The organism is Mycobacterium sp. IDUB_39, from assembly GCF_055419205.1.
This window is the reverse complement of sequence record NZ_JBVAXF010000010.1, coordinates 112,431-156,673: the sequence shown is the minus strand read 5'-3', so window position 1 is coordinate 156,673 and position 44,243 is coordinate 112,431. Positions and strand designations below refer to the sequence as shown.

The 44,243-nt window shown below is 66.7% G+C and carries 40 protein-coding genes and 1 pseudogene (1 of these 41 only partly in view); 26 read left to right on the top strand and 15 right to left on the bottom strand.

Going from position 1 to position 44,243, the window contains the following annotated elements:
• Positions 1-157: 157 nt before the first annotated feature.
• From ACZY0X_RS28850 to ACZY0X_RS28825, 6 genes and pseudogenes are all read right to left on the bottom strand, one after another.
• Positions 158-661: a methylated-DNA--[protein]-cysteine S-methyltransferase gene (locus ACZY0X_RS28850; protein WP_463775277.1), complete on the bottom strand. Its 504-nt coding sequence runs from the start codon at positions 659-661 to the stop codon at positions 158-160.
• Positions 661-2,160, bottom strand: a complete 1,500-nt coding sequence (locus ACZY0X_RS28845; RefSeq protein ID WP_463775276.1) for an AlkA N-terminal domain-containing protein — start codon at positions 2,158-2,160, stop codon at positions 661-663. The genes ACZY0X_RS28850 and ACZY0X_RS28845 overlap by 1 nt, the downstream gene beginning before the upstream one ends.
• Before the next feature lie 209 nt (positions 2,161-2,369).
• Positions 2,370-2,558 (bottom strand): annotated as a pseudogene (locus ACZY0X_RS28840) (TRIC cation channel family protein); the annotation flags it as partial.
• A gap of 92 nt (positions 2,559-2,650) precedes the next feature.
• Positions 2,651-3,679: a LacI family DNA-binding transcriptional regulator gene (locus tag ACZY0X_RS28835; protein WP_463775274.1), complete on the bottom strand. Its 1,029-nt coding sequence runs from the start codon at positions 3,677-3,679 to the stop codon at positions 2,651-2,653.
• A 30-nt stretch (positions 3,680-3,709) separates the two neighbouring features.
• Entirely contained in the window at positions 3,710-4,981 is a 1,272-nt protein-coding gene (locus tag ACZY0X_RS28830; RefSeq protein WP_463775272.1) for a hydantoinase/carbamoylase family amidase, read from the bottom strand.
• Positions 4,978-6,432, bottom strand: coding sequence for an aldehyde dehydrogenase family protein (locus tag ACZY0X_RS28825; RefSeq protein WP_463775271.1), 1,455 nt, complete (start codon positions 6,430-6,432; stop codon positions 4,978-4,980). The genes ACZY0X_RS28830 and ACZY0X_RS28825 overlap by 4 nt, the downstream gene beginning before the upstream one ends.
• Before the next feature lie 193 nt (positions 6,433-6,625).
• On the opposite strand from ACZY0X_RS28825, the gene ACZY0X_RS28820 reads away from it, so the two are divergent.
• Positions 6,626-7,945, top strand: coding sequence for a M20/M25/M40 family metallo-hydrolase (locus ACZY0X_RS28820; protein ID WP_463775270.1), 1,320 nt, complete (start codon positions 6,626-6,628; stop codon positions 7,943-7,945).
• Positions 7,946-8,012: 67 nt separating this feature from the next.
• Here ACZY0X_RS28820 and ACZY0X_RS28815 read toward each other — a convergent pair whose 3' ends face one another.
• The gene (locus ACZY0X_RS28815; protein WP_463775268.1) at positions 8,013-8,156 is read right to left on the bottom strand and encodes a hypothetical protein; all 144 of its coding nucleotides are present in this window, start codon (positions 8,154-8,156) and stop codon (positions 8,013-8,015) included.
• Between the two features lie 259 nt (positions 8,157-8,415).
• On the opposite strand from ACZY0X_RS28815, the gene ACZY0X_RS28810 reads away from it, so the two are divergent.
• The 6 genes from ACZY0X_RS28810 (at position 8,416) to glsA (ending at position 16,762) form a co-directional block, all read left to right on the top strand.
• A complete protein-coding gene (locus ACZY0X_RS28810) occupies positions 8,416-10,374 on the top strand; it encodes a primary-amine oxidase (RefSeq protein WP_463775267.1) in 1,959 nt (652 codons plus the stop codon).
• Positions 10,375-10,516: 142 nt separating this feature from the next.
• The gene (locus ACZY0X_RS28805) at positions 10,517-11,902 is read left to right on the top strand and encodes an APC family permease (RefSeq protein WP_463775265.1); all 1,386 of its coding nucleotides are present in this window, start codon (positions 10,517-10,519) and stop codon (positions 11,900-11,902) included.
• Positions 11,903-11,988: 86 nt separating this feature from the next.
• Entirely contained in the window at positions 11,989-12,453 is a 465-nt protein-coding gene (locus ACZY0X_RS28800; RefSeq protein WP_463775264.1) for a hypothetical protein, read from the top strand.
• A gap of 32 nt (positions 12,454-12,485) precedes the next feature.
• The gene (locus ACZY0X_RS28795; protein WP_463775263.1) at positions 12,486-13,238 is read left to right on the top strand and encodes a hypothetical protein; all 753 of its coding nucleotides are present in this window, start codon (positions 12,486-12,488) and stop codon (positions 13,236-13,238) included.
• 88 nt (positions 13,239-13,326) lie between these two features.
• Complete coding sequence (locus tag ACZY0X_RS28790) at positions 13,327-15,462, top strand: hypothetical protein (protein WP_463775262.1); 2,136 nt, start codon at positions 13,327-13,329, stop codon at positions 15,460-15,462.
• 16 nt (positions 15,463-15,478) lie between these two features.
• Complete coding sequence (glsA, locus tag ACZY0X_RS28785) at positions 15,479-16,762, top strand: glutaminase A (protein ID WP_463775260.1); 1,284 nt, start codon at positions 15,479-15,481, stop codon at positions 16,760-16,762.
• Positions 16,763-16,768: 6 nt separating this feature from the next.
• Here the strand turns inward: glsA and ACZY0X_RS28780 are convergent, their stop codons facing one another.
• Both ACZY0X_RS28780 and ACZY0X_RS28775 read right to left on the bottom strand, forming a co-directional pair.
• Positions 16,769-17,059, bottom strand: coding sequence for a hypothetical protein (locus tag ACZY0X_RS28780; RefSeq protein ID WP_463775259.1), 291 nt, complete (start codon positions 17,057-17,059; stop codon positions 16,769-16,771).
• 91 nt (positions 17,060-17,150) lie between these two features.
• Positions 17,151-18,755: an adenylate/guanylate cyclase domain-containing protein gene (locus tag ACZY0X_RS28775; protein WP_463775258.1), complete on the bottom strand. Its 1,605-nt coding sequence runs from the start codon at positions 18,753-18,755 to the stop codon at positions 17,151-17,153.
• Between the two features lie 47 nt (positions 18,756-18,802).
• Between ACZY0X_RS28775 and nucS the strand changes: the two genes are divergently transcribed.
• Together nucS and ACZY0X_RS28765 are read left to right on the top strand one after the other, a co-directional pair.
• Positions 18,803-19,471 (top strand): endonuclease NucS, encoded by a 669-nt coding sequence (gene nucS, locus ACZY0X_RS28770; RefSeq protein ID WP_463775256.1) that lies wholly within the window; start codon positions 18,803-18,805, stop codon positions 19,469-19,471.
• Between the two features lie 17 nt (positions 19,472-19,488).
• On the top strand, positions 19,489-19,785 hold the full coding sequence (locus ACZY0X_RS28765) for a hypothetical protein (RefSeq protein WP_463775254.1): 297 nt from the start codon (positions 19,489-19,491) through the stop codon (positions 19,783-19,785).
• A gap of 4 nt (positions 19,786-19,789) precedes the next feature.
• On the opposite strand, the gene mce is transcribed toward ACZY0X_RS28765, so the two are convergent.
• Positions 19,790-20,266, bottom strand: a complete 477-nt coding sequence (gene mce, locus ACZY0X_RS28760) for a methylmalonyl-CoA epimerase (RefSeq protein WP_354525954.1) — start codon at positions 20,264-20,266, stop codon at positions 19,790-19,792.
• Between the two features lie 82 nt (positions 20,267-20,348).
• Here mce and ACZY0X_RS28755 point away from each other — a divergent pair, with 82 nt between their 5' ends.
• From ACZY0X_RS28755 to ACZY0X_RS28745, 3 genes are all read left to right on the top strand, one after another.
• Positions 20,349-21,530 (top strand): acetyl-CoA C-acetyltransferase, encoded by a 1,182-nt coding sequence (locus ACZY0X_RS28755; RefSeq protein WP_463775253.1) that lies wholly within the window; start codon positions 20,349-20,351, stop codon positions 21,528-21,530.
• A gap of 74 nt (positions 21,531-21,604) precedes the next feature.
• The gene (locus ACZY0X_RS28750; protein ID WP_463775252.1) at positions 21,605-21,994 is read left to right on the top strand and encodes a DUF3817 domain-containing protein; all 390 of its coding nucleotides are present in this window, start codon (positions 21,605-21,607) and stop codon (positions 21,992-21,994) included.
• 12 nt (positions 21,995-22,006) lie between these two features.
• Positions 22,007-22,903: a tetratricopeptide repeat protein gene (locus ACZY0X_RS28745; protein WP_463775250.1), complete on the top strand. Its 897-nt coding sequence runs from the start codon at positions 22,007-22,009 to the stop codon at positions 22,901-22,903.
• Between the two features lie 22 nt (positions 22,904-22,925).
• Here ACZY0X_RS28745 and glgB read toward each other — a convergent pair whose 3' ends face one another.
• Positions 22,926-25,139, bottom strand: coding sequence for a 1,4-alpha-glucan branching protein GlgB (gene glgB, locus ACZY0X_RS28740; RefSeq protein ID WP_463775248.1), 2,214 nt, complete (start codon positions 25,137-25,139; stop codon positions 22,926-22,928).
• A gap of 3 nt (positions 25,140-25,142) precedes the next feature.
• On the bottom strand, positions 25,143-27,233 hold the full coding sequence (locus ACZY0X_RS28735; RefSeq protein WP_463775292.1) for an alpha-1,4-glucan--maltose-1-phosphate maltosyltransferase: 2,091 nt from the start codon (positions 27,231-27,233) through the stop codon (positions 25,143-25,145).
• Between the two features lie 171 nt (positions 27,234-27,404).
• Here ACZY0X_RS28735 and glgP point away from each other — a divergent pair, with 171 nt between their 5' ends.
• The 3 genes from glgP (at position 27,405) to ACZY0X_RS28720 (ending at position 31,663) form a co-directional block, all read left to right on the top strand.
• A complete protein-coding gene (glgP, locus tag ACZY0X_RS28730) occupies positions 27,405-30,020 on the top strand; it encodes an alpha-glucan family phosphorylase (protein WP_463775247.1) in 2,616 nt (871 codons plus the stop codon).
• Positions 30,017-30,865, top strand: a complete 849-nt coding sequence (locus ACZY0X_RS28725; protein ID WP_463775246.1) for a virginiamycin B lyase family protein — start codon at positions 30,017-30,019, stop codon at positions 30,863-30,865. Before glgP ends, ACZY0X_RS28725 begins: the two co-directional genes overlap by 4 nt.
• Positions 30,866-30,988: 123 nt before the next feature.
• Entirely contained in the window at positions 30,989-31,663 is a 675-nt protein-coding gene (locus ACZY0X_RS28720) for an MspA family porin (protein ID WP_463775290.1), read from the top strand.
• Between the two features lie 64 nt (positions 31,664-31,727).
• Here ACZY0X_RS28720 and ACZY0X_RS28715 read toward each other — a convergent pair whose 3' ends face one another.
• From ACZY0X_RS28715 to ACZY0X_RS28705, 3 genes are all read right to left on the bottom strand, one after another.
• Positions 31,728-33,164: a neutral zinc metallopeptidase gene (locus ACZY0X_RS28715; RefSeq protein ID WP_463775245.1), complete on the bottom strand. Its 1,437-nt coding sequence runs from the start codon at positions 33,162-33,164 to the stop codon at positions 31,728-31,730.
• Positions 33,165-33,272: 108 nt separating this feature from the next.
• Positions 33,273-35,267 carry an ATP-dependent DNA helicase gene (locus ACZY0X_RS28710; protein ID WP_463775244.1) on the bottom strand — a complete coding sequence of 665 codons (1,995 nt, stop codon included), beginning with the start codon at positions 35,265-35,267 and terminating at the stop codon, positions 33,273-33,275.
• Entirely contained in the window at positions 35,264-36,562 is a 1,299-nt protein-coding gene (locus ACZY0X_RS28705) for a nicotinate phosphoribosyltransferase (RefSeq protein WP_463775243.1), read from the bottom strand. The genes ACZY0X_RS28710 and ACZY0X_RS28705 overlap by 4 nt, the downstream gene beginning before the upstream one ends.
• 44 nt (positions 36,563-36,606) lie before the next feature.
• On the opposite strand from ACZY0X_RS28705, the gene clpS reads away from it, so the two are divergent.
• The 11 genes from clpS to ACZY0X_RS28650 all read left to right on the top strand — a co-directional run.
• On the top strand, positions 36,607-36,921 hold the full coding sequence (gene clpS / locus ACZY0X_RS28700) for an ATP-dependent Clp protease adapter ClpS (RefSeq protein ID WP_241404120.1): 315 nt from the start codon (positions 36,607-36,609) through the stop codon (positions 36,919-36,921).
• A gap of 8 nt (positions 36,922-36,929) precedes the next feature.
• Entirely contained in the window at positions 36,930-37,520 is a 591-nt protein-coding gene (gene aosR, locus ACZY0X_RS28695; RefSeq protein WP_463775241.1) for an oxidative stress transcriptional regulator AosR, read from the top strand.
• A 28-nt stretch (positions 37,521-37,548) separates the two neighbouring features.
• Positions 37,549-38,589 carry a P1 family peptidase gene (locus ACZY0X_RS28690; RefSeq protein WP_463775239.1) on the top strand — a complete coding sequence of 347 codons (1,041 nt, stop codon included), beginning with the start codon at positions 37,549-37,551 and terminating at the stop codon, positions 38,587-38,589.
• Positions 38,590-38,592: 3 nt separating this feature from the next.
• Positions 38,593-39,003 carry a M67 family metallopeptidase gene (locus tag ACZY0X_RS28685; RefSeq protein ID WP_463775238.1) on the top strand — a complete coding sequence of 137 codons (411 nt, stop codon included), beginning with the start codon at positions 38,593-38,595 and terminating at the stop codon, positions 39,001-39,003.
• Positions 39,004-39,036: 33 nt separating this feature from the next.
• Positions 39,037-39,318 (top strand): MoaD/ThiS family protein, encoded by a 282-nt coding sequence (locus tag ACZY0X_RS28680; protein ID WP_463775236.1) that lies wholly within the window; start codon positions 39,037-39,039, stop codon positions 39,316-39,318.
• 9 nt (positions 39,319-39,327) lie between these two features.
• Complete coding sequence (locus ACZY0X_RS28675) at positions 39,328-40,302, top strand: PLP-dependent cysteine synthase family protein (RefSeq protein WP_463775235.1); 975 nt, start codon at positions 39,328-39,330, stop codon at positions 40,300-40,302.
• Positions 40,303-40,333: 31 nt separating this feature from the next.
• Positions 40,334-41,014, top strand: a complete 681-nt coding sequence (locus tag ACZY0X_RS28670) for a rhomboid family intramembrane serine protease (protein ID WP_463775234.1) — start codon at positions 40,334-40,336, stop codon at positions 41,012-41,014.
• 194 nt (positions 41,015-41,208) lie between these two features.
• Positions 41,209-41,982: a cyclic nucleotide-degrading phosphodiesterase gene (locus ACZY0X_RS28665; protein WP_463775232.1), complete on the top strand. Its 774-nt coding sequence runs from the start codon at positions 41,209-41,211 to the stop codon at positions 41,980-41,982.
• 58 nt (positions 41,983-42,040) lie between these two features.
• Positions 42,041-42,823: a ribonuclease PH gene (gene rph, locus ACZY0X_RS28660; RefSeq protein WP_463775231.1), complete on the top strand. Its 783-nt coding sequence runs from the start codon at positions 42,041-42,043 to the stop codon at positions 42,821-42,823.
• Positions 42,824-42,828: 5 nt separating this feature from the next.
• Positions 42,829-43,428, top strand: coding sequence for an RdgB/HAM1 family non-canonical purine NTP pyrophosphatase (gene rdgB, locus ACZY0X_RS28655; protein WP_463775230.1), 600 nt, complete (start codon positions 42,829-42,831; stop codon positions 43,426-43,428).
• 54 nt (positions 43,429-43,482) lie between these two features.
• Positions 43,483-44,243, top strand: the 5' portion of a protein-coding gene (locus tag ACZY0X_RS28650; RefSeq protein WP_463775229.1) for an MFS transporter. The gene runs 1,171 nt beyond the window's last position; 761 of the gene's 1,932 nt are visible here — the first part of the coding sequence; its start codon is at positions 43,483-43,485; the stop codon falls past the right edge of the window.

The window sequence follows — 44,243 nt, the reverse complement described above, 5'->3', positions numbered from 1 at the left end:
CCCGGAAGCTAAGCCTACCAGCGCCGATGATACTACCCTTTCGGGTGGAAAAGTAGGACACCGCCGAACACCCTTTAAGTCCCGGGCCCCCCAATTTCGATTGGGGGGCCCGGGCATTTTCTATTTGTTTGGAATTCCATTCAATGGCCGATAATGGCTAATCGAATAGCGTTGCAACTGGTGCGACACTATTCCTTTCCATATCGAGCAATTGCCTCTTGCGATCGAGTCCGCCGCCGTAGCCGGTGAGACTGCCATTCGCGCCGATGACCCGATGGCACGGCACAATTATGCCGACTGGATTATGGCCATTGGCCAAGCCGACGGCACGCGACGCCCCGGGCGACCCAATCTGCTGGGCGATCTCGCCATATGTTCGTGTCTCGCCGTACGGAATGGTCAGCAGAGCCGCCCACACCCGCCGTTGAAAGTCGGTGCCGACCATGTCCAGCTCGAGATCGAACTCCCGCAGGTCGCCGGCGAAGTACGCGTCGAGTTGAGCGACGGCGTCGGAGAAGGCGTCCTGATCGGGGTCCCATCCCTCTCGACTCGGCTCGTAGGTCTGGTCGATCATGCGCAGGTGCCGCAGTTGACCGTTGGTGCCGGCCAACGTGAGTGGTCCGACCGGGCTGTCGATGACACGGGATTGCAGTGTTTCCATCACTTCTCCTTCTGCGGGGCCTTCGGCGGCCAGTCGTTGACCTCGTGTTCGAGCGCGGTCCACAGGTGCTGTGTGGCGTAGGCCCGCCATGGTCGCCAGCGCAGGCTGTGCTCGGTGAGTGCCCGGACGTCGCTGGGCAGTCCGAGCGCCTTGGCGGCGAGTTGCACGCCGAGATCACTGGCTGGAAACGCATCGGGATCGCCGAGGCCGCGCATCGCGATGACCTCCGCGGTCCAGGGCCCCACGCCCGGCAGGGCCAGGAGCTGCTCACGGGCGCGGTTCCAGTCGCAGCCCGGACCCAGCGCGATCTCGCCATCAGCCAGCGCGCCGATGAGGGCGATGAGTGTCCGTTGCCGCGACTTCGGGAACGCGAGGTGCACCGGATCGATCTCGGCGAGCTGTGTGGCGTCCGGAAAAGTGTGGGTCAGGCCGCCGTTGGCGTCGTTGACCGGTGATCCGTAGGCCTCGGCGAGACGGCGGGCGTGCGTCCGGGCCGCCTTGATCGACACTTGCTGGCCGAGGACAACACGAACGGCCAGCTCCGCCTCGTCCACTGTCCGGGGGATCCGCTGTCCCGGTGCCTTGGCGACGAGGGCGTTCAGGTGCGCGTCGGCGCCAAGCGCGTCGACGACGGCCTCTGGATCGGCATCCAGGTCGAGGAGGCGGCGGCACCGGGCGATCGCGGTCGACAGGTCGCGGAAGTCGTCGAGCACCAGGTCGCACTGGACGTGATCGACCCGCGGCTGCAGGCTGACGATGCCGTGACCGGACGGCAGTCGGAGTGTCCGGCGGTAGGCGCTGCCACGCACCTCCTCGACACCGGGCACGGCGCTGGCGGCGAGGTGACCGAACAGGCCCTCGTACGCGAACGGAGCCCGTACGGGCAGGCGCAGCGATAGCGTGCCCGACCCGCCAGGCTCATGGCGGCCGAATTTGGTTCGGGCGCGTTGCCGCAGTTCGGTGGGTGTCAGTGCGCAAACCTCGCGGATCGTGTCGTTGAACTGGCGGATGCTCGAGAATCCCGCCGCGAAGGTGACGTCACCAAAGGGCAGGTCTGTCGTCTCGATGAGTATCCGGGCGGTCTGCGTGCGCTGGGCACGGGCCAACGCCAATGGGTTTGCCCCCACCTCGGCCTGCAGCAGTCGCTCGAGCTGCCTCGTCGTGTATCCGACGCGGGCGGCCAGACCGGTGACTCCCTCGCGGTCGACGGTGCCGTCGGCGATGAGCCGCATCGTGCGGGCCACAGCGTCAACGCGGACGTTCCACTCAGGGGATCCCGGGGATGCATCGGGCCGGCAGCGCTTGCACGCGCGGAACCCGGCGGCCTGTGCGGCCGCAGCCGTCGGAAGGAACTGCACATTGCGTGCGAACGGCGGCCGCACGGGACAACTCGGCCTGCAATAGATCTTCGTGGTCAGCACGGCCGTCACGAACCACCCGTCGAACCGGGCGTCCTTGGACTGGACTGCCCGGTAACAGCGGTCGAAATCTTCGTGCATGCTTCGACAATTACACGTCTGCTCTGACATCACTGGCGGAAAACCGACATCGATGTGGGGCACGCGGGCTAGTTCAGCTTTTCTGGGGGACTGGCCTAACGCAGTCGACCCATCGCGGAGACGTCACGCCGTTGCCGTTGCCGTGGTTGAAAGACAAGTGAGAGCTGCGCCGAGGACGGTGCCGAGCACAGCCAGCTACTCGCCGAGCACGGCCAGCTACTCGGTGATGTCGGTGGGCTGATGCCTAGGAGGACATCGCGCAGCACACCGCCGCCGACTCCCGTGAAGGCTGCGACGGCGCAGACCCCGAAGAGGTCGAGTCTCTTGCACACACCCACCAGTGCACCCGAGGCCGCAAAGGCGACCAGACTCACCCACTGCAGGATCTCGAGAACCACGGACTACGTGAAGTGTTTCGGGACTGCAGTATTGGCGGCCGCCGCGCGGCTCGCCACGGTCGTGCTGCCGAGGCTGCTGGTGCGGTGGTCCCTCATCGGCGCGGAGTGCTGGTGGAATCGCGGACGATCAGCTTGGGCTTGATGATGAGTGAGGTCGCGGTGCGCTTCTCGATGAGTTCGATGAGTTGTTCTGCCGCGGCGTGGCCCATGCGGGTGATGTCGGTGCGGACGCTTGTCAGCGGTGTCTCGAGGTACGCGGACTGGGGCAGGTCGTTGTAGCCGGCGACGGCGGTGTCACGGCCGATCTTGAGTCCGGCGTTGACGAGTGCACGTGAGGCGCCGATCGCCGTGTGGTCATTCGTGCAGAAGATGGCGGTCGGCGGTGCGGCGCGGTCGGCCAGTAGTGCTGTGACGGCGTCGAAACCGTCCTCCACCTGGAAGCCGCCGTGTGGTGCGATCCGCAGGCGGGCGCCCGATTCGGCCCTGATCGTGGCGGTGAATCCCTGGACGCGGTCGACGGCGGTGCGGGCTTGCGGAGGTCCGGGGATGACGGCGATGTCGCGGTGGCCGTTCTCCAGGAAGTGCGCAGCGACCAGATGGCCGCCGTACACGTCATCGGCGGCGAAGGAGAGCTCATCGTCGCAGCCGCGCATGGCGAACACGAAGGGCATCGCATGATTGGCGAGTTGGTGCGGGATCTCGTTGCCGATCTGGGAATCGCAGAGGATGAGTCCATCGACTCGACGCCCGAGCAGGGTCGATATCGCCGTCGTGCGGGTGTCGGTGTTGTCGTGAGTGGCGACGACGGTGGAGAGGTAGCCGCGGCTGCGGGCGGCCTCGTCGATCGCCGTGACGACCATGCCCATCACGATGTCGGTGAGCCGGGAGACCACGACACCCAGCAGGTGTGTGCGGCCGCTGCGCAGGTTCGCACCGTTGGGGTCGGCGACGAAACCGGTCTGCTCGGCGAGTTGTTGAACGCGGGCGATGGTGGCTGCGGCGACTCGCTTGTTGTCACCCCGAAGCGCCCGCGACACGGTGGAGACGTCGAGGCCGGCGAGTTCGGCGAGCTGTTTCATGCTCAGTTGAGGCAGGGTGCGTCCTCGGGATGGTGTCGTCATGTGCGTATTCGTCGTGGTTGCTGGTGGATCCTAACGCGCCAGCCCCGCAGTGGCGGCCCGGTCAATGCGGATCAGAGCGTTGAGGAGCACGGTGGCCCCGTCGACGATCTCCGCTGCGTGGGTGAACTCCTCGGGGCAATGGCTGCGACCGTCTTGGGAGGGGATGAAGATCATGGCGGTGGGGATCCGTTTGGCGATGATGGCGGCGTCATGCTCGGCTCCGCTGTAGAGGCGGGACTGACGCAGGCCGAGGTCGTCGGTGACACCCGCGCAGATGTCCAACAGCGGGGTGTCCATCAGCGCCGGGCTCTCGCTGGGGATCCAGTCGAGCTGCAGTTCCACACCGCGTTGGCTCGCCTGAGCCTGCGCAGCGACGTCGAGCTGGCAGGCGGCGTCGGCGAGCCAGTCCAGGTCTGGGCTGCGGAATTCGCCCGTGAGGGTGGCGATCTCGGTGATGACGTTGACGGCAGTGGGGGAGAAGGTCACCGCGCCTGTGGTGCCCCGCCCGTTGGGGTGCGACGAGGCGATCGCCTCAATGGCCAGCACGGTTCCGGCGGCTGCGCAGCCCGCGTCACGGCGATGGCTCATTGGTGTCGTGCCTGCGTGATCGCGCCGACCACTGAACAGACCGCGAAATCGGGTGATGCCGGTGATGGAGGTGACGAGACCGATCTGGCTGCCGTGGGCCTCCAGGTAAGGGCCCTGCTCGATGTGCAGTTCGAGGAAGGCCCGGATGGTGCCGGTTTCCACAGCGGCACTGAGCATGTCGGCGGCGTTGAGGCCGGCGCCTGGCAGTGCGTCACCCAGTCGGGTGCCGTGCTCGTCGCGACGGTTCAGGTCTACCGCGCTCAGGTGTCCCATGAGTGCGCGAGAACCCAGACAGCTGAGTCCGAACCGGTTGGGCTCCTCAGCGAAGAAGTCGACGACCATCAGGTCGTGCGTGAGCGTCGTGCTTGTCTCGCGCAGCGTGCGCACGGCTTCGAGTGCGGCAACGACGCCGACGTTGCCGTCGAAGCGTCCACCGCCCTCGACGGTGTCGGTGTGAGAACCGGTCATCAACGTGCCGGCGGCCGGATTGTCACCGGGCAGGATTCCGATGACGTTGCCTGCGGCGTCGATCCTCGAATCGAGACCGGCGTCCCGGAAGCGGCGCAGTACCCATTGACGGCCGGCGATGTCGATGTCGGTCAGCGCCTGGCGGGTGTAGCCGGGCGCCGTGTCATCGATCAACGAGGCCAGTTGAGTCAAGTCCTCGTCGATCCGGGTCGGCTCGACGAGGGTGGCTGGAGCGTGAACGGTCACCGGATGTCCACCGCTATGGCCTTCACCTGGGTGAACTCGTCGAGGGCGTACCGGCTGCCGAGACGGCCGCGGCCCGACAGCCGACCTGCCGCGCCACCGAACGGGACGCTGTACTCCCAGTAGTTGGTGGTGTCGTTGACGACGACCAGACCGCAGTCGATCTGCTCGGCCATCGCGAACGCCTTGGAGACGTTGGTGGTGAACACGGCCCCGACCAGGCCGAAGTCGCCGGAGTTCGCAGCGGCGAGAAGCTGATCCTCGTCGCCGAGGACGGAGATCGAGGCGACCGGCCCGAACGTCTCCTCGGTGAAGATCCGGGCGTCGTTGGCGACGTTGGTCAAGACCGTGGCGGGGTAGTAGTAACCGTCACCGGTGATCGCCGCCCCGCCGGTGAGCACCGTGGCTCCGTTGGTGACGGCGTTTTCGATGAGGGCGTCGAATCGGTCGATGCTGGCGGCCAGATGGACCGGCCCGAGGGTGGTGGAGTCGTCGAGCGGTGAACCGCTGACCCTCCGGATGGCCTGTTCGGTCAGTGCCGCAGCGAGATCGTCGGCGATTGCTGCGGTGGTCAGGATCTTGCCTGCGGCGCTGCAGACCTGCCCGGCGTTGAAGAACGCGGACGCGCCGATTGCCTCGGCGGTGCGCTCCAGGTCGGCGTCGGGGAGCACGACGATGGGTGAGTTACCGCCCAACTCAAGTAGCAGGCGCTTGTCCCAGGCGGCCTTGGCGATCGCATGCCCGGTGGTGCTCCCGCCGGTGAAACCGACGGCGACGACTCCTGGGTGCGTGACCAGGTGGTTGGCGGTGGCCACTTCATCGGTCAGAATCAACTGCAACAGTTCCTGCGGAAAGTCCGCCTCCAGCAGCACTTTTCGAAGTTCGGCGGCGACAGCAGCGGTGGTGGGCGCCGGTTTCCACACGACCGCGTTGCCGCTGACCAAACCGGGGCCGATGTACTCGACCGGGATGTTGACCGGGAAGTTCCACGGCGTGATGACGGCCCAGACACCGATTCCGGTGCGGCGTACGAGCACCCGCTTGTGCGGATCCTGAACATGAGGCACCTCGCCGGAGGCGGACAGCGCCGCGTCGGCGGCGCTGTCGAAACCGGCAGCGGCGAAGGCGATCTCGCCGCGTGCCTCGGTGATCGGCTTGCCGTGTTCACTGGACAGGACCGTCGCCAGACGCTCGGCGTTCGACCGGATGGCCGCTGCCGCTGAGCGTGCCCATCCTGCCCTGGTATGGGCAGTCTCGCGGGCGTACCTGCCGTACGCTCTCTGCGCGGCGCTGACGGCGAGGTCGACGTCGCCTGTACTCGCGGCGCCGACTGCGGCAAGCGGTTGGGCCGTCGAGGGGTCGATCGTGTCGAAGACGCGGTCACCCGATCTCCACTCGCGGTCGATCCACGATTCGGTCACCAGGTCGGTCGGGGCGGCGTTACTGGCGGTCATCGTTTCTCCTCGAATCCGGCGCGGTGTGACACGAGTAAACGTAGCAAGCATTCAGTCACTTGCCAATCGTTTGGCGTCGATCTACCGTGTGTCCGACGTCGAGTCGAGCTCCGTACTTCGACGACGGGTGCGTTGTGCGCGTCGAGCGTCCGGGCGGCGGCATCCGGTGCGTCGATTATTGGAGGTGGTCAGGATGGCGAGTGCTGTCGATGAGGTGGTCGATCTTGTGAGCACCTTGATTCAGTTCGACACATCCAATACCGGCGATCCCGAGACCACGAACGGCGAACGGGACTGTGCGCACTGGGTGGCGGCGAAGCTCGAAGAGGTGGGGTATCGCACGGAGTACGTCGAGGGTGGTGCACCTGGTCGCGGCAATCTGGTGACCCGACTGGCCGGCTCGGATCCAACGCGTGGCGCGTTACTGATTCACGGGCACCTTGACGTTGTGCCCGCCGAAGCCGCCGATTGGAGTGTGCATCCGTTCTCGGGGGCGGTCGAGGGCGGTTACGTGTGGGGCCGCGGCGCGGTCGACATGAAGAACATGGTGGGTATGACGGTTGCGGTCGCGCGGTATTTGAAGCGCGAGAACATCGTACCGCCAAGGGATTTGGTGTTCGCATTCGTTGCCGACGAGGAGGCGGGTAGCAAGCACGGTGCGCAGTGGCTGGTCGATCATCGTCCAGACCTCTTCGACGGGGTGACGGAGGCGATCGGTGAGGTGGGCGGCTTCTCGTTGACGATCCCACGGCGCGACGGTGACGACCGCAGGTTGTATTTGATTGAGACCGCGGAGAAGAGCATGTCGTGGATGCGCCTGACCTCGCGGGGTCAACCGGGGCACGGCTCGTTCACCCACGACCACAATGCGGTGACCACGGTGGCCAAGGCGGTGGCGCGGCTGGGCGAGCACGAGTTCCCCGTCGTGCTGACCGAACCCGTGACGCAGCTGCTCGCCGCGATCAGTGAGGAGACCGGGTACGGATTCGACGGGGACGATCTCGACGGTGCCGTCGCCAAACTGGGGTCGATATCGCGGATCATCGGAGCGACGCTGCGCGACACCGCGAACCCGACGATGCTGCAGGCGGGCTACAAGGCGAATGTGGTTCCCGCCAGCGCCGAGGCGATCATCGATTGTCGCATTCTGCCCGGTCGTCGAGCAGCCTTCGAGGCGACGGTGGACGAGCTTCTTGGTCCACACGTCACTCGGGAATGGATCACCGACTTGCCGACGTATGAGACCACGTTCGACGGTGAGCTGGTCGAGGCGATGACCGCGGCCCTGTTGCGCGCTGACCCCGGCGCTAGGCCGGTACCGTACATGTTGTCCGGGGGTACAGATGCGAAGGCGTTCGCGCGGTTGGGGATTCGCTGCTTCGGGTTCGCTCCTCTGCGGCTGCCGGCGGATTTGGACTTCGCTGCCCTGTTTCACGGAATCGATGAGCGGGTGCCGATCTCGGCGTTGGAGTTCGGCGTCGAGGTGCTCCTCGACTTCGTGATGCACTGCTGAGCTCCGTGCCGGTGCTGGCACGGGAGACGAGATCGCCTGTGCCACTTGAGTGCGTGAGTGCTTGAACTCAGCATTCCAGGACGTCAACGGCCACGACGTCGCCCGCCACGGCGTTGCCGTCGACGGGTTGGCCAGCTATAAAGACGGGATCGTCGTCACTTGCCTGCACTCCGGTGGTCGCAGCCGATGTGGGCAGCGCGTCTGGCGCCACACGGTCGCCGTCAGCGAGGCACGCGCACGGTACCTGCCCGCGTGCTCGCCAACGGAAGTCGACCTGTGTGCGCAGACGTCTCGCAGGCGATCGAACTGCCAGTTCAGGACTCCAACACGCCCTCGCGGAGAGCCCGATCGCAAAGCGTTTGCAACTGCGGGGTTGTGTGATCGACCTTTCGGACTTATCGTTTACCAAACGTTTGGCATGACGTGCCTCACACCCCCCAATCCATCTCGACCCTTGGAGGAACACGCCAGTGACTGCACTCGAGGAACGACGGGCAACGGCCCCGACGGCTGATGTACTGGCCAGTCTGACCGCTGAGGAAATCGCCGCGGTGCGCACCATCGTGTCCACGCCGGAGCGCATCGGCGCGTACACGCGCTTCGTCTACGTGGGATTGATCGAACCATCGAAGCGCGACGTCTTGGCTTACGAGGCCGGCACCGCACCATGCCCGCCACGGATCGCGCGCGTCATGCTCCTGGACCTGCGGTCGGGACTGGCGCAGGACCTACGGGTCGACCTCACCGCGCAGGCTGTGGTGGCAGAGGCAGTCGTAGACGGTGCTGACGGTCACGTGCCGATGTTGATCGAAGAGAACGACATGATCGTCCCGATCCTGCAGGCTGATGAGACATGGCGCGCAGCGATGAGTGCGCGCGGACTCGATCCCGACAAGGTGATGCCGTGCGGCCTCTCGGCGGGACACTACGGACACGCCAATGAGCACGGACGCCGCGTCATCCGCTGTCTCGGCTTCTATCGGGAGAGTCCGGACGACATGATCTGGGCCCGTCCCGTCGACGGTGTGTGCGCCTACGTCGACACGGTCGCCCAGGAGGTCATCGAGGTCGTCGATGATCGCCATCTGCCGGTTCCCGAGGAGACCACCAACTTTCACCAGGCCGAGTACTGCGGCCCGACGCTGGACACGCTGAAGCCGATCGACATCACCCAGCCCGAGGGACCGTCGTTCACCGTGGACGGCGCCAGCGTGGAATGGGCGAACTGGAAGTTCCGGGTGTCGTTCGACGCGCGCGAGGGTCTGATCCTGCGTCAGCTGAGCTTCACCGACGGCGGGGTGGACAGGCCGGTTCTCTACCGCGCGTCGATCGCCGAGATGGTGGTTCCCTACGCGGATCCCTCCCCAACGCGATACTGGCAGAACTACTTCGACACCGGCGAGTACCTATTCGGCCGATTCACCAACTCGTTGAAGCTGGGCTGCGACTGTCTCGGTGAGATCCACTACTTCGATGCTGCCCTCGCCGATGAGTCCGGCAACCCGCAGACCATCACGAATGCGATCTGCATGCACGAAGAGGACTTCGGCACGCTGTGGAAGCACACCGACCACTACACCAAGACGTCCGACGTGCGGCGCTCTCGAAGGTTGGTGATCAGCTCCTTCACGACCGTGGGCAACTACGACTACGGGTTCTACTGGTACCTGTACCTCGACGGCACCATCGAATGCGAGGCGAAGCTCACCGGGGTGCTGTTCCCGTCGTCGTATCCCGGAACTGACTACCCGTATGCCAGTGAAGTCGGCCCCGGTGTCGGGGCGCCGTATCACCAGCACATGTTCTGCGCACGCTTGGACATGATGGTCGACGGTGTGAACAACAGCGTGGTGGAGATCGATGCCAAGCGTATCCCGATGGGCCCAGACAACCCGTGGGGCAACGCATTCACGAACACCGTCACCCCGATCGCATCGGAGTCTGAGGGTGGTCGGCTGGCCGATTCGACACGGAGTCGGACATGGCACGTCCTAAACAAGGACAAGACCAATCGTCTCGACCAGCATCCGGCCTATGCGCTCTACCCGCATGACAGCCCCACCATGCTCGCCGACGAGAACTCCAGCATCAGTGCCCGCGCGAACTATGCCACGAAGCACCTGTGGGTCACCGCTTATGACCCCGAGGAACGCTATCCCGCAGGTGATCTCGTCAATCAGAATCCTGGCGGCGCGGGTCTCCCGCAGTGGATGGCCAACGACCGCAATCTCGAGCAGGCCGACGTCGTGCTGTGGCACGCATTCGCGATCACGCACTTCCCGCGGCCCGAGGACTGGCCGGTCATGCCCGTCGACTACGTGAAGTTCGCGCTCAAGCCGCACGGCTTCTTCGACCGCAGTCCCGTGCTCAACATCCCCAAACAGGATGGCGGCCACTGCAATTCCGGAGGCGCCGACACCTGCCACTAGTCTGCTCGGCCCGTCCGGCCGGTCACGCCGTCGATCGGCCGGACACAACGCTCACGCCACTCCCCGCCGCGGCAGACTCCTGCGCCGCCGACTTCGCCGACGTCTCGGCGCCACATTCTCTTCGCTGCGATCAGGAGCAGTAATGAATCAATCGGCATCCACGCCGCATATGGAGCCCACTCTCGGGCTGCGATCGGTGGTCTTCTTCGGTCTGGCCTACATGGGCCCGCTCATCGGCATCGGCATCTTTGGGGTCATCGCGACCAAGAGTCAGGGCGCTGCCGCGGGCGCCATGGTTCTGGCCACCGTCGCGATCCTGTTCACCGCCATCAGTTATGGCACGATGGCGCGACGCCACCCCGCGTCTGGCAGTGCATACACGTACGCACGCAAGACGATCGGCCCCCGCGTCGGATTCATGGTCGGTTGGTCGATCCTGCTGGACTACCTGTTCATCCCGCTGGTCATATGGCTGGTCGGTGCGGAGTATCTGTCAGCGCAGTTCCCCGGTGTGCCCAAGGCGGTATGGGTCATCGCATTCGTCGCGTTGACCACCCTCATCAACTATTTCGGGATCAAGGTGGCTGACCGGGCCAACTTCCTGTTCGTGCTGTTCGAAGTCCTGGTCCTAGGTTTCTACCTGGTGTTCTCGATGGCTCACATCTGGGGCGGAGGCGGCGCGGGGGCGATGCTCACCCTGGAACCGTTCATTGGCGTGGTCGAGCAACTGGGCCCCATCGCAGCTGGCGCTGCGGTGGCGGCGTACTTGTTCCTGGGATTCGACGCGGTGAGCACCCTGAGCGAGGAGACGAAGAACGCCGAGCGGAACATTCCCCGAGGCATCGTGCTCATCGCGCTGATCGGTGGCGCAATCTTCATCTTCACTCTCTATCTGTTGTCGATCATCGAGCCAGGCAGTGAACTCTCCGATTCCATCGGGTCGGATATCGCCAAGACCATCGGCGGTAACCTCTTCGCTGCCATCTTCTTGGCGGCCCTGGTATGCCAGCAGTTCACGGCGGGTATTGCCGCTCAAGCCAGTTCGGCACGACTGATGTACGCCATGGGGCGCGATGGGGTCTTTCCACGACGGTTCTTCGCCAAGCTGTCGGAGCGTTACCTCACACCGATCAACGGCATCCTCGTCTGTGGTGTCATCGGCCTCGGAGCGATCTGGTTGACACTGACGGTGTCGACGTCATTCATCAACTTCGGTGCGTTCCTCGGCTTCACCATGGTCAATGTGTCGGTCCTGGCGTACTTCCTACGCCACCGCGCCCAAGAGAAGCTCAATCCCTTGATCTATGTCGTGTGCCCCATCATCGGCGCGGCAGTGGACATCTTCCTGTTGTTGTCACTGGACAGCACCGCCAAGGTCCTGGGCGGCATCTGGGTGGGACTGGGATTCGTCTACTTACTGGTGCTTACCCGTGGGTTCCGCAGGCCACCACCGGAACTCGACACCGACGCGGTGGTCGTCGATCCTCAACCGACATCCGACGCCGCGGCGATTCCACGGACCCGCTGACACGTTCACACGGTGGTTCCCGGGCCAGTCAGATCCTGGGAATCACGGTGTGCGTCGTCCCGGTTATCGACAGGGAGGTCGGCTCCATGACTCTCCATCACACCTCGGCGCGCTTTGCGGCAATAGGCCGCAGGACGTGCGCCATCATGGCCGTTGGCTCGGCGGGCCTACATCTGACGATGCTGAGCCAGTCTGTCTTCGCCCTCGCCGCTCTACCCGTGGCGCTAATGGCTGCCGCCTGCCTGATGTGTGCGCGCGAACTCTGGCGTGACGCCTCGCTACGCACGTGGTGCATGGTGGCCGTGATGAACCTAGCCATGATCGCAGCCCACTGGTCGATACCCGGGTGCGGGCACAATTCCACCGCCGCAGCAACCCAGGCAGCGCCAGGGACCTTGCTGGTCGTCGCCACCATCGTGTCCGTCGTGGAGACGACGATCGCCACCGTGGTGATGATCATCCAGACGCATCGACGGGCTCGGCACCTCTTCCCGGGGCCCAACGGACCAATGATGGCACCGTTGCATCGGCTTGACGCCGCGGATCATTAGCGCGTGGCCGGCGAGACGGACATGATCGCTACATGAGCCTGCTCACCCTGCCCACCGCGACGCTCGACGATGCCGAGGTGGCCAACGCCCTCGAGCGATCGGTGGGGCTGATCAATCCGGTTCTCGACGCGCTGGCGGGTATCGACCTTCTCGGCTTGAAGAAGCGGACGCACCGTCTCGGCGCCTCCGATGACGCGGTCGACAAAGCGCTGGACGTGCTGGCCTGGGTGCTCAACACGGCCGACGTGCCGGGCACGAAGGCCTGGGACGAGAAGGACCTCGACGCCCGTGTCGACTGGTGGGTACGGCGGGTCGGAGCACTCGACACGCTGCTGGTCGCCTTCCCGGGTGTGTTCGGCGTGATCGCCGATCGGCTGCCGATTCAGGATCTGCTGGGCTTCTCCAATCAGTCGATCGTGTTGTGCGCGGTGGCCCGCGAGCATGGCATCGAGGACCGCGATCTCCAGGTTCGACTGCTCGCCTCGGTGATGTGTGATCGCGAGCTGACCGCGATGGAGGCCGAGGCCGACACAGGGGAGCCCGACGAGTCACGCCCGGCGGACACCAACCTGGTGAGCAGGCTCTGGCACTTCGTCGGGGTCGCCCGCGCAGCCAACGATGAACTGGTCAAGCGGCATCGTCCGCGGGCGGTCTTCCGCTATCTCGGCATGCTGCCCGCGGTGGGTGCGGTCGCGGACTACCTCGGCGAGTACGGCGCGCTCGTGCGGGCCGCCAAGGAGGGGCAGACGTGGATCGTCCAGCACACCGCGCCTGCAACCACGTGACGTAGCTGGATTGGGCACGCATCGCCGCCGGCGCTGGTATAACGAGAAATCGGATATTAGCTACGCCACAGTAAGGGGCGCCCGCGCTATGTCAGCGACTCTCTCGACGACCAAGGCATCGCGCGGTGCCGCCAGATTCGTGGGCCGGGTCGGCGCACTGGCAGTGGCACTCGGAATCGGCGTGGCCATCGCCAACAACCCCGCCGTAGCGTTCGCCGACGACGGTGGATCGGATTCGTCGTCGTCCTCGGCGGGGACGTCCTCATCGAGCGCGTCGAATGACAACGCCGCGCCCACCGGGACAACCAAGACGACCAAGACCAAGGACACGAGGCCAGATCAGAAGGCTGACTCCGAGACCGCCGGAGACCGCGCATCCGAGGCCGGGGCTGACGCGGACACCGAGGAAATCGGGAAGCCCCGCACGCCCAACAAGCGGACCAAACCGACACTTCGGACGTCTGCCACCGCAGACCGCGTGGCAGAGACCGCGGCGGACCCGTCATCCGAGCCGGCGGAGCGCGATGACGCGCCTGACTCCCAAGACGTAGTCGTCCACACACTGGCCGCGGCCGACGAAGACACCACAGGGACCGCGGGCGCCGCCGAGACCATCGCTGCGAAAGCCCCACCCGCCGCGCCCGCGCCAGCACCGGCGCTCTGGGCGACGCTGGCCTGGGCGCGCCGCGAGATCGGGCACATAGCCAATCCCGCAGCCAATCCGTCACCCAATCCGGCAGGGACGGGCACCGTCGCGGCAACGGCCTCAACGGCAGGCACCTCGACCTCGACGGCCTCGACGGCGCCGGTCGAGCCCGCCGTGTCGATCACCGCCACCAGCCCGCTGGGCACCCAACAGCAACTCGACGCTGAGCGGATCGCGTGGCGGACCGTCAACACGCTGCCGGTCGCACTGATGAAGGTGGTGCTGCTGGCCGGATTCCAGGCAGCGGCCAATCAACAGTTCTCCGAAGTCGGCGGACCCGACCGAGCCAACCTCGGTCAACTGGGGGCCGCGATCGACGAGTACGCCATGGCCGCGGCGTTTCAGCAGCAGCTCCTCAACTCGAACGCGCCGACGGTCGTCATGCAGGTGGCGCCCGGGCACACCTGGTACGGCCAGCGGGTGCCCGGTTCGCGCATCCTCTACGACAACCCGGACACGGTGTACCGCTTCATGGGTGTCAACGGGGCGTCGTCGTACGTCATCCGGGGCCGCTTCGAGGGGGAGGTCCCCGCGGACACGACGTTCAGCGTGCTGACCGGATTGACCGGAAACACCGCCTCGGTCCTGACCAAGGACGAGTTGGTGATCAACCCCGACGGCACGTTCACCATCACCGCCGACAGGAATCCCGCCAATGGCAGGGTGAACCATCTTCAACTCACATCTGACTCGACGATCATCGCGACGCGGAACACGTTGGCCGACTGGGGGACTGAAGTGCCCATGAGTCTGGAGATCAAGCGGGTCGGCGGTCCGCCCAACAGTCTGTTCAGCCAGCTCGGCGGATTCGCGATCCCGGGGCTGGGGAAGTTCGTGGTGGAGAATCCGCTGCTGACCTCGCTGGTGTCGTTGATCCCGCCGCTGCCGTATGAGCCGCCGCTGCTGCGGGGCATCTTCACAGCGGTGATCATGGCGCTGGGTATTCAGCGGGAGGCCACCTACATGGCGGTGGCCACGACCGATCCGGTGACCGGTGAGCGCATCCCGCCGAATGTGTTGAAGAACCCCACCCGCAATGCGGAATTCCTTGCCACACAGTTGCAGAGCGCAGGCTACTTCCAGCTGGCCGACGACGAGGCGCTGGTCGTCACGATCGATCCGGGCAACGCCGGCTACTTCGTCGTTCCGGTGACCAACGACTGGACGATCTCAAAGGACTACTGGAATCAGCAGACCAGCCTCAACAACGCGCAGGCCCTCGTCAACGACGACCTGACCACCTACACCGTCGTGATCTCGAAATCCGATCCCGGCGTCGCGAACTGGGTGTCCACCGGTGGCCTCAACCAGGGCACGATCTCCATGAGATTCCAGGATCTCGATCCCAACGCGCCCGACGATCTGCCGACCGTGACGTCTCGCGTCGTCAAGCTCAGCGAGCTCGACAGCGCCCTGCCCGACGGCACCGTCTACTACACACCGGCGCAGCGAGCGGCGCAGCTGGCGGAGCGCAAGGCGGGCTTCGACAACCGCTTCGCACCGTATCCGCAGCCCTGAACCTAGACTCGGGCTCGTGGCCCAACTGGTGCAGCAGTACCTGGACCGTATCCGTGCCGAGCACGCCGACGTGACCGACGGCGCGCTGGCCGATTACATTCCGGAACTGGCTCGCGTGGATCCAAACCGATTCGCGCTGTCGCTGTCCTCGGGTGATGGCTTCGTCTACGAATCCGGCGATGCCGAAGTGGAATTCACCATTCAGTCCATCTCGAAGCCCTTCACCTACGCGCTGGCGCTCGACCGTATCGGCACCGCCGCGGTGGATGCGAAGATCGGCGTCGAGCCCTCGGGCGAGGCCTTCAACGAGATCAGTGTCGACCAGATCACCAAGACGCCGAAGAACCCGATGATCAATGCCGGTGCGATCGCCGCGGTCTCGCTGGTGCCCGCAGCCACGCCCGACGAGCGCTTCGAGTCGATCCGTGACTTCTACTCCGGGTTCGCGGGCAGGCGCCTGGAACTCGATGCCGAGGTCTACGCCTCGGAGAAGGCAACCGGTAATCGAAACCGCGCGATCGCCTACATGTTGGCCAGTTTCGGCGTTCTCGACGATGATCCCGACGACGTGCTCGACGTCTACTTCCGGCAGTGCTCACTCAACGTCACGTCGACCGATTTGGCACGGATGGCCGCCACACTCGCCCGCGGTGGCGTCAACCCCATGACAGGTCGCCGAGTCACCAACGCGTCGGTGGTGAAGCGGACGCTGTCGGTGATGGTCACGTGTGGCATGTACGACGCGACGGGGGACTGGGTCAGCGCCGTCGGCATGCCCGCGAAGAGTGGCGTCGGCGGCGGGATCGTCGCGGTCCTGCCCGGGCAACTGGGCATCGGTGTCTACTCGCCGCTGCTGGACGCCAAGGGAAACAGTGTTCGCGGAGTCCGCCTGTGCCGCAGCCTGTCCGAGCAACTCGGTCTGCACTTCCTCACCGTGTCCCGCGACTCGCGGGCGACGCTGCGTGCGGTGTACCAGCCGCGCGCCGGCATCCGTGTCTACGAGACGCATGGCGATCTACTGTTCTGCGGCGCGGAGCAGGTGATTCGCACGGTCGAACGGGACAAGGGCGAGTTCGACGTCGCCATCCTCGACGTGTCCCGGGTGGACGATATCGACGACGCCGCACGCGGGATGCTGTCGGGAATGAGTGCCGCGCTTCGGGCGTACGGCAGGGTCGGCTACGTCGTCGACCCGGATCGCATCGTGATCCCGGCCGATTCGGAGTTCGAGGCGATGCGCTACCTCAGCGTCGACGACGCCGTTGCCGCAGCCGAAGCCGAAGCCAGGCCGCAGCGCTGAGCGCGGTCAGCGCTGGATTGGGCAGGCGACGTCGACGGAGACCGTCGTCGTCCCAGTCTGATTCGGCGTGGCGGTGCCGGGGTTCTTTATCGAGGTCACGGTGCATGTGGTGAGCAGCGCCGTGTTACCGCTCGGCACTCCGTTCACGTCCACGACGTAACCCTGTTCCTGGAGTTCCTCGATAACCGCGGAGGCCGACTCGGTGTCGATGTCGGGGTCCGCCGTGGCGGTGTGCGTGACGGTCATCGCGAAGGCAAGGACGGCAAATGCCGGTGCAAGGTGTCGCATTGCGGACATGTCGGAGCCCTCTCGGTGGAACTCAGAACGCCTGAGTCTTGGCTGTGAGACTGTCCAGACGGTAATGCCCGCGCCAACGCGTTGAGGGCTTCTAGATCGGCGTGGCGAGTCTTGTGGCCTCATCGTGACCTCGCAGAGTCACCATGTCGCCCAATCGCCAACGGGCGCTTTCGGCGTCACCCGCGTTGCCGACCATCTCCGCCGTGGCGACCAGGTGGCCCGGCAGATTCTTCGACAGCTCGCACAGCCGGGCCGCCTCGTGGACGGGCTCGCCGATCACGGTGTACTCGAACCGCTCCTTGGCGCCGACGTTGCCTGCCACCACCTGGCCGGCGGCCACACCGATGCCCGCCTGACACTCGGGTACCTCGGCGCGCAACCGCTCCGCCATCGCCCTCGCGGCCGAAAGTGCCTCAGCCTCGGCGTTGTCGAGCGACACCGGCACGCCGAAGACGGCAAGCACCGCGTCACCCTCGAACTTGTTGACCAGACCGTGGTGACGGTCGACCTCGTCGACAACGACGGCGAAGAACCGATTGAGAAGTTCGACCACCTCGACGGCGGGCCTGCTGGTGACCAGCTTCGTCGAGTCGGTGATGTCGACGAATATCACCGCGGCATGCCGTTCCTCGCCGCCCAGCTGCGGCCGCTCCCTCTCGGCCAGCGCGGCCACCTCACGGCCGACGTGCCTGCCGAACAGGTCGCGCACCCGTTCGCGCTCGCGCAGACCGCCCACCATCGAGTTGAAACCCCGCTGTAGCTGGCCGAGTTCGGTGCCGTCGAAGACCACCAGGTTGGTGTCCAGGTCGCCCTGCTCGACGCGGTTGAGGGCCGCAGCCACCACGCGGACCGGTGTCACGGTGAGCCACGCCAGGATCCACATCAGGATGAAGCCGAAGACCAGCGCGAACAACGCCAGGATCATCACCGCGACCGTGAACTGTGTCGGCGTCACGTTGTGCAGTGACAGCGTGATGATGGCGGCCAGCAGGATACCCAGCACGGGCACGCCGGAGCCGAACGCCCACACGGTCAGCGTCCGGCCCATGATGCCGGGTGCGAAACGGCGAGGCGGGGGCCCCACCTCGAGGGCTTGCGCGGCGACGGGGCGGAGCGCGAACTCGGTGAACAGGTAACAGCTGGCCGACACGACGATGCCGGGAAAGCTGATGCCCAGCAGGACCTTCGGGATGTAGCTGGTGTCCTGCAGCCCGTAGAGAACGGTCAGCACGACGGTGCCGCCACCCCACAGCGCCAGCAGGACGCGGGTGAGGCGCCACGGCGCGAAGAAGGTATTGCGCTGGTCCTCGGGTGTCGGTTCGCGTTCCTCGAGCGCCCACCGGACGTTATTGATGACTCGGTTGGTCGCCCAGATGACCCCGACCACGAAAGCCAGCGCGATGTAGGCAGGCGCGGCCGCGAACGTGATCCACAGGACCCGTGAGTCGAAGACGCTCGGCACCGGAAAGGTGACCGTGACGACGAGGAAGGCGACACCGATCCCGACGAGGTTGGCGCCGAGGACGAACGTCGTGAGGATTATCTGGATGCGGACACGGCGACGGCTCTGACTCTCCGAGACCCGGCCCAGGATCCACGACCCGTACTCGGGAGTCGCCGGCCCGCGACCGCTCTGGTTGGTGACCTTCTCGAGCACCCGGCCAAGACGCTGCGCGCTGCTCTTTCTGTCCGTCATCGTGGCGCCAGCCTAGTGATGGTCGCGGCACAAACTATGGTGGTTCGGTGCGCCTCGTCATTGCTTCGTGCACCGTCGACTACGTCGGTCGCCTCACAGCCCATCTTCCATCGGCTCGGAGGCTGCTTCTGTTCAAGTCCGACGGTTCGGTCAGCGTGCACGCCGACGACCGCGCCTACAAGCCGCTCAACTGGATGAGCCCGCCGTGCTGGGTCACCGAGGAGAACGACGGTGCGCTGGTGTGGGTGGTGGAGAACAAGGCGGGTGAGCAGCTACGCATCACGGTCGAGGACGTCGAGCACGACTCGAGCCACGAGTTGGGCGTCGACCCCGGTCTGGTCAAGGACGGTGTCGAGGCCCATCTGCAGGAGCTGCTCGCCGAGCATGTCGAGCTTCTCGGTGTGGGTTACACGCTGGTGCGTCGCGAGTACATGACGGCCATCGGGCCGGTGGACCTGCTGTGTCGTGACGAACTGGGCAAGTCGGTGGCCGTGGAGATCAAGCGACGGGGCGAGATCGACGGTGTGGAACAACTCACCCGGTACCTCGACCTGCTCAACAGGGACAGCGTGATCGCACCCGTCGCCGGCGTGTTCGCCGCCCAGCAGATCAAGCCGCAGGCGCGCACACTCGCCACTGACCGCGGAATCCGTTGCGTGACATTGGATTACGACCAGATGCGGGGTTTGGACAGCAACGAGTTCCGGCTGTTCTGAGCGCCTAGACTCCAGGCATGCCCAAGCGTCGACCCCCGCCTCGCAAACCGCGGACGCTACCGCCGTCGCTGGCCGGGCGTCGCATCGAGCAGGGACCCGACGGCTACGACTACGAGGTGAAGCCCGTCGCGGGCTCGCGGGCCACCAAGATCTACCGATGCCCGGGCTGCGACCACGAGATCAGGCCGGGTACGGCGCATGTGGTGGCGTGGCCCGCCGATGCGGGGGAGTCGGCCGTCGACGATCGCCGGCACTGGCACACCGCGTGCTGGGCCAACCGGATGACCCGGAATCCCACCCGAAGGTGGTCCTAGGGGATCAGTGCTCTGCGTCGGCCGCGGGCTCGACGAGTTCCACCAGCACGCCGCCGGCGTCCTTGGGGTGGATGAAGTTGATCCGCGAGTTCGATGTGCCCTTGCGCGGGACGTCGTACAGAAGGCGGATGCCCTGCTCGCGCAGGCGGTCGCTGAGGGCTTCGATGTCGCTGACGCGATAGGCGAACTGCTGCAGGCCGGGGCCGCGCTTGTCGAGGAACTTGGCGATGGTCGACGTCTCGTCGAGAGGTGCCATCAACTGCACCTGCGCGCTGCCCTTGGCCGCCCCGCGAACCGACAGCATCGCCTCGCGAATGCCCTGCTCCTCGTTGACCTCTTCGTGCAGCACGATCATCCCCAGATGGTCGTGGTACCACTTGATGGCGACATCGAGATCGGGGACTGCAATCCCGACGTGATCGATCGCCGTCACCAGCGCACTTGCGAGCGCCGGACGGGCATCTAGATGCTCGGTGGTCATCTCGTAACGGTAACCTTTACCTGAATGTTTGAGGAATGTGTGATCGGCCACATGGCGCGGATCCCAACTCTTGGAGGTAGAAATGACGACGTCGGTGATCGTTGCTGGAGCCCGTACTCCCATGGGCAAGTTCATGGGTTCGCTCAAGGACTTCTCGGGCACTGATCTGGGCGCCGTCGCCATCAAGGGCGCGCTGGAGAAGGCGGGCGTCGATGCCTCGGCGGTTGATTACGTCATCATGGGTCAGGTGCTGACCGCGGGTGCGGGTCAGATGCCGGCTCGTCAGGCCGCCGTCGCCGCGGGTATCGGCTGGGACGTGCCCGCGCTGACCATCAACAAGATGTGCCTGTCGGGTATCGATGCCATTGCGCTCGCCGACCAGCTGATCCGGGCCGGGGAGTTCGAGGTGGTGGTCGCCGGCGGTCAGGAGTCGATGAGCCAGGCCCCGCATCTGCTGCCCAAGAGCCGCGAGGGCCTCAAGTACGGCAACGCCACGCTGGTGGACCATCTGGCCTACGACGGCCTGCACGATGTGTTCACCGACCAGCCGATGGGCGCGCTCACCGAGCAGCGCAACGATGTCGACCAGTTCACCCGCGAACAGCAGGATGAGTTCGCCGCCGGGTCCCATCAGAAGGCCGCCGCAGCGTGGAAGGACGGCGTCTTCGCAGATGAGGTCGTTCCCGTGTCCATCCCGCAGCGCAAGGGCGACCCGATCGAGTTCAACGAGGATGAGGGCATCCGCGCCAACACCACCGCCGAGTCGCTGGGCGGACTCAAGCCCGCGTTCCGCAAGGGCGGCACCATCACCGCGGGCTCGGCATCGCAGATCTCTGACGGTGCATGCGCGGTGGTCGTGATGAGCAAGGCGAAGGCAGAGGCGCTCGGGCTTAGCTGGTTGGCTGAGATCGGTGCGCACGGCGTCGTCGCAGGCCCCGACTCAACCCTGCAGAGCCAACCCGCGAACGCCATCAAGAAGGCGATCGCCAAGGAGGGCATCACCGTCGAGCAGCTCGACGTCATCGAGATCAACGAGGCATTCGCCGCGGTCTCGTTGGCCTCGACGAAGGAGCTGGGCGTGGACGCCGAGAAGGTGAACATCAACGGTGGTGCCATCGCGGTCGGCCACCCGATCGGCATGTCGGGTGCTCGGATCACGCTGCACGCCGCGCTTGAACTGGCGCGACGGGGGTCGGGCTATGCCGTGGCGGCGCTGTGCGGTGCCGGCGGACAGGGCGACGCGCTGGTCCTGCGGAGGCCCTGAACGCTGAGAGGGCCCTCAGCGTGATCAACGACGCTACGTAGTAGTCCGCCTCGGTTTCGGGCACAATGGCGGCCATGACGAGCTTTTTGAGTGGCCCACGCGCTGGCGCAAAGGTCGCAGGTTGGTTCCGGTTGGTGGCCCTGGCCGAGGCCTTCAGCTGGGTAGGCCTGCTGGTCGGGATGTACTTCAAGTACGTGGGTTCGCCCCAGACGGAGATCGGCGTGAAGATCTTCGGCCCGCTGCACGGCGGGATCTTCATGGCGTTCGTCGTGGTCGCCGTGCTGGCTGGGATCGCGTTCAAGTGGGGCGCGCTCACCTGGATCCTCGCTGCGCTGGGCAGCGTCGTGCCGTTAGCCAGTGTGATCTTCGTCATCTGGGCAGATCGCACGGGCCGCCTGGGAGACAAAGGCCTGGCAGCGAAGGATTCTGTGGCGTCCGCTCAGACGGCCACCGAAGCGGCGTGACAAACTGAGGGTGTGACACGTCCCCGTCCTTCCATCGGCCCCGCATTGGCCGGAGCGGTTGATCTCTCGGCGCTGAAGAACCCACCCCCGGCCTCGCCGACGGGCGCGGGCGGAGCGGATCCGACCGTTCCTGGCGTAGAGGTCACCGAGGCGAACTTCGAGACCGAGGTTCTCGCCAGGTCCAACCAGGTGCCCGTCGTGGTGCTGCTGTGGACTCCGCGCAGTGCGTCCAGCGTGCAACTCGCTGAGATGCTGGGGGCGCTGGCCGATGCCGACGGCGGCAAGTGGGCATTGGCCACTGTCAACGTCGACGTCGCGCCACAGGTCGCGCAGGCCTTCGGCGCTCAGGGCGTGCCCACCGTCGTCGCGCTGGCGGCAGGGCAGCCGCTGTCCAGCTTCCAGGGCGCACAGCCCCCCGAGCAGCTGCGCCGCTGGGTCGACTCGCTGTTGGACGCCACCGCGGGCAAGTTGGAGGGCGGGCCCGAGGAGGCCGAGGCGGTCGACCCCGAGCTAGAGGAAGCGCGTGCGCACCTCGACGCGGGCGACTTCGACGCCGCACTCGCCGCGTATCAGGCGATCCTCGACGCCAAGCCCAATCACGACGAGGCCACCGGCGCCATCCGTCAGATTGTCTTTCTGCAGCGGGCGACGGCGCAGCCGCCGGAGGCCGTCGCACTCGCCGATGCCAGCCCCGACGATATCGACGCCGCGTTCGCCGCGGCCGACGTCGAGACCGTGACGCAGAATCCCGCGGCCGCGTTCGACCGCCTGATCGGGTTGGTCAAGCGCACCGCGGGCGACGACCGCACCAGGGTGCGCACACGGCTCATCGAGCTGTTCGAACTGTTCGATCCCGCCGACCCCGACGTCATCGCCGGTCGGCGCAACCTCGCCAACGCGCTCTACTAGCTCGCGAGGGAAACTGGAGGCGTCAGGCCGGCTCGAACCACAGCGCCGCCAGCGGAGGCAGCACCATCACCGCGGACGCCGGCCTGCCGTGCCACGGCTCGTCGGTGGCCTCGACCGCACCGAGATTGCCGATGCCGGTGCCGTTGTAGGTCGTCGCGTCGGTGTTGAGCACCTCGCGCCATGACCCCGAGTGCGGCAGGCCCAACCGATAGGACGCGTGCTCTGTTCCCGAGAAGTTGAACACGCACGCCATGACGGAGCCGTCGTCACCGAAGCGCAGGAAGCTCAGCACGTTGTTCGCGGAGTCGTTGGCGTCGATCCACGAATAGCCCTCATGGCTGGTGTCGCGCGACCACAGGGCGCGGCGGTCCTGGTAGATACCGTTCATATCGCGGACGAAACGGGCAAGACCGTTGGAGAAGCTGTTCTCGCTCAACTGATGCCAGTCGACGCCCCGCTCATCGGACCACTCGGCGCGCTGGCCGAACTCCTGGCCCATGAACAGGAGCTGCTTGCCCGGGTGCGCCCACTGGTAGGCCAGCAGGCCGCGCAGCCCGGCTGCCTTGGCGTGGTCGTCGCCCGGCATCCGGGTCCACAGTGTGCCCTTGCCGTGTACCACCTCGTCGTGACTGATCGGCAGGACGAAGTTCTCGCTGAACGCATAGAGCATCGAGAAGGTGATCTCATGATGGTGAAAGCTGCGGTGAATCGGGTCACGCTTGATGAACTCCAGCGTGTCGTTCATCCAGCCCATATTCCACTTCATTGAGAAGCCAAGTCCGCCAAGGTTCGTCGGACGGGTCACACCCGGCCACGACGTCGACTCCTCGGCGATTGTCACGATGCCCGGCGTGGCCTTGTGGACCGTCGCGTTCATCTCCTGCAGGAACTGGACGGCCTCCAGGTTCTCGCGCCCACCGTGAATGTTGGGTGTCCAACCGTCGGCAGGCCGTGAGTAGTCCAGATAGAGCATCGAGGCGACGGCGTCCACGCGCAGGCCGTCGATGTGGTATTCCTGCAGCCAGTAGAGGGCGTTGGCGACCAGGAAGTTTCGCACCTCGGCCCGGCCGAAGTCGAAGACGTATGTGCCCCAGTCGAGTTGCTCGCCACGATGCGGATCTGAATGCTCGTACAGCGGTGTGCCGTCGAACCGGCCGAGTGCCCAGGCGTCCTTCGGGAAGTGCGCGGGAACCCAGTCGACGATCACGCCGATCCCCGCGCGGTGCAGTTGGTCGACCAGGTACCGGAAGTCGTCAGGGCTTCCCAGCCGTGATGTCGGCGCGTAGTACGACGTCACCTGATAACCCCACGATCCGCCGAACGGATGCTCGGCGACCGGCAGCATCTCGACATGTGTGAAGCCCTGCTCGACCACATATTCGGTGAGTTCAGTGGCGAGTTCGCGGTAGCTCAGGCCGGGCCGCCACGACATCAGGTGCACCTCGTAGGTGCTCATCGGTTCGAAGACCGGATTGCGCAACGCACGCTGCGACATCCATTCGGCATCGCCCCAGGTGTACTCGCTCTTGGTGACACGTGATGCCCGCGCGGGTGGGACCTCGGCGGCAAACGCCATCGGATCGGCGCGCTCGGTGGTCACACCGTCAGCGCCGTGCACGCGGAACTTGTACAGGCCGTCGGTGGGGAAACCCGGCCAGAACAGCTCCCACACGCCGGTCGACCCCAGGACGCGCAGCGGCGCCTCATTCCCGTCCCAGTGATTGAACTCGCCGATCAGGCTGACGCCCTTGGCGTTCGGCGCCCACACCGCGAATGAGACACCGTCGACGACGCCATCGGCCGTGGTGAAGCTTCGGGGGTGTGCGCCGAGGACCTCCCACAACCGCTCGTGCCGACCCTCGGCGAACAGGTGCAGATCGACCTCGCCAAGCGTGGGCAGGAACCGGTAGGCATCCGCGGTGCTGTACACCACGGGCGCGTCGTCCTCCGTGGCGCCGGGATAGCTGATCTCGAGTCGATAGTCGATCAGGTTCGTGAACGGAACCGCCACCGCGAAGAGACCGGCCTCGACGTGGTTGAGCGGGTAGCGCTCGTCGCCGATCACGGCGACGACCTCGCGAGCCCATGGCCGTAGCGCCCGGATCACGGTGTGTTGGCCGTACTCATGCGCACCCAGAATCGAGTGCGGATCGTGGTGCTCGCCGGCGAGCAGTCTGCGCAGGTCCGCGGCATCGGGTCGGAGGTGCACGCCGTTGAGCGAGTTAGTGCGGGTCATATGTCACTCCCTCCGCAAGAGATTGAGCCGTTTCTCGTATGGGATCGACGGCATGTTCAGCACGTGCGCGACCGCCTGGGTCGGGTCGAGGCGAACGTAGTTGGACTGTCCCCACTGGTACTCGGCCCCGGTGATCTCATCCCGTACCCAGAATCGGTCGTGATCCTGCATACCCAGGGCAGCCATGTCCAACCACAGAGTCGACTCCTCGGCGCCGAAGGCGTTGAGCGTGACGACCACCAGCACACAGTCCCCGGTGGCGGGGTCGAACTTGCTGTAGGCCAGCAGGGCGTCGTTGTCCAGGTGATGGAACTTGATGGTGCGCACCTCGCTGAGTGCCGGATGCAGCTTGCGAATCTCATTGAGCCGAGTGAGGAACGGCTCCAGCGACTCGCCCCTGGCCAGCGCCGCCTCGAAGTCGCGGGGACGCAACTGGTACTTCTCGGAGTCCAGGTACTCCTCGCTGCCCTCGCGGACCGCCGCGTGCTCGAACAGCTCGTAGCCGGAGTACACACCCCACGTCGAACTCATCGTGGCCGCCATCGTCGCGCGAATGGCGAACATGCCCGGGCCGCCGTACTGCAGGCTCTCGTGCAGGATGTCGGGCGTGTTGGTCCACAGGCTCTGCCGGGCGTAGTCGGCGTGCGCGGCGAGCTGCTCGCCGAACTCGGTCAGCTCCCACTTCGCGGTACGCCAGGTGAAGTAGGTGTAGGACTGCGTGAAGCCGAGCTTGGCCAGACCGAAAAGCCGTGCCGGCCGGGTGAACGCCTCGGCCAGAAACAGCACGTCGGGATCGGTGTTCTTCACCTCGCCGATCAGCCACGCCCAGAAGTTGGGTGGCTTGGTGTGCGGATTGTCGACGCGGAACACCTTGACGCCGTGACTGATCCAGTACCGAACCACCCGCAGCACCTCGGCGTAGATTCCTGCCGGGTCGTTGTCGAAGTTGATCGGGTAGATGTCCTGGTACTTCTTCGGAGGGTTCTCGGCGTAGGCGATGGTGCCGTCGGGCAACACGGTGAACCACTCGGGGTGGGACGTGGCCCAGGGGTGGTCCGGAGCGCACTGCAGCGCCAGATCCAGCGCGACCTCGAGGCCCTCGGCGTGGGCGGCGGCGACGAAGTCGTCGAAGTCGTCGATGGTGCCCAGTTCCGGATGCACCGCGTCATGGCCGCCCTCGTCGCTGCCGATGGCCCACGGGGATCCGACGTCGTTCGGTGCCGCCGTGACGCTGTTGTTGCGTCCCTTGCGGTGCACCTTGCCGATCGGATGGATGGGCGGTAGGTAGACGATGTCGTAGCCCATGTTCGCCACTCGGGGCAGCGCCTTGGCCGCCGTCGCGAACGTCCCGTGTACCGCGTTGCCGGCGGCGTCCCAGCCGCCCGTCGAGCGCGGAAACATCTCGTACCACGCGCTGAATCGCGCCAGCGGTCGATCCACCCAGACCCCGAATTGGTCTCCGCGCGTGACCAGTTCGCGCAGCGGATAGCGCTTGAGCAGGTCGGTGACCTCGACGGCGAGCGCGGCGCCCGCCCTGGTGAACGGATCGCCGGGTGCGCGCAGCCGGGCCGCGGCATCGATCAGCGGGAAGCGGTCCTGGCGCGGCACGCCCATAGCGGCCCGCTCGAGGAGCTGCGCGCCCACCAGCAGGTCGTTGTCCAGCTCGGATTCGCCCTGGCCCGCCTCGAGCTTGGCGGTGACGTTGTGCCGCCACGTGCTCAGCGGGTCACCCCAGCCGTCCACTCGGAACGTCCAGAGCCCGACGGCGTCGGGCGTGAACTGGCCGTGGAACACATCGGGGACGGACCCGGGCAGCATCGGCAGCCGTTGCGGCTTGACCCGCTGGGAAGCGCCGACCACGGCCTCGATCGGAACGGGTTCGAGTTCGGCCGGCCGCAGGCCCGTGGGCGTCTCGGCCAGCCGCGGGTAGGCGGTGCCGTGGTACCGGACGACCAACGTTGCCGCGACGGCATCGTGGCCCTCGCGCCACACCGTCGCCCGCACGGGCAGTATCTCGCCGACCACCGCCTTTGCCGGAAAACGGCCACCCGAGACCACAGGCGCGACGTCATCGATTCCGATACGACCGACCACCACCACCCAACTCCTCACGTTGTACGCGGCCGGCTCGGCCGCGCGGTGTCGTCTGTTCCGTTACAGCCCCGTCGCTCTATACCCACCGTAGTGTCCGGCCGAACCAAAGGTGCTCCGATGCGGTCATCGACACCGGTGCCACGCGTGAATTCGTCGGTAAGGTGAGATCGCGTGAAAGCCCTTCGCAGATTCACGGTCCGCGCCCACCTTCCGCAGCGTCTCGCCGCGCTGGAGCGACTTTCGGTGAACTTGCGATGGTCGTGGCACATGCCGACGCAGGATCTGTTTGCCACAATCGAACCCGACCTCTGGAAGCAGGTGGGCAGGGACCCGGTGGCGCTGCTTGGCGCGGTGAGCCCCAAGCGGCTCGATGAGTTGGCGGTGGAGGACTCGTTCCTGACGCGCCTGGATGATCTCGCTGCCGATCTCGACGACTATCTGAGCCGCCCGATGTGGTACCAGGAGTGCGCCGCGGAGGCGGAGGATGGCGGTTCGCCCTGGCCGACGGGGATCGCGTACTTCTCGATGGAGTTCGGCGTGGCCGAGGTGCTGCCGAACTACTCGGGAGGTCTGGGCATCCTGGCCGGCGACCACCTGAAGTCCGCATCTGACCTGGGGCTTCCGCTCATCGCGGTTGGCCTCTACTACCGATCTGGCTACTTTCGGCAGTCGCTTACCGCCGACGGCTGGCAGCACGAGACCTATCCGCCTCTGGATCCGCAGGGTCTGCCGCTGCGCCTGTTGACCGACGAGTCGGGAGCGCCGGTCCTGGTGCGGTTGGCCATGCCGGACGCCGGCGAGCTGAACGCGCGGGTATGGATCGCGCAGGTGGGACGAATCCCGTTGCTACTCTTGGATTCCGACATTCCAGAGACCGAGCACGATCTACGCAGTGTGACCGACCGCCTCTACGGAGGTGACCAGGAACACCGAATCAAGCAGGAGATCCTGGCCGGGATCGGCGGCGTGCGTGCCATTCGTGCGTTCACCGCGGTCGAGGGCCTGCCCGAACCGCAGGTCTTCCACATGAACGAGGGGCACGCCGGGTTCCTGGGGGCCGAGCGCATCCGGGAACTCGTCACCGACGGCGGCCTGGACTTCGACACCGCGCTCGCGGTGGTCCGTTCGAGCACCGTGTTCACCACGCACACCCCCGTGCCCGCGGGTATCGACAGGTTCCCGGTCGAGATGGTGCGGCACTACTTCGGCAGCCCGGCCGGTAGCCCGTCGGGTGCGAATTCGCTTCTGCTGCCCGGTGTTCCGATCGACCGCATTCTGGCGTTCGGCGCAGAGGACGACGCGTCGAAGTTCAACATGGCCCACATGGGTCTGCGTCTGGCGCAGCGAGCCAACGGGGTGTCGCTGCTGCACGGCCAAGTCAGCCGCGGCATGTTCAACGAGCTGTGGCCCGGATTCGACGAGGGCGAGGTGCCGATCGGCTCGATCACCAATGGTGTGCACGCCCCCACCTGGGCGGCCCCGCAGTGGCTGGAACTGGGGCGCGAACTCGCCGCCGGTGACTCGTTGTCGGAGCCCGCGACCTGGGAGCGGTTGCAGCAGGTCGACCCCGCTCGCCTGTGGTCGATCCGTTCCCAGCTGCGCGAGCGACTGATCGCCGACGTGCGGGCGCGGGTGCGCAGGTCATGGCAGGAGCGGGGTGCTTCGGAAGCCGAGTTGGGTTGGATTGCAAGTGCGTTCGATCCGAACGTGCTGACCGTTGGGTTCGCCCGCCGGGTGCCGACCTACAAGCGGTTGACGCTGATGCTGCGCGATCCCGAGCGGCTCGAGCAACTGCTCCTCGACGAGGAGCGGCCGGTGCAGTTGATCGTCGCAGGCAAGTCACACCCCGCCGACGAGGGCGGCAAGGCGCTGATCCAGCAGGTGGTGCGTTTCGCCGACCGGCCCGAGGTGCGACACCGCATCGCCTTCCTGCCCGACTACGACATGTCGATGGCGCGGTTGCTGTACTGGGGCTGTGACGTGTGGCTGAACAATCCGCTGCGGCCGTTGGAGGCCTGCGGCACGTCGGGCATGAAGAGTGCGCTCAACGGGGGTTTGAACCTGTCCATCCGCGACGGTTGGTGGGATGAGTGGTACGACGGCGAGAACGGTTGGGAGATCCCGACCGCCGATGGCCTCGCCGACGAGACCCGCCGCGACGATCTCGAGGCCGCCGCGCTGTATGACCTGCTGGCCGATTCGGTGACGACCAAGTTCTACGACCGCGACGAGCGGGGTATCCCGAACCGCTGGGTCGAGATGGTGCGGCACACGCTTCAGACGCTCGGGCCCAAGGTCCTCGCGTCGCGGATGGTGCGCGACTACACCGAGAAGTACTACGTACCGGCCGCGCAGTCGCTGCATCGCACGATCGAGCCGTTCGACGGCGTGCCGTTCGGTGCGGCCCGTGGTCTGGCGGCCTATCGGCAGCGCGCCGAGGACGCCTGGCCCAAGATCCAGATCACCGACGTGGACAGCTACGGCCTACCCGACACCCCGCTGCTCGGCTCGGAGCTGACGTTGACCGCGACCGTGCACCTCGCCGGGCTGCAACCTGACGAGGTGGTGGTGCAGGCCGTGGTCGGGCGGGTGGACGCGACCGACGCGTTGGTGAACCCGGAGACTGTGCGGATGGCGCACACCGGGACGGCCAACGACGGCAACGAGGTGTTCTCGACGAGAACCCCTCTGCCCGTTGCGGGACCGGTCGGCTACACGGTGCGCGTGCTCCCGCACCATCGTCTGTTGGCCGCACCCACCGAGCTGGGTCTGGTCACGCTGGCGTGAGTGGAATTCTCGAGGTTGCGATCGACGGCGGGCCATATGCCCTGGCGCTGGGGCCCGACGGCGCGATGTGGGTCACGCTGGCGCGCCGCGGCGCGATCGCCCGCGTGACGGCAGACGGGGACCTGCGTGAGTTTCCCATCGCGGGTGACGCCAAGCCGACGATCATCACGGCCGGGGGAGACGGGGCGCTGTGGTTCGCCCGCTCCGGTGATGACCGCATCGGCCGGATCACCACCGACGGTGAGCTGAGTGCTGTCGAATTGTCCAACGGGAGTTCGCCGTTCGGGCTTACGGTCGGACCCGACGGTGCGCTGTGGTTCACCGCGATGGAGACCGGGACGGTCGGTCGGGTCTCCGCCGACGGCGTCGTCGAGGAGTGGCCGGTCGGCGGCAGGCCGTCGATGATCACCAGTGGGCCCGACGGCGCCCTGTGGTTCACCATGAACCAGGCCAACGCGATAGGCAGGCTGGACCTCGCGGGTGAGTTGACGGTGCGCGCACTGCCGACGCGCGGAGCGGGGCCGGTGGGCATCACCGCGACTCACGACGACACGGTCTGGTTCACCGCGATCCTGGCCGACAAGATCGGCCGGATCCCGATGGACGATGCGATTCAGGAGATGGATCTGCCGGGTAAGCCGCACGCGGTGGTCGCCGATCCCACCGGCGGGGTGTGGGTGAGCCTCTGGGGTGCCGACCAGATCGCCCGGGTGAGTGCAGACGGCGAGGTCTACACCATCGACCTGCCCGGCGGGAGCGAGCCGCACGGGATGGCGGTGGGCCGCGACGGTGCTCTCTGGGTGGCGCTGGAAGCCGGTTATGTTCTCCGGCTGCCGACTAACTGACGTACTTTCCAAACCCCACGTTCGGAGGCCGTCTCGGCGCGGTAGGTTCCGAAGAACGAAACAAGGGGGCCAACTGTGCCGAGGGAACGTCTCACCGTCCTGGTCGGATGTGTGCTGGTCGCGATGGCGACCGCACCGTCGGCGGTAGCCGATCCCGAAGTAGTTGCAATTGAACCCGTCGCCGCCGAGGCCCCGCTCGAGGGGGCGCCGCCCGACGGCGTGGTGGTCTCGCCGCCGGCACAGACCCTGACGACGCCCGACGGGTGGACGCTGACCCTGGCGGCCAAGGACGAGACCCAGGTCGCCAGCGCCCCACTGACCACCGCCCTGTCATCGCGGGAGTACGTCGTCGGCGGCACGTTCAACGGCTCGCTGGTCGGACCGGGTGCCGATGGTGACCCCGGCGGGACCATCGAGGTCGGCTACCAGATCGGCTGCGGTATCGACATGAGCACGTCCAACGGCGTCACGCTGGCCGGGACCGCGGGGCTCAACTCGTCGATCGGCGTGCTCGGGACCGACGTCGCCTCGCCCCTGCCGGAGGGCATTCTGCCCGGGGTGGGTGCCAACATCGGCGGTGGTGTCACGGTCGGCCTCAAACCCGGCATCATCAACATCGTCCCCGTCACGAAGAAGGAGTTCGAGGGCTCCGAACCGTGGGTGATGATCAGCAACTTCCACGTCAAGATCGACGGCTGCGTCGGTCAGTCGTTCATCCGCTCGTACGCGTTCCTGACCCGCTCCACCAGCATGTCCGACGCGATTCTGGCCTACTACGGCGAGACCAAGGTCGTCTGACGCTGCGACTTCGGCGCGAAAACCGTCGCTGAGCGAACGAAACCGCGCCGAAATCACGGTGGGGCTAGTCGAAGCGCTTGAAGCAGCGGTCGGTGTCACCGAGGACACCCACCCGGAACGCGTCGATGCGCGAGAAGCCCGACGGCACGGAGTCGCCATTGACGTCGCTGGCGACCATGCCGTTGAGCAGGATGCCCGACACCGCCTCGTCCACGTCGCCCGCCGTGAGAGCGATGGTGTCGCCGTCGGGGGTGGTGATCGGCTGCGTCATCTTCGCCGTCGCGACGCCCGTGAGGCAGGCGGTGCGCAGCGCGGCCTCCGCGGTGTTCAGTGCGACGTCGCCGTGCTCGTGCTGCAGCGCCTGCATGTAGCGCGACACCAGGATTGAGTAGGCGGTGTTATCGCCGGTGACCAGTCCGCCGCCGTCCTCCTCGCCGCCCGCGGCTCCGACCGCAGCCAGCTTGTCGACGTCGACGATGATCGTGTTGGAGGCCGGGCAGTAGGAGACGGGTGGGCGCATCCGGGCGTCCTGGCAGTCCTGCGCCTCGAACGCCAGCTCTGGCGGATTGGCCGGCTCGAAGAGGATGCCCAGCGCGTCGATGATGGAGCGCACCGAGTCCTCGGTGACGGGCAGCTCGCCGGTCTCATCGTCGGGCAGCAACACGGGCAGGTCGCCCCGGCGCTGATCGATTTCCTGCATGTCGATGCCCTTGCACGAACTCGCCCCGTCGGTGAAGCCGAACTGGAACGCCGACACCCTTTCGAACGCCGAACCGTGCTCGTCCGCACCGACTTCGGGGTCGCTCTCGGTGAGCAGCGGGTCGCGGAAGGCGATCATCGCGGCCAACAGGTTGTTCAGCCCCTCGCCGGTGTTCACCGTGAATCGGGGGGAGTTGCCCTCGGCAACCCAGCGCATGTAGGAGCCCGCCAGGCAGTCGGCCTGTTGCTCGCTCATCAACGTGGGTGTGTCATCGTCGACGAGCCCGGCCTGATGCTGGATCGAGTGGCCGTACTCATGTGCCAGCACCATCGTGACCGCCATATCGCCGTTGGCCCGGCGCAGCGATGGCAGCAGCTCGCCGCGGTCCCAGCCGATGCTCTCGTCGTCGAAACAGAACCCGGCATTGACCAGCCCGACGGTGTCCATACCGCAGAACACGCCGTCGAAGTCCTCGGCGTCCCACGAGTGGAGCTCGGAGGCGGGCGTGAACTCGCCGTCGAATGTCTCGCCGTAGACGGTCGCCCAGAACTCCTCGATATCGCTGATGGACTGGCGCGCGAGTTCATCGATATCGCCGCCGTCGGTTCCCACCACGTCACGCGACGGCTCGGCGGCGTCATCACGCAGCCCCGTTGGCCCGTCGGTGGCGGGCATGCCCGCGACGCTGAATGGATCGTTGAACACCGACACCGCGCTGCCCGACAGGGTCGAGGCGCACGAGGTGACAAGGACTGCCGCACACGCGGCGACGGCCAGTGACCCAAGATGCCGACGACCCATGGACGCCGCCTTTCAGGTTTCGCGGGGCGGCCGTGGCGGCGCGCACTACTGCCAGAGCAGCTTAGTGAACGAACGTGGAGGCGGAGCCGAAACCTCGAGGCAGGACGGTCAGGCGCTCCGCAGGCGCTCCAGGGCCGCCCGGACCCGTGCTCCGTCGGTGGTCGTCCAGAACGGCGGCAACGAGGCCCGCAGGTACCCGGCATAGCGGGCGGTGGCCATCCGGGAGTCCAGTACGGCGACGACACCGCGGTCATCGACGTGGCGCAGCAGCCGGCCCGCGCCCTGGGCGAGCAGCAGCGCGGCGTGACTCGCGGCCACCGCCATGAACCCATTGCCGCCGTGGGCGGCGATCGCGCGTTGGCGCGCGGTGATCAGCGGATCGTCGGGGCGGGGGAACGGAATCCGGTCGATCAGCACCAGGGACAGTGACGCGCCGGGCACGTCGACGCCCTGCCACAACGACAGCGTGCCGAACAATGACGTCTCGTCGTCCGCGGCGAAGCGGCGAATCAGCGCCGACGTGGTGTCCTCGCCCTGGCACAGAACCGGGGTGTCGAGGCGGTCGCGCATCACCTCGGCGGTGGCCTTGGCGGCGCGCATCGAGGAGAACAAGCCCAGCGTGCGGCCTCCCGCGGCAGTGACCAGCTCGGCGATCTCATCGAGTTGTTCCGACGATCCGGTGCCGTCACGTCCCGGCGGGGGAAGGTGCTTGGCGACGTAGAGGATGCCCGACTTCGCGTGTGCGAAGGGCGATCCGACGTCAATACCGCGCCACTTGGCGTTATCGTCGGCACCGAACTGCAGGCCCCACGACCGCGCCATGGCATCGAATGTCCCGCCGACGGTCAGGGTGGCCGACGTGAGGATCACGGTCGACTGATCGAACAATCGGTTGCGCAGCAGGCTGGCCACCGACAGGGGGGCCACCCTCAGGATCGCTCGTTTGTTGCCGCGGTTCTCGTCGTGGTCGAGCCACACCACATCGGTGCGGTCGGGAATCGCCGGGCCGTAGGAGTCCAGCACCCGGGTCGCGGTGTCCCGCACGTCATTCAACGACGTGACCGCCTCGTTGCGGGCGGACGCGGCTTTGGGGTCGGCCGGAGCCATGTCGATGCCGGCGCGAACCTTGTCGGCGGAGTCGCGCAGCACCGTCAGGTAGGTCGTCAACTCGTCGCCGAGGTTGTCCTTGCGCCCCGGCTCCTCGTCGAAGATGGCGGAGGTGAATGTGGCGATGGCCGCCTCGAACCGTTGCGCCAGTTCGGGTTCGACGAGCCGCGCGGAACGGCGGTGGGCGACGCCGAGCGACGTCGCCGACAGCTCGCCGGTGGCCACGCTCGTCACCCGATCGACGAGTTCGTGCGCCTCGTCGACCACGAGCAGCTCGTGCTCGGGCAGGACGTTGACGTCGGAGATGGCGTCGATGGCCAGCAGCGCGTGATTGGTGACAACCACGTCGGCCTCCCCGGCCTTGGCCTTCGACTTCTCGGCGAAGCAGTCCGAGCCGTACTCGCAGCGGGTGGCGCCGATGCACTCACGGGCCGACACGCTGACCTGGCCCCACGACCGGTCGAGCACGCCGGGCAGCAGCTCGTCGCGATCCCCGGTCTCGGTGTCCGAGGACCACTCGGTGAGGCGTTTGACGTCACGGCCCAATTGCGTCGACGCGACGGCGTCGAACAGTTCCTCCTGTGACCTGTCCTCGGCCGAGTCGTCGGTGACACCGCCATGAATCTTGTTGAGGCACAGATAGTTTCCACGCCCCTTGAGGAGCGCGAAGTCGGGTCGACGGGGCAGCTCGGGGGCCAGTGCATCGGCCAGTCGCGGCAGGTCGCGGTCGACGAGTTGGCGCTGCAGGGCAATGGTCGCGGTTGAGACGACGACCGGTCGGTTGGTCTCGACGGCGTGGGCGATGGCCGGCACCAGATAGGCCAGCGACTTGCCGGTGCCGGTGCCGGCCTGCACGGCGAGATGCTCACCGGTACTGAAGGAGCGCTCGACGGCCTGGGCCATGTCGACCTGACCGCTGCGTTCGGCACCGCCGAGGGCTGTCACGGCGGCGGCGAGCAGGCCAGTCACGCGGGTGGTGTCGGGTTCGGTGGTCATGAGGAGTGCGTGACCATCCGCGTCGCGATGGCCGGTTCGCCGCGGGAGAGCTTGAGACCGTCCCACGGTAGGCTGCGCAATCCGGCGGCTACGCGCTCACGGGCGGCGGCGATCGAGAGGTCGGCGACCACCTCACCGTTGCGGACCAGGGGCACCGCGACTTCGCGGGCCACCAGGCCGGCTGGTGGTTCGGGTGCCTGTCCGTCCGGATGCACGACCTCCTCGACGATGGTGCCCGACGGCTTGGACAGTCTCTGCGCCTGCTTGCGGCCACCGTGGGATTCCTTGCGGCTGCTGCGTTTCGCGACGGGCAGGCCGTCCACCTCAACGAGCTTGTAGACCATGCCCGCGGTGGGGGCGCCCGAGCCGGTGACCACCGACGTGCCGACCCCGTAGGTGTCGACGGGTTCGGCACGCAGGGCCGCGATCGCGAACTCGTCGAGGTCGCCCGACACCACGATTCGGGTGGTCGTGGCGCCGAGGTCGTCGAGCTGCGCACGGACCTGGCGCGCCAGCACGCCGAGTTCGCCGGAGTCGATGCGCACCGAGCCCAGCTCCGGCCCCGCGACGGCGATCGCGTTGGCCACGCCGGTGGTGATGTCATAGGTGTCGACGAGAAGTGTGGTGTTCACGCCGAGCGCGTCGACCTGCGCGGCGAATGCCGCCCTCTCGTCGGGCCCGTCGGCGGTGGAGTACAGCAGCGTGAAGGCGTGCGCGCTGGTCCCGCGGGCGGGTACGCCGTAGCGCTGTTGTGCGGCGAGGTTGGACGATGCGGCGAATCCGGCGAGGTAGGCGGCGCGCGCGCAGGCGACGGCCGCCTCCTCGTGCGTGCGCCGCGAACCCATCTCGAGCAGCGGCCTGCCATCGGCGGCGCTCACCATGCGGGCCGCGGCCGACGCGATGGCCGAGTCGTGGTTGAGGATCGACAGCGCCAGGGTCTCGAGGATCACACACTCGCCGAAACTGCCGTGTACCGACAGGACGGGCGAGCCGGGAAAGTACAGCTCACCCTCGGGGTAGCCGTCGATGTCACCGCGAAACCGGTAGTCGGCGAGATAGGCCAGGGTGGCCGGATTGAGGAACTCGGCGAGCAGCGTCAGCGCGGCGTCGTCGAAGGTGAACTCCGGCAATGCTTCCACCAGCCGGGCGGTGCCCGCGACGACCCCGTAGCGTCGGCCCTCGGGCAGCCGTCGACCGAATACCTCGAACGTCGTGCGACGGTGCGCGGTGCCGTTGTGGAGCGCTGCCGCGAGCATCGTCAGTTCGTACTTGTCAGTGAGCAACGCCGAGGTCACACGCCCAAACATAGCCGTTGCAGCGACTCGCTATCCTTGGCGACATGGTTACGCCAGCGAGGACCCGGCCGGGGACCCGCGAGGAACACGCGAGTGAGAGTGTTCCGCAAGACGAGGTGGCCACCGACAGCCCGTGGGTGACCATCGTCTGGGACGATCCGGTGAACCTGATGTCGTACGTGACCTACGTGTTCCAGAAGCTCTTCGGCTACAGCGAGCCGCACGCGACGAAGCTCATGATGCAGGTGCACGAAGACGGCAAGGCCGTGGTCTCCGCGGGCAGTCGGGAGTCCATGGAGGTCGATGTGTCCAAGCTGCACGCCGCGGGGCTGTGGGCCTCGATGCAACAGGACCGTTGAGGCGACGGGTGCGTAAGTGGAAGAGGGTCGACACCGTAGACGGCGTGCGGTACCGGTCGGCGATGGCAGCACACGAGTCGGCACTGTTGCAGAGTCTGGCCAACTCGATGCTGGAGATGCTCAACGACCGCGAATCTGACTCGCCGACAGACGAACTCGAGGAGCTGACCGGTATGCGTACCGGCAACTCGCGGCCGCCCGAGGACGACACGATGCGCCGGTTGCTGCCGGACTTCTACCGTGCCGCCCGAGATCATCCGGCCGGTTCGGGCACCGCGGAGAGCCTGAACAGTGCGCTGCGCAGCCTCCACGAGCCCGCCATCATCGATGCCAAACGGCAAGCGTGCCAATGTCTGCTGGACACCCTGCCCGCCGCTGGCGGGAAGTTCGAACTCACCGAGGATGCCGCACACAGCTGGGCCGCCGCGGTCAACGACCTTCGGCTGGCGCTGGGCACCATGCTCGAGATCGGACCCGACGGTCCCGACCGGCTGCCGCCCGAGCATCCGATGGCCGGACACCTAGACGTGTATCAGTGGCTGACCGTGCTGCAGGAGTACCTCGTGCTGGGTCTCATGAGCCGGGGGACCCAGCGATGAGCGCTTGCGCGAAGAGCAGAGGACAGCGATGAGCGGCTCCATCACCGACGTCGCGGGCATTCTCGTCGGGCACCACCAGCGCCTGGACGACGACGCGACGCTGGGCGCGGGCTGGGCGTGCGGCACCACCGTCGTGCTCACCCCACCCGGCACGGTCGGCGCGGTGGACGTGCGCGGCGGTGCTCCCGGTACCCGCGAGACCGACCTGCTCGATCCGGCCAACAGCGTGCGCTACGTCGACGCCGTCGTGCTGACGGGCGGTAGCGCCTACGGGCTCGCCGCGGCGGACGGCGTGATGACGTGGCTCGAGCAGCATGACCGCGGGGTGGTGATGGACGGCGGGTTGGTACCCATCGTTCCCGCGGCGGTGATCTTCGACCTGCCCGTCGGCGGGTGGCAGTGCCGCCCGACCGCCGAATTCGGCTTCGCCGCAGCCAACGCCGCGGGTACCGACGTGGCCATCGGCACCGTGGGTGCGGGTGTCGGAGCACGCGCGGGCGTCCTCAAGGGCGGCATCGGCACGGCGTCGATCCGGCTCGAGGCCATCGGTGTCACGGTCGGCGCCGTCGTCGCGGTGAACTCGGCGGGCAATATCGCCGATCCCCGTACCGGGCTGCCGTGGATGGCCGAGTACATCGCCGAACTCGACCTGACCCCACCGCCCGCCGAGCAGATATCGGCCTTCGCGGCGCTCGACGCCGAACTCTCACCGCTCAACACCACGATCGCCGTCGTCGCCACAGATGCCCTACTGAGCCCCGCCGCCTGCCGGCGGGTCGCGGTCGCCGCGCAGGACGGACTGGCCCGCACCATCCGGCCAGCGCACACCCCGCTCGACGGCGACTCCGTTTTCGTGCTCGCGACAGGCGCGATCGAGGTCGAGCCCGCCAGCGACATTCCGGCCGCGATGTCGCCCGAGACCAAGCTGACCACCACCATCGGCGCGGCGGCGGCGGACTGTCTCGCCCAGGCGGTGATGGCCGGAATCCTGGCTGCCGAATCGGTGGCCGGAATACCCACCTACCGCGACATGTTGCCCGGAGCGTTCGCGAACCGAAATGGAGCCTGACCCGTGCTGGTGATTCGTAGGGACCTGGTTGACGCCATGGTCGCCCACGCCCGCGCCGACCACCCCGACGAGGCGTGCGGCATCGTCGCGGGTCCCGAGGGCTCCGACCGGCCCGAGCGCTTCATCGCGATGGAGAACGCCGAGCGGTCGCCGACCTTCTATCGATTCGACTCGGGAGAGCAGCTCAAGGTGTGGCGAGCGATGGACGACGCCGACGAGGTGCCCGTGGTCATCTATCACTCGCACACCGGCACCGAGGCGTATCCGAGCCGCACCGACATCGCGTTGGCGTCCGAGCCCGACGCCCACTACGTCTTGATCTCCACCCGCGACCCCGACGAGCATGAGCTGCGGAGCTACCGCATCCGCGAGGGCGTCGTCACCGAGGAACCCGTCAACATCGTCGAGCAGTAGACCAGAGAAACAGCCCCCGAAAGGCCGACCCCCATGACCATCACCGTCTCCATCCCCACCATCCTGCGCACTCACACCGGAGGCGAGAAGCGCGTCAGCGCATCCGGTGCCACGCTGCAGGCCGTGATCAGCGACCTCGAGGCCAACTACTCGGGCATCTCCGAGCGGCTCATCGACGCCGGTAACGCCGGCAAGCTGCACCGCTTCGTGAACATCTACGTCAACGACGAGGACGTCCGCTTCTCCGGCGGGCTGGACACTGTGATCTCCGACGGTGACTCGGTCACGATCCTGCCCGCCGTTGCGGGCGGGTGAGTCGGTGACATGACGAGATACGACTCGCTGTTGTCCGCGCTCGGCAACACGCCGCTCGTCGGGTTACAGCGGTTGTCGCCCCGGTGGGACGAGGGAGAGGACGGCACCCCGCACGTGCGGCTGTGGGCCAAGCTCGAGGACCGCAACCCCACCGGCTCCATCAAGGACCGCCCGGCGCTGCGCATGATCGAGCAGGCGGAGCGTGACGGGCTGATCCACCCGGGTTCCACGATCCTGGAACCCACGAGCGGCAACACAGGCATCTCCCTCGCGATGGCGGCGCTGTTGAAGGGCTACAACCTAATCTGCGTGATGCCCGAGAACACGTCGATCGAACGCCGTCAGCTGTTGGAGCTGTATGGCGCCAAGATCATCTACAGCCCCGCCGAGGGCGGGTCTAACACCGCCGTCGCGACCGCCAAGGAACTGGCGCAGGAGCACCCCGAGTGGGTGATGCTCTACCAGTACGGCAACCCGGCGAACGCCGCCGCGCACTACGAGGGCACAGGACCCGAGGTCCTGGCCGACCTGCCGGAGATCACGCACTTCGTCGGCGGGCTGGGCACCACGGGAACGCTCATGGGTGTCGGGCGCTTCCTGCGCGAGAACGTCCCCGGGGTCCAGATCGTCGCCGCCGAACCACGTTACGGCGAGGGTGTCTACGCGCTGCGCAACATCGATGAGGGTTTCGTGCCCGAGCTCTACGACCCGGACGTGCTGACCACTCGGTTCTCGGTGGGTGCGTTCGACGCCATCAGGCGCACGCGCGAGATCGTGCAGCTGGAGGGCATCTTCGCCGGCATCTCGACCGGGGCGATCCTGCACGCCGCGCTCGGCATGGCCGCCAAGGCGGTCAAGGCCGGTGAGCGCGCCGACATCGCGTTCACGGTGTGTGATGCGGGTTGGAAGTATCTGTCGACCGGCGCCTACGCCGGTAGCCTGGACGATGCCGAGGACGCATTGGAAGGGCAGCTATGGGCATGACGGTCGATCGCCGACAAGGGGCGGACCGGGCATGACGATGCCGGGGTATCCGCCCGCGATCACACCGGGCCCGAGCAAGAGGCCGGCGTGGTTGGTCGGCGGCGTGACGATCCTGTCCTTCGTCGCCCTGCTCTACGTCATCGAGGTCGTGGACGTGGTGATGGGCCACCGGCTCGACCAGGATGGCATTCGACCGCTCGAGACCGATGGACTGTGGGGCATCCTCTGGGCGCCGCTGTTGCACGGCGGTTGGCCGCACCTGATCGCCAACACTCTGCCCGCCCTCGTCCTCGGATTCCTGATGACGCTGGCCGGGATCGGGAGGTTCGTCGCGGCCACTGCGATCGTGTGGATCGTCGGCGGGTTCGGTACTTGGCTGATCGGCAATGTCGGGCTGCACTGTCCCTATGTCGGCGTGCAGTGCACGTCCACCCACATCGGCGCCTCAGGCCTCATCTTCGGCTGGTTGGCGTTCCTGATCGTGTTCGGGTTCTTCACCCGCACGGTGTGGGAGATCGTCGTGGGCGTCGTGGTCCTCTTCATCTATGGAGGCGTTCTGCTCGGTGTGGTGCCGGGCACCCCGGGGGTGTCGTGGCAGGGCCACCTGTGCGGTGCCATCGCGGGTGTGTTCGCCGCTTATCTGCTGTCCGGTCCGGAGCGGAAGGCCCGCGAACAACGCAAGGGCAAGACCGCACCCTCAATCGGTCTCTGAGGGCGCAGACGGTCTTGTGGCGGGCCATGTGCTGCGCTTTGCTGATTGAGGCCTGCGCCACACTTTGGGCTGCGGGCGGTCTGCGTCTCAATCGGCGTCTGACCAGGTGAGGCAGCACATTGCGACGAATTGATGAAACGCGACGCCCAAAGCGCTGATGTTTTCGTCACACGCCCATCGGGCATGGCAAGCTAGTGAACGTGCGAATCACCGTACTGGGTTGCTCCGGCAGTGTGACGGGGCCTGATTCGCCAGCATCCGGATATTTGGTGACCGCACCCGATACGCCACCGCTGGTGATCGACTTCGGTGGTGGTGTGCTGGGCGCACTGCAACGTCACGCCGATCCCGGCACCGTTGGTGTTCTGCTGTCGCACCTTCACGCCGACCACTGTCTGGACCTTCCCGGTCTGTTCGTCTGGCGTCGCTATCACCCGACCCCGCCTAAGGGGCGTGCCCTGATGTACGGCCCGGAGGCCACCTGGGCCCGACTTGGCGCCGCGTCGTCTCCCGAGGGCCGCGAGATCGATGACTTCACCGACATCTTCGACGTCCGAAATTGGGTCGACGCCGAGCCGGTTGAGATCGGCACGCTCACCGTCGAGCCGCGTCTGGTGTGCCATCCCACCGAGTCCTACGGAATGCGGTTCACCGACCCGTCCGGGGCCGTTTTCGTCTACAGCGGTGACACCGGGTACTGCGACGCGCTCATCGAGCTGGCCCGCGGCGCCGACGTCTTCCTGTGCGAGGCGTCGTGGACCCACGCGCCGGACCGTCCGCCGAAACTTCACCTGTCGGGTACCGAGGCGGGGCGTGCCGCCGCGAGAGCCGGTGTGCGCGAGCTGCTCCTGACTCACATCCCGCCGTGGACCTCGCGTGAGGACGTGATCAGCGAGGCCAAGGCCGAGTTCGACGGTCCCGTGCACGCCGTGGTGTGCGACGAGACGTTCGACGTCACGCATTCCTGAACCACGCGCCCCTGAACCACGCGACGCCAGAGTTGCCCTGGGCCGATAGGGTTGGCCCGTGTCCAGACGAGAAGATGGCCGCCTCGATGACGAGCTGCGACCGGTAACCATCACCCGAGGCTTCACCTCACATCCGGCCGGTTCGGTGCTGGTCGAGTTCGGCCAGACCCGGGTCATGTGCACGGCCAGCGTCACCGAGGGCGTGCCCCGGTGGCGCAAGGGGTCGGGCCAGGGCTGGCTGACGGCCGAGTACGCGATGCTCCCCGCGGCCACCCACGACCGTTCGCAACGTGAGTCGGTGAAGGGCAAGGTCGGCGGGCGCACACAGGAGATCAGCCGGCTCGTCGGCAGGTCGCTGCGCGCGTGCATCGACCTGGGGGCGCTGGGGGAGAACACCATCGCGTTGGACTGCGACGTGCTGCAGGCCGACGGCGGTACCCGGACGGCGGCCATCACCGGCGCGTACGTGGCGCTGGCCGACGCGGTGACGTATCTGGCCGCGGCGGAGAAGCTGTCCGACCCCCGCCCGTTGTCGTGTGCGATCGCCGCGGTGTCGGTCGGCGTGGTCGACGGCCGGGTGCGGGTGGATCTGCCCTACACCGAGGACTCGCGCGCCGAGGTTGACATGAACGTCGTGGCGACCGACACGGGCACGCTGGTCGAGATCCAGGGCACGGGTGAGGGTGCGACGTTCCCGCGCTCGACGCTGGACAAGATGCTCGACCTTGCGATGGCCTCGTGCGAGCAGTTGTTCGCGATCCAGAACGCGGCGCTGGAGTTGCCCTATCCCGGTGAGCTTCCCGAGCCGTCCGGCCCGCCGAAGAAGGCGTTCGGAAGCTGACCGGGTTGTCTCGCGTCCTGGTCGCCTCCCGCAACCCCAAGAAGCTGGCCGAGCTGCATCGCGTGCTCGACACCGCCGGGGTGTCGGGTCTGACCCTGCTGTCACTGGACGACGTGGCGCCCTTCGACGAGGCCCCGGAGACGGGTGCGACGTTCGAGGAGAACGCCTTGGCCAAGGCCAGGGACGCCTTTCGCGCCACCGGCTTGGCCTCGGTCGCCGATGACTCGGGGATCACGGTCGACGCGCTGAACGGCATGCCGGGTGTGCTGTCCGCACGGTGGTCGGGTGCCCACGGCGACGACGCGGCCAACACCGCGCTCCTGCTGGGCCAGCTGCGGGATGTGCCCGAGGAGCGGCGCGGCGCTGCCTTCGTGTCGGCGTGCGCGCTGGTGTCCTCGGCCGGTGAGACGGTGGTCCGTGGCGAGTGGCCGGGCACGGTGGCCCACGAACCACGCGGGGCCGGCGGATTCGGTTACGACCCGGTGTTCGTGCCCATCGGGGAGTCGCGGTCGGCGGCCGAACTGACCCGCGAGGAGAAGGACGCCGCGTCGCATCGCGGACGGGCGCTGGCACTGTTGCTTCCGGCCCTGCGGGCGCTCGTCTGAGCACCGGAAATCCGTAGTTTTATGTAGCGCTACTAAACGCGTAGTGTTCGCGCGGTGTTTCGTCGTGCTGCCGCTGGGGTCCCGTCCTCGCTGACCCCGCGGCATCCGAGCGTGCTTATCGCCGTGCTGTCGGCGGCGGGCATCAGCGTGTCCATGATGCAGACGCTGATCATCCCGTTGATCCCCGAACTGCCGAGGCTGTTGAACACCAGCCCCTCCGATGCGTCCTGGGTGATCACCGTGACGCTGCTGACCGCGGCCGTCGCCACACCGGTGTTCGGCCGACTGGGCGACATGTACGGGCCCAAGCCGATGCTGATCACGTGTGCGCTGATGTTGATCGGCGGGTCGGTGCTCGCAGCCTCGACGACGTCGCTGTTGCCGATGATCGTCGGCCGTGGCCTTCAGGGTTTCGGGATACCGATCATCCCGCTCGGTATCAGCGTGCTGCGATCATGCGTTCCAGCCGAGCGCGTCGGCAGCGCAATGGGTTTGATGAGCGCATCGTTGGGTGTAGGCGGTGCGCTCGGGCTGCCGCTGTCGGCCGTGATCGCGGAGCGCTTCGACTGGCACATGCTGTTCTGGTTCGCGACCGGTCTCGGTGTCGCGGCCCTGGTGATGTTCATATTCCTTGTTCCGCACGTCCCGTCACGCACGGACGACCGGCTCGATCCGCTGGGTGCGCTGCTCCTGGCGGGCGGCCTGGTGACGCTGCTCCTGGGCATCTCGAAGGGCCAGAGTTGGGGCTGGACAAGCGGTGCCACGTTGGCGATGTTCGTCTCGTCGCTGGTGATCTTCGCGGTGTTCGGGTGGTG

Excerpts from the sequence above, each read along its gene's own strand:
- ACZY0X_RS28795 (WP_463775263.1), top strand. The coding sequence starts at position 12,486 with ATGAGCCTGCTCACCCTGCCCACCGCGACGCTCGACGATGCCGAGGTG.
- ACZY0X_RS28755 (WP_463775253.1), top strand. The coding sequence starts at position 20,349 with ATGACGACGTCGGTGATCGTTGCTGGAGCCCGTACTCCCATGGGCAAG.
- ACZY0X_RS28680 (WP_463775236.1), top strand. The coding sequence starts at position 39,037 with ATGACCATCACCGTCTCCATCCCCACCATCCTGCGCACTCACACCGGA.
- mce (WP_354525954.1), bottom strand. The coding sequence starts at position 20,266 with ATGACCACCGAGCATCTAGATGCCCGTCCGGCGCTCGCAAGTGCGCTG.
- ACZY0X_RS28690 (WP_463775239.1), top strand. The coding sequence starts at position 37,549 with ATGAGCGGCTCCATCACCGACGTCGCGGGCATTCTCGTCGGGCACCAC.
- ACZY0X_RS28800 (WP_463775264.1), top strand. The coding sequence starts at position 11,989 with ATGACTCTCCATCACACCTCGGCGCGCTTTGCGGCAATAGGCCGCAGG.
- ACZY0X_RS28820 (WP_463775270.1), top strand. The coding sequence starts at position 6,626 with ATGGCGAGTGCTGTCGATGAGGTGGTCGATCTTGTGAGCACCTTGATT.
- ACZY0X_RS28765 (WP_463775254.1), top strand. The coding sequence starts at position 19,489 with ATGCCCAAGCGTCGACCCCCGCCTCGCAAACCGCGGACGCTACCGCCG.
- ACZY0X_RS28750 (WP_463775252.1), top strand. The coding sequence starts at position 21,605 with ATGACGAGCTTTTTGAGTGGCCCACGCGCTGGCGCAAAGGTCGCAGGT.
- ACZY0X_RS28835 (WP_463775274.1), bottom strand. The coding sequence starts at position 3,679 with ATGACGACACCATCCCGAGGACGCACCCTGCCTCAACTGAGCATGAAA.
- ACZY0X_RS28710 (WP_463775244.1), bottom strand. The coding sequence starts at position 35,267 with ATGACCACCGAACCCGACACCACCCGCGTGACTGGCCTGCTCGCCGCC.
- ACZY0X_RS28790 (WP_463775262.1), top strand. The coding sequence starts at position 13,327 with ATGTCAGCGACTCTCTCGACGACCAAGGCATCGCGCGGTGCCGCCAGA.
- ACZY0X_RS28775 (WP_463775258.1), bottom strand. The coding sequence starts at position 18,755 with ATGACGGACAGAAAGAGCAGCGCGCAGCGTCTTGGCCGGGTGCTCGAG.
- ACZY0X_RS28675 (WP_463775235.1), top strand. The coding sequence starts at position 39,328 with ATGACGAGATACGACTCGCTGTTGTCCGCGCTCGGCAACACGCCGCTC.
- ACZY0X_RS28845 (WP_463775276.1), bottom strand. The coding sequence starts at position 2,160 with ATGCACGAAGATTTCGACCGCTGTTACCGGGCAGTCCAGTCCAAGGAC.
- ACZY0X_RS28715 (WP_463775245.1), bottom strand. The coding sequence starts at position 33,164 with ATGGGTCGTCGGCATCTTGGGTCACTGGCCGTCGCCGCGTGTGCGGCA.
- clpS (WP_241404120.1), top strand. The coding sequence starts at position 36,607 with ATGGTTACGCCAGCGAGGACCCGGCCGGGGACCCGCGAGGAACACGCG.
- ACZY0X_RS28805 (WP_463775265.1), top strand. The coding sequence starts at position 10,517 with ATGAATCAATCGGCATCCACGCCGCATATGGAGCCCACTCTCGGGCTG.
- ACZY0X_RS28720 (WP_463775290.1), top strand. The coding sequence starts at position 30,989 with ATGGCGACCGCACCGTCGGCGGTAGCCGATCCCGAAGTAGTTGCAATT.
- ACZY0X_RS28780 (WP_463775259.1), bottom strand. The coding sequence starts at position 17,059 with ATGTCCGCAATGCGACACCTTGCACCGGCATTTGCCGTCCTTGCCTTC.
- ACZY0X_RS28850 (WP_463775277.1), bottom strand. The coding sequence starts at position 661 with ATGGAAACACTGCAATCCCGTGTCATCGACAGCCCGGTCGGACCACTC.
- ACZY0X_RS28670 (WP_463775234.1), top strand. The coding sequence starts at position 40,334 with ATGACGATGCCGGGGTATCCGCCCGCGATCACACCGGGCCCGAGCAAG.
- glgB (WP_463775248.1), bottom strand. The coding sequence starts at position 25,139 with ATGACCCGCACTAACTCGCTCAACGGCGTGCACCTCCGACCCGATGCC.
- ACZY0X_RS28825 (WP_463775271.1), bottom strand. The coding sequence starts at position 6,432 with ATGACCGCCAGTAACGCCGCCCCGACCGACCTGGTGACCGAATCGTGG.